Source organism: Sphingobium sp., from assembly GCA_023266575.1.
GTDB lineage: Bacteria > Pseudomonadota > Alphaproteobacteria > Sphingomonadales > Sphingomonadaceae > Sphingobium.
In genome coordinates this window covers 1-45472 of record JAHFPV010000021.1, presented here as the reverse complement: position 1 = coordinate 45472, position 45472 = coordinate 1, and the positions used below count along the sequence as shown (strand labels likewise).

General features: G+C 61.4%; 31 protein-coding genes. 16 read left to right on the top strand and 15 right to left on the bottom strand.

The annotated features are described in order from the left end of the window. Positions 1-154: 154 nt before the first annotated feature. Positions 155-919, bottom strand: a complete 765-nt coding sequence (locus Q0D44_RS16595; RefSeq protein WP_294138049.1) for a FadR/GntR family transcriptional regulator — start codon at positions 917-919, stop codon at positions 155-157. Between the two features lie 204 nt (positions 920-1123). Here Q0D44_RS16595 and araD1 point away from each other — a divergent pair, with 204 nt between their 5' ends. From araD1 to Q0D44_RS16560, 7 genes are all read left to right on the top strand, one after another. Further along, positions 1124-2116, top strand: coding sequence for an AraD1 family protein (gene araD1 / locus Q0D44_RS16590; RefSeq protein WP_294138048.1), 993 nt, complete (start codon positions 1124-1126; stop codon positions 2114-2116). 5 nt (positions 2117-2121) lie between these two features. Beyond that, positions 2122-3048, top strand: coding sequence for a Gfo/Idh/MocA family oxidoreductase (locus Q0D44_RS16585; RefSeq protein WP_294138047.1), 927 nt, complete (start codon positions 2122-2124; stop codon positions 3046-3048). A gap of 19 nt (positions 3049-3067) precedes the next feature. Next, entirely contained in the window at positions 3068-4630 is a 1563-nt protein-coding gene (locus Q0D44_RS16580) for an alpha-L-arabinofuranosidase C-terminal domain-containing protein (protein WP_294138046.1), read from the top strand. 105 nt (positions 4631-4735) lie between these two features. Further along, positions 4736-5767, top strand: a complete 1032-nt coding sequence (locus Q0D44_RS16575; RefSeq protein WP_294138045.1) for an arabinan endo-1,5-alpha-L-arabinosidase — start codon at positions 4736-4738, stop codon at positions 5765-5767. Positions 5768-5789: 22 nt separating this feature from the next. Then, entirely contained in the window at positions 5790-7217 is a 1428-nt protein-coding gene (locus Q0D44_RS16570) for a glycoside hydrolase family 43 protein (protein ID WP_294138044.1), read from the top strand. Between the two features lie 257 nt (positions 7218-7474). Continuing rightward, positions 7475-10285 carry a TonB-dependent receptor gene (locus tag Q0D44_RS16565; protein ID WP_294138043.1) on the top strand — a complete coding sequence of 937 codons (2811 nt, stop codon included), beginning with the start codon at positions 7475-7477 and terminating at the stop codon, positions 10283-10285. Between the two features lie 117 nt (positions 10286-10402). Then, positions 10403-12418 (top strand): discoidin domain-containing protein, encoded by a 2016-nt coding sequence (locus Q0D44_RS16560; protein WP_294138042.1) that lies wholly within the window; start codon positions 10403-10405, stop codon positions 12416-12418. A 67-nt stretch (positions 12419-12485) separates the two neighbouring features. Here Q0D44_RS16560 and Q0D44_RS16555 read toward each other — a convergent pair whose 3' ends face one another. Both Q0D44_RS16555 and Q0D44_RS16550 read right to left on the bottom strand, forming a co-directional pair. After that, entirely contained in the window at positions 12486-14351 is a 1866-nt protein-coding gene (locus Q0D44_RS16555; protein WP_294138041.1) for a PhoX family phosphatase, read from the bottom strand. Positions 14352-14486: 135 nt separating this feature from the next. Further along, entirely contained in the window at positions 14487-14849 is a 363-nt protein-coding gene (locus tag Q0D44_RS16550) for a response regulator (protein WP_294138040.1), read from the bottom strand. 72 nt (positions 14850-14921) lie between these two features. On the opposite strand from Q0D44_RS16550, the gene Q0D44_RS16545 reads away from it, so the two are divergent. From Q0D44_RS16545 to Q0D44_RS16530, 4 genes are all read left to right on the top strand, one after another. Next, a complete protein-coding gene (locus Q0D44_RS16545; protein WP_217672919.1) occupies positions 14922-15209 on the top strand; it encodes a DUF3572 domain-containing protein in 288 nt (95 codons plus the stop codon). Next, entirely contained in the window at positions 15206-15862 is a 657-nt protein-coding gene (locus Q0D44_RS16540; RefSeq protein ID WP_294138039.1) for an HAD family hydrolase, read from the top strand. The genes Q0D44_RS16545 and Q0D44_RS16540 overlap by 4 nt, the downstream gene beginning before the upstream one ends. Then, the gene (locus tag Q0D44_RS16535; protein WP_294138038.1) at positions 15859-16323 is read left to right on the top strand and encodes a RidA family protein; all 465 of its coding nucleotides are present in this window, start codon (positions 15859-15861) and stop codon (positions 16321-16323) included. The genes Q0D44_RS16540 and Q0D44_RS16535 overlap by 4 nt, the downstream gene beginning before the upstream one ends. A gap of 87 nt (positions 16324-16410) precedes the next feature. Next, positions 16411-17544, top strand: a complete 1134-nt coding sequence (locus tag Q0D44_RS16530; RefSeq protein WP_294138037.1) for a GNAT family N-acetyltransferase — start codon at positions 16411-16413, stop codon at positions 17542-17544. On the opposite strand, the gene Q0D44_RS16525 is transcribed toward Q0D44_RS16530, so the two are convergent. Beyond that, positions 17541-17837 (bottom strand): hypothetical protein, encoded by a 297-nt coding sequence (locus Q0D44_RS16525; RefSeq protein WP_294138036.1) that lies wholly within the window; start codon positions 17835-17837, stop codon positions 17541-17543. The two genes, Q0D44_RS16530 and Q0D44_RS16525, sit on opposite strands and share 4 nt — an antisense overlap. A 232-nt stretch (positions 17838-18069) precedes the next feature. Here Q0D44_RS16525 and Q0D44_RS16520 point away from each other — a divergent pair, with 232 nt between their 5' ends. Beyond that, complete coding sequence (locus Q0D44_RS16520; RefSeq protein ID WP_294138035.1) at positions 18070-19338, top strand: multidrug effflux MFS transporter; 1269 nt, start codon at positions 18070-18072, stop codon at positions 19336-19338. Positions 19339-19384: 46 nt separating this feature from the next. Here Q0D44_RS16520 and Q0D44_RS16515 read toward each other — a convergent pair whose 3' ends face one another. After that, complete coding sequence (locus tag Q0D44_RS16515; RefSeq protein WP_294138034.1) at positions 19385-20965, bottom strand: amino acid permease; 1581 nt, start codon at positions 20963-20965, stop codon at positions 19385-19387. Positions 20966-21121: 156 nt separating this feature from the next. On the opposite strand from Q0D44_RS16515, the gene pgeF reads away from it, so the two are divergent. Beyond that, the gene (pgeF, locus tag Q0D44_RS16510; RefSeq protein WP_294138050.1) at positions 21122-21883 is read left to right on the top strand and encodes a peptidoglycan editing factor PgeF; all 762 of its coding nucleotides are present in this window, start codon (positions 21122-21124) and stop codon (positions 21881-21883) included. Positions 21884-22663: 780 nt separating this feature from the next. On the opposite strand, the gene Q0D44_RS16505 is transcribed toward pgeF, so the two are convergent. Continuing rightward, positions 22664-23899, bottom strand: a complete 1236-nt coding sequence (locus Q0D44_RS16505) for a right-handed parallel beta-helix repeat-containing protein (RefSeq protein ID WP_294138033.1) — start codon at positions 23897-23899, stop codon at positions 22664-22666. 180 nt (positions 23900-24079) lie between these two features. On the opposite strand from Q0D44_RS16505, the gene Q0D44_RS16500 reads away from it, so the two are divergent. Next, complete coding sequence (locus Q0D44_RS16500) at positions 24080-25351, top strand: outer membrane beta-barrel protein (protein ID WP_294138032.1); 1272 nt, start codon at positions 24080-24082, stop codon at positions 25349-25351. A gap of 134 nt (positions 25352-25485) precedes the next feature. On the opposite strand, the gene Q0D44_RS16495 is transcribed toward Q0D44_RS16500, so the two are convergent. The 9 genes from Q0D44_RS16495 to Q0D44_RS16455 all read right to left on the bottom strand — a co-directional run bounded on the left by Q0D44_RS16495 (position 25486) and on the right by Q0D44_RS16455 (position 38252). Next, positions 25486-26823, bottom strand: a complete 1338-nt coding sequence (locus Q0D44_RS16495; RefSeq protein WP_294138031.1) for an HlyD family type I secretion periplasmic adaptor subunit — start codon at positions 26821-26823, stop codon at positions 25486-25488. Positions 26824-26844: 21 nt separating this feature from the next. Next, complete coding sequence (locus tag Q0D44_RS16490) at positions 26845-28593, bottom strand: type I secretion system permease/ATPase (protein WP_294138030.1); 1749 nt, start codon at positions 28591-28593, stop codon at positions 26845-26847. 62 nt (positions 28594-28655) lie between these two features. Beyond that, positions 28656-30512 carry an acyltransferase family protein gene (locus Q0D44_RS16485; protein WP_294138029.1) on the bottom strand — a complete coding sequence of 619 codons (1857 nt, stop codon included), beginning with the start codon at positions 30510-30512 and terminating at the stop codon, positions 28656-28658. 465 nt (positions 30513-30977) lie between these two features. Further along, positions 30978-31391, bottom strand: coding sequence for a calcium-binding protein (locus Q0D44_RS16480; RefSeq protein WP_294138028.1), 414 nt, complete (start codon positions 31389-31391; stop codon positions 30978-30980). 478 nt (positions 31392-31869) lie between these two features. Then, the gene (locus Q0D44_RS16475; protein ID WP_294138027.1) at positions 31870-32913 is read right to left on the bottom strand and encodes an acyltransferase; all 1044 of its coding nucleotides are present in this window, start codon (positions 32911-32913) and stop codon (positions 31870-31872) included. Continuing rightward, positions 32910-34382, bottom strand: a complete 1473-nt coding sequence (locus tag Q0D44_RS16470) for an oligosaccharide flippase family protein (RefSeq protein WP_294138026.1) — start codon at positions 34380-34382, stop codon at positions 32910-32912. Before Q0D44_RS16470 ends, Q0D44_RS16475 begins: the two co-directional genes overlap by 4 nt. 122 nt (positions 34383-34504) lie before the next feature. Next, on the bottom strand, positions 34505-35089 hold the full coding sequence (locus Q0D44_RS16465; protein ID WP_294138025.1) for a sulfotransferase family protein: 585 nt from the start codon (positions 35087-35089) through the stop codon (positions 34505-34507). Positions 35090-35250: 161 nt separating this feature from the next. Next, positions 35251-36330: a glycosyltransferase family 4 protein gene (locus tag Q0D44_RS16460; RefSeq protein WP_294138024.1), complete on the bottom strand. Its 1080-nt coding sequence runs from the start codon at positions 36328-36330 to the stop codon at positions 35251-35253. Positions 36331-36386: 56 nt separating this feature from the next. Then, entirely contained in the window at positions 36387-38252 is a 1866-nt protein-coding gene (locus Q0D44_RS16455; protein WP_294138023.1) for an acyltransferase family protein, read from the bottom strand. Between the two features lie 470 nt (positions 38253-38722). Here Q0D44_RS16455 and Q0D44_RS16450 point away from each other — a divergent pair, with 470 nt between their 5' ends. Next, on the top strand, positions 38723-42460 hold the full coding sequence (locus Q0D44_RS16450; RefSeq protein ID WP_294138022.1) for a putative Ig domain-containing protein: 3738 nt from the start codon (positions 38723-38725) through the stop codon (positions 42458-42460). 260 nt (positions 42461-42720) lie between these two features. Further along, complete coding sequence (locus tag Q0D44_RS16445; protein ID WP_294138021.1) at positions 42721-45144, top strand: right-handed parallel beta-helix repeat-containing protein; 2424 nt, start codon at positions 42721-42723, stop codon at positions 45142-45144. Positions 45145-45472: the final 328 nt, after the last annotated feature.

Below are 45472 nucleotides of genomic sequence, written 5' to 3'. Positions count from 1 at the left end.
TAACCCAGAAACCCACGGTCCCATCCGTCAGACCGTCTGGGGTGGCCACCCCAGACGGTCAACCCGAATGCAACTGCTCTCAGGTCAACCGCAAGATGCAAGAAACCTTTGTGCTACGTTTGTCGACTTCGCTCGAAACGAACGGAACTCATTGCTATCCCCCCATGGCGCTGGCCGTGTCCTCCAGCGCCAGATCGACCAGCACGCCCATCGCCTCCGCCGCAGCCGCTGCATCTCCCGCGACGATCGCGTCGAACACGCGGACATGGTCGGGGATCGGGTTGCGCGGCAGGGCGCGGGCGCGCTGCTTATATTGGGTGGTCCAGTTGACCGCCGCGCCGATGCTGGCGGACAGGACCTGGAGCGCGTCGTTGCGGGTCGCGTCGAGAATCGCATTGTGGAAATCGCGGTCCGCCGCCCGGCCCAGATCGGTCGCCAGCGTATGGCGGCGCATCGCGGCCAGCGCGTCCTTCATGATCTTGATGTCATTCCTGTCGCGGCGCTGCGCCGCCAGCCGGGCAGCGGCCGGTTCGACGATCGCGCGCAGCTCGAACAGGTCGCGCACGAACTGGATGTCCGGCTCCCCGGCAAAGGCCCAAGCCAGCACTTCGGGGTCGAGCAGGTTCCAGCGATTGCGCGGCAGCACCCGTGTTCCGGCCTTGGGGCGGCTCTCGACCAGCCCTTTTGCGGTCAGAACCTGGATCGCCTCCCGATAGGCGCTGCGCGATACGTCCAGTTCCTCGGCAAAGGCGACTTCGCCCGACAGGACATCGCCCGGCGCATATTGGCCAGACAAGATCGCCGTACCCAGCTTGTGCGCGATCGCCCCGTGCAATCGCCTGCCCGGCCCGCGCGCTACCTTGGCCGAACCGCCATTTTCTGCGGCTTGCGCATCTGCTGACGGCCTATCCTGTCCCATTCCGGCTCCTCCCACCTTGTGCCTATCAGGCACGGATCGGTGTAGAATAGAAGCATTGCCATTACCATCATCCTGTAATATGTCGGAGTAATTAACGGAGTGATCGTGCAAGCGTCGCTGTTTTCAGCAGGCGCCCCAGCGCGTGATCGCTCGTCATTCAGGATCAGCCAGCGCCGCGAATGGCGTGCGGGAGGAGAGTTTTTCATGACATTGCGCCTGTTGCAGCACCGTGCCCCCAGCGGCGTCCGCTCCGTTATCGCGGCGCGGGGCGATGCGGCCCATATCGTGCCGGGCTATGCCAGCATCCGCGCACTGGCGATCGACGCCATCGCCCGTGGCATCAGCCTGAGCGCCGCAGTCGAAGCGGCCGGCACGGGCGATGCGATCGACATTGCAGCCGCCTTTGCGGCAGGCGAATTGTTGGCGCCGATCGACCATGACGATGACGCGCATGTCCAGCTGACCGGCACGGGCCTGACCCATCTTGGGTCCGCCGAAGGCCGCGACAAGATGCACCGGGAAGCAGCGGCGGCCGAAAAGCAGACCGATTCGATGCGCATGTTCCTGGAAGGGCTGGAGGGTGGCAAGCCTGCGCCGGGCGCGGTCGGTCAGCAGCCCGAATGGTTTTACAAGGGCGACGGGTCGCAGTTGGTCGGACCGGGCGAACCGCTGACCATGCCCGCCTTTGCCAAGGATGGCGGCGAGGAACCGGAGATCGCGGGCATCTACATCATCGGCGATGATGGCCAGCCCTATCGGCTTGGCCTGGCGCTCGCCAACGAGTTTAGCGACCATGTGACCGAGCGGCACAATTATCTCTGGCTCGCCCATTCCAAGCTGCGGCAGGCCGCGCTTGGCCCCGAACTGCTGGTCGGCACCCCGCCGGAGCATATCGAGGGGGCGAGCCGCATCCTGCGCGATGGCGCGACGATCTGGGAAAAGCCGTTCCTGTCGGGAGAGGGCAATATGTCGCACAGCTTTGCCAATCTGGAACATCATCATTTCAAATATGATCTGTTCCGCCGCCCCGGCGACGTGCATGTCCATTTCTTCGGCACCGCGACGCTCTCGTTCAGTGACGGCATCGCGACGCAGGAAGGCGATGTGTTCGAAATCGCTGCCGCGCCCTTCACCCTGCCGGTGCGCAATCCGTTGCAGCGCGCAGAGCCAGTCGAAGTGGTCGTTCAGGCGCTCTGATCCCCATGGACCCGATCCGCATCGCGATCGTGGGCATCGGCAAGATTGCACGCGACCAGCATGTCCCGGCGATCCGGGGCAATAACGCCTTCAGCCTGGCCGCGACCGTCAGCCCGCATGATGCCGGGCTGGACGGGGTGCCGCATCTGGCCAGTCTGGACGCGCTGTTGCGGGATGGCCCGGCGGTGGATGCGATCGCGCTCTGCACCCCGCCGCAGGTCCGCTACGATCTGGCGGCACAGGCGCTGGGGCGGGGCGTCCACCTGTTTCTGGAAAAGCCGCCCGGCGCGACGCTGGCCGAAGTGGGCGCGTTGCAGGCGCAGGCGGACAAGGTCGGCGTTTCCCTGTTCGCCGCCTGGCACAGCCGCTTTGCAGCCGGCGTTGCCCCGGCGCGCGCCTGGCTGGCTGAGCGGCGAATCGAAAGCGTGTCGATCGTCTGGCGGGAGGATGTGCGCGTATGGCATCCGGGGCAGGCGTGGATCTGGCAGCCCGGTGGCCTTGGCGTGTTCGATCCGGGCATCAATGCGCTGTCGATCGTCACCCATATCCTGCCGCGCCCCTTCTTCCTGAAGGACGCGACGCTGACCCTGCCGGACAATCGCGCCGCGCCGATCGCCGCCGACCTGCATTTTCGCGATACCGGCGGCGCGCCGATCCACATGGATCTCGACTGGCGGCAGACCGGTCCGCAAAGCTGGGACATTGTCGTCGAAACCGACGCGGGGACGCTCAAATTGTCGCAGGGGGGCGCAGTGCTGCACCTGCCGAGCGGCACCGAGCATGGCGAGGATGTCGAATATCCCGGCCTCTACAGCCGCTTTGCCGCGCTGATCCGGGGCGGACGATCGGATGTCGATACCGATCCGCTGCGGCTGGTCGCCGACGCCTTCCTGCGCGGACGGCGCGAGACGACTGACGCATTTCACGATTAAGATCACAGGAGAGGATGACATGATCAAAGCCCTGCGCCGCACCACGGCCACGCTGCTGCTCTGCGCCACCGCATTGACCAGCAGCGCCCACGCCGACACCGATGGCAAGCCCACGACCGCGACGATCAGCGCCGCCACCCCCGGTCCGGTCTATGACAAGCGCATCTTCACGCAATTTGCCGAGCATCTGGGCAATGGTATTTATGGTGGCCTCTGGGTCGGCAACGATAAGTCCATCCCCAACACCAACGGCTTTCGCAACGATGTGATTTCGGCGCTGCGCAACCTGTCCGTGCCGGTCGTGCGCTGGCCCGGCGGCTGCTTTGCCGATGAATATCATTGGCGCGAAGGCATTGGCGGCAAATCCAAGCGCCCCGTCAAGATCAACACCCATTGGGGCGGCGTGACCGAGCCGAACACGGTCGGCACCCATGAGTTTTTCGAACTGATCCGCCAGATCGGTGCGGAGGCCTATGTCGCGGGCAATGTCGGCAATGGCACCCCGCAGGAAATGGCCGAATGGGTCGAATATATGACCTCGCCCGCAGGCACCTTGGCCGACGAACGCGCCAAGAACGGGCATAAGGAGCCATGGGCCGTCCCTTATTTCGGCGTGGGTAACGAATTGTGGGGCTGTGGCGGCAATATGCGCGCCGAATATGCCGCCGACCTCACCCGCCGTTACGCCACCTTCATCAAGGCCCCGCGCGGCACGAAGATCATGAAGATCGCGGCAGGTGCCAATGTCGATGATTATAACTGGACCGAGACGATGATGAAGGTCGCCAGCGGCCAGCTCGACGCGCTCTCGCTCCACTATTATACCATCCCCGGCTCCTGGCCACCGCGTGCCTCCTCGACCGTGTTTGATGAGGCGGGCTGGGCCAACACCCTGGCCGAAGCGCTGCGCATGGACGAGCTGATCACCAAGCATAGCGCGATCATGGACAAATATGATCCGGCCAAGAAGGTCTGGCTGGCGGTCGATGAATGGGGCACCTGGTATGCCGACGATCCGGGCACGCATCCCGGCTTCCTGCGCCAGCAGAACACGCTGCGCGACGCGCTGGTCGCGTCGGTCCATCTCGATATCTTTGCCAAACATGCCGACCGGGTGAAGATGACCGCCATCGCCCAGATGGTGAATGTGTTGCAGGCGATGATCCTGACCGACGGCAAGAAGATGGCGCTGACGCCGACCTATCATGTGTTCGAAATGTACAAGCCCTGGCAGGACGCGACCGTGCTGCCGATCAGCATCGACACGCCCTGGTATAACAAGGATAAATGGTCGATGCCTGCGGTCAGCGGATCGGCTGTCCGGGGCAAGGATGGCAAGGTCCATGTCGGCCTGTCCAACCTGGACCCGAACCAGCCCAACACGGTGACGGTCAAGCTCGACGGCCTGAACGCCGCGAGCGTCACGGGCCGCATCCTTACCGCATCGGCGATCAACGCCCACAACACGTTCGACGCGCCCGACACCGTCAAGCCGGTCGCCTTTACCGGCGCGCAGGTCAGTGGCGGCACGCTCAGCGTGACCTTGCCGCCCAAGTCGGTGGTAGTGCTGGAGTTGCAGTAAGGGCTGGAGTGCCATGTGCTCTCGCGCAGGCGGGAGCACAGTCCCGCCGTTTCAACTGGGCTCCCGCCTGCGCGGGAGCACATCGCTTTAATTGGAGAGGTCCGCATGAGGCGACCGACGTTCATGGCATGGCTGGGCCTCGCCCTTCTCGCCGCCCCCGCCTGTGCGCAGCAGCCGTCCCAGCCGCCGCGCGATACGCTGAACAGTCGCCTGACCGGCGACCTCACGCCCACCCATGACCCGGTCATCATCCGGCAGGGCGACACCTATCATGTGTTCAGCACCGGCCATGGCAAGCGGCTGATCGAGACTCGCACCTCGCCCGACCTTATTCACTGGACCGTCGGTGCGCCGGTCTTCACGGCGCTGCCCGACTGGGCGAAACAGGCGATCCCCGGCAGCGACGGCATGTGGGCGCCCGATATCAGCTATGTCAACGGCCGCTATCGCCTCTATTATTCGGTCTCGACCTTCGGATCGAACCGCTCGGCGATTGGTCTTGCTACCAGTCCGACGCTCGACCCCAAGTCCGCCGATTATCAGTGGCGGGACGAGGGGCTGGTCGCCATGTCGGACAAGAGTGACGATTTTAACGCGATCGACCCCAATTTCATCATCGATCGCGAAGGCCGCCACTGGCTCTCGCTCGGCAGCTTCTGGACGGGTCTCAAACTGTTCGAGCTGGACCCCAGGACCGGCAAGCCCAAAGACCCCAAGGCCAAGCCCGTCGCCATCGCCCGCCGCCCAGCGCCCGCAGGCGGTCCCGCCCCGGTCGAAGCACCCTTCATTATCGATCATGGCGGCTATTATTGGCTGATGGCCTCCTATGATTATTGCTGCAAGGGCGCGGCCAGCACCTATTATACCGTGATCGGCCGGTCGAAGGCGATCACCGGCCCCTATCTGGGCAAGGATGGCAGCCCGATGCTGGAGGGCGGCGGCAGCATCTTCCTGCGCGCCGACCTTCAGGAGCAACAGCGCTTCCGTGGTCCCGGTCATGCGGGCTGGCTGCATGACAAGGACGGCAAGGATTATGTCGTCTATCACGCCTATGACAAGCAATCGAACGGCACCCCCACCCTGCGGATCGCACCGGTCCGCTGGGGCGCGGATGGCTGGCCGCAAGCCGATTATTGATGCACCGACCGGAGAGAAATAGATGAGTTTCAACCTGTCCCGCCGTGGCTTCATCGCCAGCAGCGCCGCCCTGTCCGCCGCGCCGATGATGGCAGGCGCCAAGGTCGCCGACGCGCCCGTCGCCGGCCCGCAAAACCCGCTCGTCAAACAGCGCGCCGATGCGCAGGTTTTTCGTCATGATGACGGCTATTACTATCTGACCGGCTCCGTCCCCGAATATGACCGGCTGGTGCTGCGCCGGTCCAGGACGATCGCGGGCCTTGCCACCGCGCCCGAGGCTGTTTTGTGGCGGCACGAAAAATCCGGCCCGATGTCCGGCTTTCTCTGGGCGCCCGAACTGCATCTGATCGACGGCAAGTGGATCGTCTATTTCGCCGCCGGTCCCAGCGGCGGGGGCGAGGATGTGTTCCGTATCCGAACCTATGCCGTCGTCTGCGACGGCCCCGATCCGATGACGGGAAGATGGACGGTGCTGGGCGAATTGCAGACGCCCTGGGACAGTTTCAACCTCGATTCGACCATCTTCACCCATAAAGGCACGCGCTACATAGCCTGGGCGCAGCGCGAGCCGGGGATCGAGACGAACAGCAACCTGTACATAGCCAAGCTCGAATCGCCGCTGAAGCTGGCGGGCAAGGCGACCCGCCTGACCGTGCCGACGCTGGACTGGGAAATTCGCGGCTATAAGGTCGCCGAAGCCCCCGCCATCCTGCACCGCAATCGCCGCCTGTTCATGACCTATTCGGCCAGTGCCACCGATGCGCGCTATTGTCTGGGGATGCTGAGCGCGGATGAAAATTCGGACTTGCTCGACGCCAAGAGCTGGACCAAATCGCCCCAGCCGGTATTCACGACCTGTAAGGAAACCAGCGTGTTTGGTCCCGGCCACAACAGCTTTACCGTGGACGAGCAAGGGCGCGATGTCCTCGTCTATCATGGTCGTGACTATGAAACGATCCAGGGCGATCCCCTGCTCAACCCTGATCGCCATACCCGCGTTCAGCGGCTCTATTACACCGCCGATGGCACCCCCGATTTCGGCGTGCCGGTGGGCAATGGCCCGCTGCCCGAACGCTTTGCGTCGGCCGCTGACGCCAAGCTGTTGCTGGCGCATGACGGTACCCGTCTGATCGCGGGCAACCCCGCTTTGGCCCAGACCCAGTTCCGCCAGACGCCGGGCCGCGCGGGCCAGCAAAGCGTCATGCTGTCCCCCATTCTGATGCCCGGCCATTATCTGGTTGCGGGCAAGGACGGGTCGGTCACGTTGGAGCCTGACAGCAAAAGCGCCGATTTCGCGCTGCGCAGCCAGTTTGTCCGCCTGACCGACGCGCGGCTTAGCACTGTCCGCTTCGCCGCCATCGCCGCGCCGGGCAAGGCGATCGGCGTCGCCAATGGCCAGATTCGTCTGGTCCGCAGCCGTGACGCCGCGGCACGCTGGCGCGCCGACTGATACCGGTTCACCTGCTCTGACAAATAGATAGCGACAAGGGCTGGTCACCGATTGATGACCGGCCCTTCACCTGTCCACCCTTCGCACAAGAACCGCCCGGAACGCCGCGCCCGCTAGCCTGCGGCAATAATGTCACGGCCCCATCGCCTTTGTCGGCCGCATCCACAAAATTTCGCTTGCACTCCATTTGTCGGAGCAATAATTAGTCTGAGTAATTGAGGCATGGCGAATGGGCCAGCCGCAGGGGAGGATTTGAAATGGCACGTCGGCCGATCGCACTATGTTCCGCATCCATGTTCGCGCTGATGCTGGGCGCCACCGCCCAGGCGCAGACCAGCCCCGCCCCCCAGATCGCCGCAGAGGATGACGCCGCCGACATCGTCGTGACCGGCGTGCGCGCTTCGATGATCGGCGCAATCAACGTCCGCAAGGAATCGGTCCAGATCGTCGATTCGATCGTCGCCGAAGATGTCGGCAAGCTGCCCGACAATAATGTCATCGAAGCGCTCCAGCGCGTCACTGGCATTCAGGTCACCAACCGCACCGGCGGCGAAGCGGGCGCGATTTCGATTCGCGGCCTGCCCGATGCGCTGACCACCCTGAACGGCCGCAACATCTTCACCGCGTCCGGTCAGGCGTTCGCGCTTCAGGATCTGTCAGCCAACCTGATCCGTCAGGTCGATGTGTACAAGACCCGCGCCGCCGAACAGATTGAAACCGGTCTGGCTGGCCAGATCGACGTCAAGACCCGCCGCCCCTTCGATTTTGACGGCTTTGCCCTGTCGGCGCTGGCACGCGGCATCTATAATGAAGAAGCCGACACCTATAATCCCAACGCCGCGCTGCTGATCAGCAACCGTTGGGAAACCGGCATCGGCGATATCGGCATCCTGATCAACGGCAGCTATACCCGCACCAAATTCCGCGACATGACGACGACGGCGGGCGCGATGGTGCCGTTCGCGACCGAAAATCCTCCTGCCGGTTCGGGCTTCTCGCCGCTCCAGCGCATTTTTTCCGGCTGGCAGCCCGGCCAGGAACGTGGCCTGCCTTCCGCCGCCGGTTCGACGCTGCCGATCAACGGCATCAACGTCCCCTATTATCTCTCGCGCGACGCGATTTTCAGCTCCGACCTCTATGGCAAGCGTGAGCGCCCTGCGTTCAATGTCGCGGTGCAGTGGGCACCCAATGACAGTTCGGAATATACCGCCGAAATGTTCTACAACGGGTTCAAGGGCAACACCTTCAACTCGCTACAGTTCAGCTTTGCCGACTGGTGGGGCAGCCTGGGTCCGAACCCCGGTTCGACCTTCGAGCTGTATGACGGCACCAATATCATCAAGTCGCGCCGCGCGGGCGACGTGTTCGGCTTCAACAGCGGCGATTTTGCCACCAACAAAACCGACTCCTACGTCTATGCGCTGAATGGCAAGTGGAATGTCGGCGAAGGCGGCAAGATCGTTGCCGACCTGGCCTATCAGAGCAGCACCAACAAGACGTCCTTCATCGCGATGCGCACCACCCGCGTCGCCAAGGCGATCGACGTCGATTTCAACGCCGGTGGCGGCATCCCCTCCTATCATTTCGATGATGACGCGCTGCTGGCGGATCCCAGCCAGTGGACGATCGGCGAGTTTTACGACAACGCCAACAAGTCGAAGGGCAGCGCGCTGACCTTCATGCTCGACGGCGATTATGAGTGGGACGAAGGCTTCATCCGCAAGATCAGCGGCGGCTTCCGTTACGACGATCGCAAGGCGCGCGATTCGGTGCGCACGCAGGACGCAGGCGGCCTGGGCGCGAACCTGTCCACCCTGCCCGCCGAAGCATTGTTCACCAACAGCGGCTTTTATGACGGCCGCGCCGACATTCCGACCAGCTGGGTGCTGCCGAGCGGTTACTGGCTGTCGAAAAATGCCGACACCATCCGTCAGCTATACAAGAATGATCCCCGCTATGCCGGCCGCATCCTGCTGTCGGACCAGATGACGATGACCGATGTGTTCGACATCAACGAAGTCACGCTGGCCGCCTATATGCAGGCTGACGCCGAAGTGTCGATCTTCGGTCGCCCGCTCCAATTGCAGGCGGGTGTGCGCTTCGTCGCGGTCGATACCAATTTCACCTTCGTCGATCGCTACAGCAATCCACCGCTGGTGACGCAGGCGGCATCAGGCACCCAGCGCTTCCTGCCCAGCTTTACCGCGCGTTACGAGATATTCGACAATCTGCGCCTGCGCTTCAACTATGGCGAAACACTGCGTCGTCCGGCCTTTGCCGACCTCAACCCCAATTATACGCTGACCGGCGATCTGACTAATGTCGGCTACGGCACGGGCGGACGCGGCAATCCGGGGCTGCGGCCGACGACGTCAAAGAATTTCGACTTGGCGGCGGAATGGTATTTCGAACGCAGCAGCGCGATCTATGCCACCCTGTTCCGTCGTGAAATTGACGGGCTGGTGGTGCCGATCACCTCGCTGACCACGGTGCCGGGTTCGGGCCTCAACACCAACAGCTTCCTCATCACCCGGCCGGAAAATGCGTCCAAGGGCGTGCTGAAGGGCGTGGAACTGGGGCTGACCTATTTCCCGACCTATCTGCCTGGGCCGCTGAAAGGTCTGGGGTTCCAGGGTAGCCTGACGATCCTCGATTCCAAACAGAATATCCCGCTGGTCGACATCAACGGCAATGTCACAGGGCAAACCAGCTCGTCCTTCTTCGGCGTGTCCGACATGAGCTATAACGCCACGCTCGCCTATGAACGTGGGCCGATCGGCGCACGCCTGTCCTATGTCTGGCGCAAGGAATTTCTGGCCAATAACGAAGCGCGGCTGTTCGCCAACCCGATCGGCGTATGGCGCGCGCCGGAAAAGAGCCTGGACTTCCAGCTGACCGCCAAGGTCACCGAACGCCTGGGCCTGACCTTCGACGCGGTCAACCTGACCCGGTCGAAGATGCAGACCTATTATAAGTTTGAAGATGTGGGCGGCCCGGAACAGTTTAACCTCGGCACCACCCTGCTGGCGCGCACCTTCGCTCTGGGTGTCCGCTACAGCTTCAATTAAGCGCCCCGTGGGACGCGGCGTTTCCTCGCCGCCTTCCATGTCTGGCGGCCGTTCCGGGGCTTTCTCCAACCCCGGAACGGCCGCCATATTTATTTTGCGGAGGATGCGATGCGCGCGATGACGATGCTGTTGCTGGCCGGGGCCGCATGGATCGGCATCGGTGCCGCGCCGCCCCCGCCGGTGATGGATCCAGCCGCCATCGCCACCCGGCACTTTGGCAATGACGCGCCCTGGTATCGCGATCGCATCCCCTATTTCGAGTCCGCCGACGCGAAGCTCGACGCGGTCTATTATTATCGCTGGCAACTCTATCGCGCGCATCAGCGCGATCTGGGCGCGGACGGCTATATCTCGACCGAGTTTCTCGACGATGTCGACTGGCAGCGCCATCCCTATGCCAGCCTGAATGACGCCACCGGCTTCCATCTGGGCGAGGGGCGCTGGCTCAATGACCGGCGCTTTGCCGACGACTATATCAACTTCATGTACCAGAGCGGCGGCAATGACCGGCATTTTACCGATCATATGGCCGACGCCGTCTGGGGCCGCTATCTGGTCGATGGCGACCGGGCCGGAGCGGTGCGGCACCTGCCCGTCATGAACCACATCTACCGATTGTGGGACGACAAGTTCGACTTCGACAAGGGGCTGTATTTCGTCGAACCGCTGCTCGACGCGACCGAATATACCGTCTCCTCGATCGATGCGTCGGGCGGCAAGGACGGATTTCGGGGCGGCGACGCTTTCCGCCCCTCGATCAACAGCTATATGGTCGCCAATGCCCGTGCGATCGCGAAGATGGCGACGCTGACCGGCGACACCGCCATGGCCGCCGCCTACACCGCCCGCGCAAACGCGCTGCAACAGCGGATGCTGGCCGACCTGTGGAGCGACAGGCTCACCCACTTCATCGACCGGCACCAGTCGCGCAAGAATGAATTTGTCAGCTACTGGCAGCCGATCCGCAACCGCGAGCTGGTCGGCTATCTACCCTGGATGTTCGACATCGTGCCTGACGAGGCGAAATATGCCGCCGCCTGGGCGCATCTGATCGATCCGGCGTCGCTGGCGGGCAAGGCCGGGATGCGCACGGTCGAGGCCGGTTACGAATATTATATGCGGCAATATCGCTATCTGGGCACAGACCCCGAATGCCAGTGGAACGGTCCCATCTGGCCCTATCAGACGACGCAGGTGTTGCACGCCATGGCCAATCTGCTCGACCATCGCACCCATACAGGCCCGGTCACGCGCAGCACCTATATGCGGCTGCTGCGCCAATATGCCGCGCTCCATTATCAGGGGGACAGGCTCGATCTGGAGGAGGATTATCACCCCGAAACCGGCCAGCCGATCGTCGGGCTGGACCGCAGCCACCATTATTTCCATTCCGGTTTCAACGACCTGATCCTGACCGGTCTGGTCGGCATCCGCCCGCGCGCCGACGATGTGCTGGAGGTCAATCCGCTGCTGCCTGACGCATCGGACCCACAGGCGCTCGACTGGTTTCGGGTGCAGGACGTTCCCTATCATGGCCATAAGATCGCCGTGACATGGGACGCCGATGGCAGCCATTACCGGCGCGGCAAGGGGCTGGTGATCGAGGTGGATGGTCGGCAAGTCGCCCGGCGCGACACGCTGGGCCGAATCGAAATTCCCCTGCCCCGTGCCGCCGCTCCCTCCATCGACCGCCCGATCAACCGCGCGGTGCAACTCGTCCGCGGTCAGTTTCCGATGGGTTCGGCGTCCAGCAACAGCGACGCCGAAAATGTCCATGATGCGATTGACGGGCGGACATGGTTCTTTCCCGAACTGGCCAATGGCTGGTCGTCCGCCCCTGCCCCGGCGCAGCAATATTATGCCATCGACCTTGGCCAGCCCACCGGCCTCAGCCGCGCCGAACTGGCCTTCTTCGCCGATGGCCGGCGTTTCGCAGTGCCGCGCGCCTACCGACTTCAGGCGTGGATGGCCGATCGCTGGCAGGACATCGCCACGCCCAAAGGCAGCCCGGTCGCCAATGGCGTCACGCAGTTGCGCTGGCCCGCAATCCGCACCAGCAAGGTCCGCCTGCTCCTGACCCAAGCGCCCGGTAAGGCGACCCGGCTGGTCGAATTCAAGCTGTTTGCCGACTGACGCCGGGACGCAATGATGGTGGCGCACCTCCCCTCCCCGCGAGTGAGGGGAGGTGCGCAGCTTGGCCTTAGTTACCGACCGGCTGGGCGTCCGTGCGGCGGACCACGATCGTCGAGGAGCGTGGTTGTTGCCCGGCGACCGGCCAGTTGCCGGTGGGATGCTGGATGTTGACGAAGAAGGTCTTAAGGTCCGGCGTATAGGCAAGGCCGGTGATTTCGCAGCCCTTGGGGCCGACCAGGAAGCGTTTGGACTGCTTCGTCGTCTGGTCGATGTAGAACATGGCGTTCTGGCCGAAAATATCCTCGATCGACTTGCCGGTCACGCCGGACGTGCCGGGCACGCTATGGTCGGTCTGGACCCACAGGCGACCCTTGGGATCGATGCGGATTCCGTCGGGGCTGGAGAAAGTGTCGCCCTTGATATCGCCGACCAGATTGGCGCCGCCCGACGCCAGCGCCGGATCGCCCGCCAGCAGGAAGATTTCCCAGCTGAACTTGGTGGCGAGCGGCGAATTGCCCTCTTCCTTGAACTTGACGATATGGCCGTGGCGGTTGGTGACGCGCGGGTTGGGCGCGTCGGTGATGCGGCGGCCGCTATTGTTGGTCAGGGTGACGAACACGGCGCTGTTGTCGGGCGCAACCGTGATCCATTCGGGACGGTCCATGATGGTGCCGCCCGCGACGCGCGCTGCCGACTGGCAGTTGATCAGCACGTCGGCCTGATTGGCGAAATTGACCGTCGCGGGGGCAGGCGGCGTCGTGAACTGGCTGACGTCGCCCGGATCGGACGCGCCGACGATCAGGCCGTTCTGGCCCTGCACCAGCGCGCGCCATTCGCCCGTGCCGTCGCCATTGAAGCGCGCGACATAGAGCGTGCCATAGTCGAGCAGGTCGATATTGGCCGCCCGGTTGGCGGTGGAGAAAGTGCGGTCGGGAATGAATTTATAGATGCAGCCTGGCGTCGAATCGTCGCCCATATAGATGGCGACGCGATTGTCGCTATTGGCCATATAGGCCGTGTTTTCATGGCTGAAACGGCCGAGCGCCGTGCGCTTGGTCGGGGCGGCCAGTTCCTGATAGGGGTCGATTTCGACCACCCAGCCATAATCTTGGGCAGGCTGGGTCGGGTCGAGATAATTGTCGGTGGTTTCCTCACAGGTGAGGTAGGTGCCCCAGGGAGTACGACCCGACGCACAATTGTTGAGCATCCCCTTGATCGGGCTGGACAGCAGACCCGCAGCAGGGCCACCGGCGCGATAGAGGCTGTTGCCGGTATAGCGCTTGTTGAAGCGCGACCCGGCCTTGACCGCCCATTTGCCATCGCTGCCCTTGGCAATTTCGACCACGCCGATGCCGACGGCCGAAAGGGCGATCTTCTTCTGGTCGGCGGTGGCGGTGGCGGCATTGTAGGTGCCGGACATCAGGATGTTGAAGTCGGGATATTCAAAATTGAGCGCCAGCAGGCCGCCACTATTGGCGTCCACGCCCGACAGGTCGAAATATTCCATGCCGTCATGATTGCCGCCGGCCCATTTTTCAGCGTCGGCTGGGGTCGGGAAGCTGCCCGAATAGGGGGTGCCGGTTTCCACCGAATCGCCCGCCTTGAGCAACACATCGACGGTATAGCCGGTCGGCACGGTGACGGTGTCGTTCATGTTGGCGGCCACAGCGGCGAAGCTGACGGTATAGCTGTCGGTCGGCGTCGGGGTCGGTGTAGGGGTGGGTGTCGGGCTGGACCCGCCATCATCGTCATCGCCACAGGCAGACAGGGCGCCCAGCATCGGCAGGATCGACAGGCCCAGCAGGCCATTTTTCAGGATCGTGCGGCGCGCAGGATTGGCTGCAACGATCGCTTCCAGGCTATTGTCGCCCATGGAAATGGTCGGCTGCGCATCACGATAGGGCGCGCGCGCTTCGTCGGTCAGATGGGACATGGTTGATTACCCTTATAGCGTTTCCGGGCCGTCGGCAGAGCGCCGCGCCCCTGTGGCCGTGGCGCAGTGCCAGCATGGGATGACAAGCGGACGGCGGGACCGGGTCAGGGTGATGAAAGGCGCATGACAGGGCTGTTACAGCAGGCTGTTCACCTGTTCGACAAAGCGCAGCACCGAAATGGGTTTGGACACATAGGCCTGCGCGCCCGCGGCGCGAATCCGGTCCTCGTCGCCCTTCCCGGCATAGGCGGTCACCGCCATGATCGGCACGGCGGACAGGCGATCATCGGCTTTGAGGGAAATGATAAGGTCCAGCCCGCTGACATGGGGCAGGTGGATGTCGGTGATCACAAGGTCGGGCAGAAAGTCGCGCGCCTGCACCAGCACGTCGCGCCCGTCGCGCATCGGCAACACCTCATGGCCATGGGCCCGCAGCAAATCGCAAAAAAGTTTCAGATTAAGTTCGTTGTCCTCGACAACAAGCACGCGCTTTGCCACCAGTCACCCATAATTTCCAAGCAGCCCATGAAGCGCGCCATCCCCTGGCCGCACCCCCGCCGAGAGCCGATCATGCGACCCGACACCCATAATGGCAAGCAAGATAGCGGCGCGGACCCCGCGACGCTGGCGCTGATGGCGCTGGGCTGGATATTGGCCGACGGGCAGCGGGCCGACCGGCTGCTGGCGCTGACGGGCCTAGACAGCGACGCGCTGCGCGCCGGGATCGACAATCCGGCGATTTTGAGCGCAGTGCTGGCCTTTCTGGCCGACCATGAGCCGGACCTGATCGCCTGCGCCGAGGCGATCGACACGCGCCCCGACATATTGATCGCCGCGCAGGAGAGTTTGAGCCGATGAGCCGCCCGCTGATCATCACCGATTGCGACGAGGTGCTGTTGCACATGGTCGTGCCGTTCCGCGCCTGGCTTGACGAGACGCATGATGTGCATTTCAACATGCATGATCGCGGCTTTGCCGAAGCGCTGCGGCACAAGGATAGCGGCCTGGTTGTCGAGCGCGACCGGGTATGGGCGTTGCTGGTGGAATTTTTCGATACCGAAATGCACCGGCAGACGCCGATTGCGGGCGCGGTCGCAGCGCTGGGGCGGCTGGCGCAGATCGCCGATATCGTCGTGCTGACCAATATCGGCGAACGCCACCACCAGTTGCGGGTCGAGCAGCTGGCAGCGTTTGGCCTTAACTTTCCGGTTCACTGGAATCACGGGCCGAAGGGCGAGCCGCTGGCCGCGATCGTCGCCGCGCATGATGCCAGCGTCGCGCTGTTCATTGACGATCTGGCCGAACATCATGCGTCGGTCGCGCGCCAAGCGCCCGGCGTGTGGCGACTACATATGGTCGGCGAACCGGAAATTGCCGCAACGGTGCCCGCCGCTCGCCATGCCCATGCGCGGATCGACGACTGGGTGGCGGCGGAACGCTGGATCATGGACAAGCTGGCCAGCGGGCCGGCATCGACCGAATCACTGCCCACAGATGGAGCCTTATCATGAGCATCGACGCCCGCCTTGCCGAACTCGGCATCACCCTGCCCCAGGCCGCCGCCCCGGTCGCCGCCTATGTGTCGAGCGTGCAGGCCGGTGACCTGCTGCATATTTCCGGTCAGATTTCGCTGGCCCCCGACGGGCTGATGACCGGGCGTCTGGGCGAGGACCGGGAACTGGATTATGGCGTGGCCGCCGCGCGCATCTGCGGCCTCAACCTGATCGCACAGATGAAGGCGGCGCTCGGCAGCCTCGACCGGGTCGAGCGCGTCGTAAAGCTGGGCGCCTTCATCGCCAGCGCCCCATCCTTCACTGACCAGCCCAAGGTCGCCAATGGCGCATCCGAACTGATGGTCGAAGTGTTCGGTGAAGCAGGCAAGCACGCCCGCAGCGCGGTGGGTGTGCCGGTGCTGCCGCTGGGCGCGGTGGTGGAAATCGACGCGATCGTGCTCGTCCGCGCGGCTGGCTGACCGGCGGACCTTGCGCAATAGCGGGCGCGACCCAATTTTCCGGGCTGTGACCCATGCCGCCCGCCCCCAACGCCTGAAGGCGCGCCGATGAGCGATGTGGTGGCGCGGATCGCTGCGGGGGTGGCCGATCTGCCGCGCGATCAGTGGGATGCCTGCGCGGGGGTGGACAATCCCTTTGTCTGCTGGGATTTCCTGAGCGCGCTCGAACGATCGGGCAGCGTGGGCGAAGGGACGGGCTGGCAGCCGCTGCCGCTGCTGATCGACGGAGCGGATGGACGCATCGCCGCCGCCGCGCCGCTCTATGCCAAGAGCCACAGCCAGGGCGAATATGTGTTCGACCATGGCTGGGCCGATGCCTGGCACAGGACGGGAAGGCGCTATTATCCCAAGATCCAGATCGCCGCGCCTTTTTCTCCCGTGCCTGGTCCCCGGCTGCTGCTGCGCGACAAGGGGCTGGCCGCGGCGCTGATCGCGGGGATCGAGACGGTGGTCGAACGCAACAGCCTGTCGTCGGCCCATGCGACCTTTGTGGCGCCGGATCAGATTGCGCATTTCGAGGCCGCGGGCTGGTTGATCCGCGAGGACAGCCAGTTTCACTGGTCCAATCGCGGCTATGGCAGTTTCGACGATTTTCTGGCCGACCTGTCGAGCGCCAAGCGCAAGAATATCCGCAAGGAACGGGCGCGGGCGGTGGAAGGGCTGGAGATCGTCCACCTGACCGGCCAGGACCTGACCGAGGCGCATTGGGACATATTCTGGGATTTTTATCAGGATACCGGTGCGCGCAAATGGGGGACGCCTTACCTGACGCGGTCCTTCTTCTCGCTACTGGGCGAGACGATGGGTGACCGGGTGCTGCTGATGCTCGCGCTGCGCCAGGGCCGAGCGATTGCGGGCGCGCTCAACCTGATCGGGGCGGATACGCTTTATGGCCGCTATTGGGGCTGTAATGAGGAGGTGCCGAACCTCCATTTTGAACTCTGCTATTATCAGGCGATCGACGTCGCGATCGCGCGCGGCCTTGCTCGGGTGGAGGCGGGCGCGCAGGGCGGACACAAGCTGGCGCGGGGCTATGCCCCCGAACCGACCTTTTCCGCACATTTTATTCCCGATCCGGGTTTTCGGCGTGCGGTGGCCGATTTCCTGACCGCAGAGCGGGCGGGCGTGCAGCAGGACCGGCAATGGCTGGCCGAACGGATGCCGTTCAGGAAGGCTGATTAGGCGGCGCGCACCTGGGTGAGGGCGATCCATGCGCGGGCCTGACGCTGGGCCTCGGCGATTTCGCGGGCAGTCATTTCCTCGGCAATTTCGGCGCGCATCGCCTGGCCCTCTTCGCTGCCGCCAAGGGCCGCCAGATTGAACCATTTATGTGCCTCGATCAGGTCGATCGGCATATCACCGGTGCCGCAGCTAAAGGCGACGCCCAGATCGAAACAGGCCTCTGCCGATCCGCCGGCTGCCCGCGCCATACGGCTATCGGCTAGAAATTGCGCACTCTTGATACTATTGCCCATGACCCTGTTCCCTTTTCCAACACTAACCCAATGGACGACAACCCTTGTTCTTTTTCCACGAAGAGCAGGTTGGACCGGCAGCTGCTAAAAAATGGTTAACGGCTCTGGCCATATAACAGGCCGGACTCGCGCTATTCCGGGGGTAGGCACGGTTAACGTGCGTCGGAGCGTGCGATGAACAGTGGCAGATAAGGACTGGCATCGGCACGTCATTATCCCCATAGCCGCACGCATGGCCCAAACTCCCTCTTCCGCGCCTGTAGGCAAGGACATCCAGTTTCGCGAATTCGTGCTGCTATGCGCCTGCCTGATGGCGATGAACGCGCTGTCGATCGACCCGATGCTACCCGCCCTGCCCGCCATCGGCCGCGATCTGGCGATCGCGCAGCCCAATGACCGGCAGTTGATCATCAGCGTCTATTTTCTGGGGCTGGGCGTCGGATCACTGCTGTTTGGCGTCCTGTCCGACCGTTATGGGCGCAAGCGGGTGCTGGGCTGGGCGATGGTGCTGTTCATCTTGTCGTCCATGGCCTGCGCGGCGGCGCAAAGCTTTCCGATGATGCTGATCGGCCGCGCCTGCGCCGGCTTTTTTTCCGGCGCAAGCCGCGTCATCACTGTGGGGATCATCCGCGATCGGTTCCGGGGCGATGCCATGGCGCGGGTCATGTCGCTGATCTTTGCGGTGTTCATGCTGATCCCGGTGATGGCCCCCAGTTTTGGGCAGGCGATATTGTGGATCGCGCCGTGGCGCTGGATCTTCTGGGCGCTGGCGATATTGGCGAGCCTGATCCTGCTATGGATGGTCGTGCGGATGCCCGAAACCTTGCGCCCCGAGAACCGGATGCGGATCACGGTTCGCGCGCTGCTGCACACGGTCGGCACGATCATGCGCACGCGCAGCTCCATCGGCCATATGCTGGCCAGCGGTGTGGTCATGGGCGGGCTGGTCGGCTTCATTCTGTCGGTGCAGCAGATTTTCTTCGATGTGTTCAAGGCCGAACATATTTTCCCGATCGCCTTTGCCATCATTGCCGGATGTATGGGGGTCGGCAGCCTGCTCAACAGCCGACTGGTGTCGCGCTTTGGCGCGCGACGCATGAGTCAGGGGGCGTTGATCGCCTTCATCCTGATCGCGCTTATCCACCTCGCTGTCATCCTGTCCGGGCGGGAGACGATCGTGACATTCATGCTCTTGCAATCGATGACGATGCTGACCGTCGCATTCACGGCCTCCAATTTCAGCGCCATCTCGATGGAGCCATTCTCGAAGGGCGCAGGCGTCGCGTCCTCCTTTCAGGCGTTTCTGACCACCGCCCTGTCCGCCACGCTCGGCAGCATCATTGGCCTCGCCTTCAATGGCACCACTTTGCCGCTGACCATGGGACTGCTGATATTCGGATCATTGAGCTTCCTGATCGTGATCTGGGCGGAGCGCGGCAAGCTGTTCACCCGGCCCAATAATAGCGGGCTGCGCGACATCGAGTTTGAGGTCATGCACTAGGTCACAAAAAAACGGGGCGGTGTTACCCGCCCCGTTCTGTTTTCGATCAGGCGTCCTGGCCGCCCGGCGTGTGCGCGCCGGGCAGCGGCGGCACGGGCTGGGGCGGGATGCCCGCATCCAGTTCCGGCACATCGCTCACCCCGCGCCCGACATGGCTGCGGCTGCGGCTATAGGCGAAATAGACGATCAGGCCGACCGCCGCCCAGCCCACGAACATCAGCTTGGTTTCGACGCCCAGGCTCCAGAACAGATACATGCAGCCCAGGATCGCGATCGGCGCGGTCAGCATGATCGCCGGGGTGCGGAAGGGGCGCTTGCGCGTCGGATCAGTGCGACGCAGCACCAGCACCGCGATCGAGACCGCAGCAAAGGCGAACAAGGTGCCTGAGTTGGAAATGTCCGCCAGGATGCCGACCGGGAAGAAGGCCGCGAACAGCGCCACGAAGATGCCGGTCAGGATGGTGATGACATAGGGCGTCTTGAAGGTCGGATGCACCTTCGAGAATACCGCTGGCAACAGGCCGTCGCGGCTCATGACGAAGAAGATGCGGGTCTGGCCGAACATCATCATCAGGATGACCGACGGCAGAGCGAGACCGGCCGCGAGGCCGAGCAGGTTGCCGATCTGGGGCCAGCCGATTTCACGCAGGGTCCAGGCCAGCGCTTCCTTCGAGCAGGTGACAGCTTCGGTGCCAGCGGCAGCCAGCGCGGCGCATTGTTGCGACAGCGCGGTCGAACCGGGGGCGAGGGCAATACCGCCTTCCGCAATCGGGATGCCGCCTGCCGTGACCGGCTGCGCGCCCACGGTGCCGATGACGCCGGCAGCCACGAGCATGTAGAAGATGGTGCAGATGCCAAGCGAACCGATCAGGCCGATCGGCATGTTACGCTGGGGATTTTTGGTTTCTTCAGCCGCGGTGGAAACGGCGTCAAAGCCGACATAGGCGAAGAAGATAGAGGCAGCGGCTGCGGAAATGCCCGAAAAGCCGAGCGGCGCGAAGGGGGTGAACTTCTCCATATTCATGACCGGCAAAGCCAGCACGATGAACAGGGTGAGCGCCGCGACCTTGATCAGCACCAGTACGGCATTGACCGACGCGCTTTCCTTGGTGCCGATCACCAGCAGCCAGGTGACCAGACCGGCGATCAGCATCGCGGGCAGGTTGACCATGCCGCCGTCAAACGGCCCCCGCGTCAACAGATCGGGAATGTCGAGATGGAATGTATGTTCAATCAGGCCCACGACATAGCCGGACCAGCCGACCGATACCGCGCCCGCCGCGACAGCATATTCCAATATCAAGGCCCAGCCGACCATCCAGGCGATCAGTTCGCCCATCACCGCATAGCTATAGGTATAGGCAGAGCCGGACACGGGCACCATCGCGGCCATTTCGGCATAGCAGAGCGCCGCCACGGCGCAGACGAAGCCGGCGATGACGAAGGCGAGCATCATGCCCGGCCCCGCCTTTTGCGCAGCTTCGGCGGTCAGCACGAAAATGCCGGTGCCGATGACGGCCCCAATGCCGAGCATGGTGAGCTGGAATGCGCCCAGCGAGCGATGCAGCGATTTCTTCTCTGCCGTCGCCAATATGGCGTCGAGAGATTTTACGCGCCCGAAAATCATGGATGGAACCCTTTATCTTGCGATGTCTTGCCCCAGCGGCCGGATCACCCGCCCCCTTTTGCTATGGGAGCGGAGACTATCGCCTAATCGCGCGCGCGCAAGTATGTTGCGTCACCGCGACATGACCATCCAACGGTAAAGGCATAAGGAGCCATGATGATCGACCTGCTGACAGCACCCGGCCTGCACGATGTGCCCCATGGTTTTGCCGGGCGGCGCGGCGGGGTGTCGGTGGGCATATATGCCGGTCTGAATGTGGGTTTGGGGTCGCAGGATGATCGCACGGCGGTGCTGCGCAACCGGGAATTGGCGCGCGACGCAGTGATGCCCGGCGCGCAGCTGGTGACGGTGCATCAGGTCCATTCGCCCGACGTCGTGACGGTCGGCAGCGCAATAGCGGATGCCGAGCGCCCTGCCGCCGATGCGATGGTGACGGATCGGCCGGGGCTGTTGCTGGGCATATTGACCGCCGACTGCGTGCCGGTGCTGTTTTCTGACACGGCGGCGGGTGTCGTCGGTGCAGCGCACGCGGGGTGGAAGGGTGCGATTGGCGGGGTGACCGATCGCACGATTGTGGCAATGGAAGCGCTGGGTGCGCGGCGCGACCGCATGGCTTGTGCGATCGGTCCCTGTATCGGGCGGGCCTCCTATGAAGTGACGCTGGATTTTGCCGAGCGGTTCGAGCGGGACGATGCGGACAATGCGCGCTTCTTCACCGCGGGCCGTCTGGGCCATGTGCAGTTCGACATTGCCGCCTATGTCGCGTCACGCCTGGCGGCGGCGGGGGTCGGGCGGATCGATTTGCTGGAGGAGGATACCTATAGCCAGCCGGATCGCTTTTTCAGCTATCGCCGGTCCTGCCATCGCGGCGAGGCGGATTATGGGCGGCAGATTTCGATGATTGGCCTGGGCGCGTGATGATGGTGGGGGCGGGTTGTTCGCCCCTTAGCGCGACGCTGCCACCTAGCGACATCGTAAAAGTGAAATTGCCCGATTGTGCGCGTGAGAAGCAGTTTTGCAACAAATTGCGTCGCGGGCTTGCAATATTATTGCAATGCCGCCGAGTATGGACGGCGTTAAAATCTCCGCGCGATCCTGTTCGCACTTGCAGTATTATGCAAGCATCCGACCGGTATAGGCGTAGACCAACACCCCGGCAGATCGCGCAAGAACGCAAATCTCATCGACTTGTCCGTGAGAAGAAGCCCAAATATTTGATTTTTGGCAGTTTTACTGCAAGCCAGTCAATATAATGGTGCCAATTCCGATCCAAAGCGCGGCCGAAACACTCGCAGTGATCAAAAAACGGGACGCATATCTGCGTGGCATAGAATTCAACATACGACCTCTCCAAATTATGGTTTTCTTTTATCCTTAGCATAGGTTTTTTTCACGTCCAGATATGCAACGGTTTTTCTGCATAAAGTTTCCATGCAGATAGGTGGCATATCGCCGCGCAGCGCCGCGCATCTGCTATGCCGATGCAGCGATGCGCACAGCTATTCTGCTGAAAAAAGGTGATTATCTAGCGCACAGCCATGCTGGACCTGCATCATGCCAGAACGGATCGAAAAAATGCGATCAGGGCAGGAAAGAGCATCAGAAATACGGCGATATGGTCCATCAGGCAGAGTTAACGGCCCGTCCGACGCAGGGCAGACGACAGATGCCCAGAGACGGCGCGCTTCGCACTCGCGGTCAGCCGGGAAAGGGCAGTGCCTGACGACGCGGCCCGGCGGACATAGCGGGTCGCCCGCCGCCCCGGTTGTTCAGGAAGCGGATCGCCCCCGTCCCCTGCATGGAGCGCATCTTGCCCGCATTCCGGCTGAACTGATTGTCGGAAATCGCGACATCCGACGAATAAAGGGCCGTCGCCGCACGGGGATGATTGCGGCCAAGTTCTATCACCGCGCCATAGCCCTGCGACACATCCAGATAATTGCCGCTGATTTCGGCGCGCTGGGCCGCCATGATGTTGACCGCGCGCTTGCCCACGCGCTCGACGACATTGCCGGTCACGCGGACGTTGCGCGCCTCGAACCCTTCATAGCCGGGGCGCGACGCCATGCGCGGGCTGGTCCAGCCACCCACCAATACGCCATCGGACATGATGTCACTGATCATATTCCCGTCGATCAGGATCTGATCGCTGCCGCCCTTTACCGATATCGCCCCGGTCCGCGATTCCACCTTCGACACGCTGTTGTGGGAAATCCGGCCATTGGTGATGCCCAACAGGTCGATGCCTTCGTCATAGCAATTGGTGATGACGTTGTCGGCGACGATGACATTGCTGCCGCCATTGATCTTCACGCCATCTTCCATCGGGTTGTCGATGACATTGCCATAGACCGCGATATTGTTGACGGTGTCGTGGTAATCATAGCCATTCTGGCTGAACTGGATGCCATTATGGCCCCCGGTCACATGAAAGCCCTGCACCAGGACATTTTCGGTCCCCCCGCCCCCGATCGCCGCCCATTTGCCTTCGCGCGGTGCCACGATGCGGGCCGCCTGCGGGCCATCAGCCGACACCAGCCAGATCGGCGCATCGGGCGTGCCGTTCACCTTCTTGGGGAAAAGGACATTTTCATGATAGGTGCCCGCCTTCACCATGATGGCGGTGCCGGGCCGGGCGATCATAACCGCATCGCCGATCCGGGCAAAGGGATGGTCGCGGCTGCCGTCACCCGCCTCTGCCGGCGCGTCAGCCGATACCCAGACAACGCGCAGCGGCTTTGCCTTTCCGAACACTGCGGCATCCAGCCCGGCAGGCGGCAATGCCGGCTGGACGTCCGTATCCATGCGCAAATCCGCGATATCCTGCTGCGTGGCAAGCGCGCGCTCGCCCACGACGTTGGGATCGTTGGCCGATGCGACGTAAAGGCCGGTGACAGCGGTCAGGACGATCCCTGCAATCGCAAAATGGTTCATCGCTTCCCTCTTCGATTGCCAAACAGCGCGCAGTGCCTGCCAGGGCCAGCCGCATTTTGCACAGAAAGGGCGATGATGCACGCGCCCTGCATTTTGATGGTTAACCGGAGATTTACAGGCATCGACTCTGGTGTATAGAGGCCGGTGACCATGATACGTCAGGCCGCTTGGGGGTTTCAATTGAAACATTACTTCTGGATCGTGGCGACAGCCGCGGTCACGTCCATCCCCGTAACGGGTCATGCGCAACAAATTCCCGACGATGTCGGTGTCGCGGCGCGTGTCCCTGACGAATTCAAGCCTATTGGCGGCCGAATCGGCAGCGTATTTATTTATCCGGCCCTGACCTACGACCTGACCGGGACCGACAATGTCGTGGCATCGGACGCAGACCGCAGGGGCGACGCCTATGTGACCGTGGCGCCCCGTGTCACGATTGCCCGCAACAGCCAGCAATCGAACCATGTGGTCCAGCTGTTCAACGCCAATCGGTTTCATTTCGATTCAAAGGATGAGAATTTTTCGGAATTCGGCGTCCTGACACGCAACCGTTGGGGCGCGGTCGACAGTAACAACATCCTGTTCGAAGCATCCGCCCAGCGTGAAGTGGATCAGCGCACGGGGCGCAACAATGTCACCCTGTCGCGATCGCCCGTCCATCATGGACGCTTCGACGGCGAACTGGCCTATGCATTTTCCGCAGGTCGGTTCAGCTATCGCTTTGGCGTCCACGGAAGGCGCGTCGATTTCGCCGATGCCAGGAGCCGTACCGGCACCGTCATCGACCAAGATTTTCGCGACTATACGCAACTGGGCGGCAATGCCCAGCTCGGCTATCGCCTGCGCGAGGGGATCAACCTCGTCGGGCAGGTCGATTATGACCGCTTCTATTATGACGTTGGACCGGGCGACACCGGCTTTCCATCGGGCTTGGCGCCGGACCGCAATTCCTATCGCGTCAAGGGTGAAGTCGGCCTTGGCTTTGACATAAGCCAGCGTTTATATGGCGTTGCGACGATCGGCTATCTCACGCGCAATTATCGCAAGCAAGTTCCGCAGCTCCGTGATGTCAGCAGCCTTTCCTATAATATCAACCTGCTGTGGAATCCGACCGAATATCTGACAGTCCGGGTCAATGGCCTGCGCGACATACAGGAAACCGCTTCTCCGCTCGTCGCGGGCGACCAGTTCACGCGCGGCACGGTGGCTGTCGACTATATGCCCACGCCCGCCTTGCTGTTTACGGCCAGCGCCAACGCGGTCCGTTATAATCCCGTTGGCGTGACCACCGGCAATGCGACGGAATATGGCGGCAACCTGCTTGCGCGCTATCGCCTGAACCGCCAATGGTCCGTCACGTCGCGGCTTTCCTATAATGGCCGCGACACCAACTCGCCGGTCGACAGCTTCGATGGCGTCTGGTTCAGCATGGGCGTCGTCATCACGCTATAAACGACGACGCCACCACATGGTGGCCTGCGTGTATCCAGCCCGCTTAAAGCAGCATGGGCCTTCTCGCCCCGCTGTGCTTGTTCGGCTGCCGGTCGCGCGCTCCGGCAGTTCATCCCACCCGTTCCCAAAATGCTCTAGCTATGCCGGAAGGCGCGATAAAGCTGGTCTCTCAACGGCTTGACCAAATAGCTCAGCATCGATCGTTCGCCCGTCTTGATGAAGGTTTCCACGGGCATCCCCGGTTTCAGCTTCAAACCGTCCAGCTTTTTCAGCTCGTCCCTCGTCACCTGAACACGCGCGACATAATAGGGCATCCCGTTGCGCTCATCGGTGCGGCGGTCACCCGAAACATAGGCGACGGTTCCCGCAATTTCGGGCGTCGTGCGCATGTTGAACGCGGAAAAGCGCAACATGGCCAGCTGTCCTGGGCTGACCTGGTCGATATCGGCAATGCTGATGCGCGCGGTCACCTCCATATCATCGCCGTCCGGGATCAGCTCGATCAGCGTTTCGCCCGCAGGCACGATCCCGCCGATGGTGGTGAATTTGATCTTGTCCACCACCCCGTCGGACGGCGCTCGGATGGCATTGCGTTCATCGTCCGTCATCGCGGTGATATTGTTGCGGCGCAGTTCGATCAGTTGCGCCTGGACAGTAGCCAGATCGGTTCCTGCCTGACCGCTCAGGTCCGACGTGATCGATATGCCCTGCTGGCTGATTTCCGACAGGCGCGCCCGCGCCTGCGCCGCCTGGACCCGCGCATCGGCCACGGCGCTGTGTGCCGCGATGGCAGCCCGTTCCAGCGACCTCAGCTTGTCGAGCGTCGTATAGCGTTTTTCCCACAGCATCCGGGTGGCCGCCAACTGGTCGTCCATCAGCTCCGCCTGCTTTTCCAGCGAAATGACCTGATCCTCAAAACCGGCGATCTGCGTCTGTGTCTGGCGAACCCGCTCCTGGACCTGCTGTTCCTGGCCCCCGCGCGAAGCCCGGCGGAACGCAAAGGCGCGCTGTTCGACGCGCATGATTTCCGCGACCGCAGGGTCCTTGGCCCGCGAACGCAGCGATACCGGGAACATGATGGCCGACAGTCCGTCCCGCTCCGCAATCAACCGCGCTTCACGCGCTTCGAGCTGATCGATATTCGCGCCGGTCATCGCCGCTGATGCTGAACTCACCCGATTGTCGAGCGCCATCAGCAACTGCCCCTTCTTGACATGCTGGCCCTCGCGCACGGGCAGATCCTTGATCACGCCGCCGGTGGGATGGCCAATCTGCCGGATGCGGCTTTCGACCGTCACTTCCCCCGATCCGATAACGGCGCTGGCCATCGGCAGAAAAGCCGCCAGGCCGCCCAGCACGATGACGAGTATGCCCACCAGCAGCATCGCATGGCGCAGGCTGCGCATCAACGTGACGGCTGGCGTCCTTTCCACGGGACGATCGGGGCGCTGGTCGGTGATCAGATAATACATGCCGAAATCCCTGTCGATCTGCTACGCGGCACCAGCCGACGAAATCACTGCGGGCTTGTCGTCCACGCGGGGCGGGGCGGGCGCGGGCAGCTTCATCTTTTCCATCACCTTATCACGCGCGCCGAACAACTGCATCTGCCCGTTCGACATGACCAGAAGATGCGTGACATGGGCCAATATATTGGATCGATGCGCAACGATAATCGCAATCGCATTGCGCGCGCGCGCCGCCTGGATCGCTGCGCCCAGCGCATCTTCGCCATTGGCGTCGAGATTGGAATTGGGTTCATCGAGCGCGATCAGGAAGGGATCACCGTAAAGCGCCCGCGCCAACGCCACGCGCTGACGCTGACCAGCCGACAAATTGCCGCCATTGGTGCCAAGGGGATGATTATAGCCCTTGGGTAGCTTGATGATCAGGTCGTGAACATCGGCCGACTTGGCGGCGGCGATGATATCCTCTGAACGGGCTTCCGGGTCGAACCGCCCGATATTCTGCGCGATGGTGCCGTCGAACAGATCGGTCATCTGCGGCATGAAGCCGATATGCGCGCCCAATATGTCCGGGTCCCACTGGTCGATCGAAGCGCCATCCAGCCGGACCGCGCCGCGCAAAGGCTCCCAGATGCCCACGAGGCCGCGCAAAAGGCTGGACTTTCCCGAACCCGACGCGCCAATAATCCCCAGCACGTCGCCCGCCGCCAGGGAGAAAGTGACATCATTGACGGTCACCTTCTTCGCACCGGGCGGCCCAAGCGTCAGACCTTCCACCGATAGCCGGTTGGATGGCGGCGGCAACTCCATGGTCGGCATCGGGGCCGGCACTTGCTTGAGCATCGAGTCCAGCCGCTTCCAGGCCTGGACGCAGCCCGTCATCCCCTTCCAGTTGCTGATGACCGCCTCGACCGGTGCGAGCGCACGCGCGCTCAAAATCGAACCGGCGATGATCACGCCGCCCGATGCCAGATTGTCGATCACCAGCGCGGCACCGGCGGCCAGCATCAGAGATTGGAGCAGCATACGAAAGGTCTTGCTCAACCCCTGCATCCGCCCGCCCACGTCCGCCAGCCGATCTGTGGACCGGACAAAGGCGGCGGACGCATCTTCCCACGACTGCCTGGCCCGTTTGTGCATACCAAGGGCATAGATGACTTCGGCGTTGCGCCGGCACATTTCGATCAGCATCCCGCGGCTGGAGCCGATCTGCGTGGCCTTCATCGTCGCCGATTTGGTCATGCGGTCGGCGGCCAGCATGATGGCGACCAGGACAAGGACGCCGATCGTCGCCAGGACGCCCAGCGTCCAATGGAACATGAACAAGACGGCCAGGTAGAGAAGAACCCAGGGCAGATCGAGAATGGCGAGCGGACCGGACCCTGAAACATAGGATCGGATCGCGTCCAGATCGCGCGCGGCCTGAGTCCCTTCGGGCATTTCGCGCCGCCGCAATTCCATTTTGGTGATCACGTCGAACACCCGCGGCGTCACTTCCCGGTCGACCAGCGCGCCGATCTGGATCATCGCCCTGGACCGCAACAGGTCCAATATTCCCTGAAAGCAATAAACAATAGTGATGATGATCAACAGGCCGACAAGCGTCGGGATGCTGCGACTCGGCAACACCTCATCATAGACCAGCAGCATGAAAAACGAACCGCCCAGCATCAGGATATTCAGCACGGCGCTGATTATGCTGATCTGTCCTATGGCGAAGCGGAAACGACGCAGCGCCGAACCGATTTCCGATTCTGAATCAAATACCTTCAGCATCAATTTGTCCTGCATCAAGCCGAAAGCCGCCCTGTCCGACTTGGCGTCTTAGGAACAGAGTTCTACATATTCTTGCCGGAACGAGAAAGCGTGTTCGTGGGAATCTGCCAGAATTCCCGCGTTACCCATCTGGCTCCGAACATGGTTAGATGATTGGCATCAAAATATAATGAACGCCCTTCACGGGCGAGCGAACACCATTGACGGCTGCATAGCGTGTCCGAGGGGCGAAGCACAGCGATATCCGACGGCACATTGCGGGCAAACCAGGTCAATGTGGCGCGGTCCGCCGCTTCCCATGCCGCGCGGGATATGCGCGGGGTGCCGCCGCTGGCAAGATGGGTGGGGACGTCGAAGCCGGGCAGAGGGACCGGACCGACGATACGCACCGTCTTTCCAGCCCGCCTGAGCGTCGCGATCGTGCGATCCAGCCCTTCGAAGAAGCCGGGCGCATCCTGATAGGTGTGATAGCGCATCGCCAGCACCACCGTCTTGATCGGTTGCGCAGCGATCCAGTCCGCGACCTGCCGGTTGTGCGCCTTGCACCCTGCACGATAGGGGTCGTCAAAGCCAAGCGCCGGGGGGCAATGGGAATAGGTAATCTGGGTAATCGCATGGTCGCCGACGGCCAGCGCCTTGGCCAGTTCCACACCATGGCTGTCGCCCCAAAGGATAGCCTGGCTTGACCCGGCGCCCAGCACGCAGGAACGATCGATCGGCAGGTCATGGCCTTCGTCCCGGTGGCACCGTCCCCGCTGCGGGCTGACATCATAACGGCCATTATCATAGGCGATCGTCGTTGCGGCAAAGCGTTCTGGCCAGCCATGCTTAACCCACAGCGCCGCGCTGCCCCCCACCAGGATCAGCGCGCCCAGCGCCGCCAGCATGAACAATCGGGCGCGGCCGATCCGTTCCTTTTTCCGAAAGGGCTGTTCGACCCAGAAATAGGATAAAGTCGCCGCTGCTACCGACAGGCCGACGATGATCGCAGACCCTGCCGCCCCCAGCGTGAACAGGCCCAGGAACCGGCCGTAAACGACGATCGGCCAGTGCCACAAATATAGGGAATAGGAGATGAGGCCGATCGCGACGGGCAATCGCATCGACAGCAGCTTGCCGACAAAGGTGCCAGGCGCGCTGTGCAACAGGGCGACGCTGCCCAAAACCGGCAGCAGCGCGGCATAGCCGGGAAAAGGCGTTTGGTCAGTGAAGCTGAAGATCGCAACAAGAATCGCGACGGCACCGGCCAGGCTCACGCCTTCGCGTGCCAGAGGCGACCGGATCTGTGGCACGGCACCCAGCGCAAGCAACGAACCGGCCAATAACTCCCAGGCGCGACTATGGATCAGATAAAAGCTTGCATCGGGATAGGGCGCAGTCAGGGCGATGCAGGCCGCCAGTGACGCGATCGCCATGACGGCGATGACCAGCAGGCGATAACGCGGCGCATAGCGTGCGAGCAGAAACAGGATCACGGGAAAGAAGATATAAAACTGCTCCTCGACACCCAGAGACCAGGTGTGCAGCAGTGGCTTTTGTTCGGAATCCCCGGAAAAATATCCTGATTTGCGCCAAAAGATGATGTTGGAAACGAACAGCAGGGTGCCGATCACCGTGCCAGGCAGTTCGCGCAGGAAACTGGGTAGCAATATGGCTATGCCGCCCAGCAATACGGCGAGCAGCAGGACGAACAGGGCAGGAAAGATGCGCCGGATGCGCCGTTCGTAAAAGGTAACGAGCGAAAACCGCCCGGCGTCAATATCCTTGGCCAGAATAGATGTGATCAAATATCCCGAAATGACGAAAAAGATATCGACGCCGACATAGCCACCGTCAAACCCGGCCACATGCGCATGGAAAAGTACAACCGGCAGCACCGCGAGTGAACGAAGCCCATCGATATCCCTGCGGTAGATCATCTATCTGCTCGCCCCCCAAAGGCATCAAGTGCCACCCACCGGTCGATAGGCGGACGCGCGCCACACATCCATCCTGCCAGTCAGGCGCTTTCGTCTTAATCTGGTACAGGGTTTGCCAGTCATAGGACTGTTACCCCCTTTGCCTTGGATCTTGCCTTTGCAGGGATGCAACGGCTTTGCAATCCATGCCCGCAAAGGAAGGCCCGGTGCGCCGAATCGAACCGTGTCATGGCAGGGTCGCCCGACGCCGGACCACGCGCCGCCGTCTTGACGACAAGGCCCGCTCCATGCCGGACTGGCTTAACCACCCGAGCCAGCATCCCATGGCCACCAAAGAAAATTGCCGCTGACTCTGGTGGATCATATCCCCCAGCGTCAGCGGCAATTCAATGTTCACATGATCAGGCTAGGCAAATCGGTTAGTGCAGAATATTTCGTCCGCCCCGGCCGAGTTGCACACCCAAATCAGGGAAGAATGTCAGCCAGAGCGTAGGTCTTGTACGCGCCGTTTTCCCAGAACTTCAGAGCTTCGATGTTCTTGAGGATATCACGACCGTCGCTACCGACATTGTCGATGATCACGACTTCGCCGCGATCGTTCAGATAGATGGTGTAGTCGCTCAGCGCGCCACGATATTGGGCGGTGTCATAGTCCGCGCCGCCATTGAGGTCGTCATTGCCGTCGCCACCGAACAGCAGGTCGTTACCCTGGTTGCCCGTGATGCCGTCGTCGCCAGCGCCACCCGAGATGGAGTCATCGCCCAGCCCGCCACGAATCCGATCGTTGCCGTCGCCACCCGCAATCTGGTCTGCGGCGTCAGTGCCGGTCAGATCGTCCGGGGTGCTTCCGTTACCTGGCGTACCTTTAATGATTGCCATAAGACATCTCCTGTTAGTTTAATGTTGCTCAACTGCCGCGCCCGCGAATTTATTTCACTGCTTCAAGCGGTTATAGCCAGAGACGTTTGCTGCCTCATTGTCCGCGGGGCGTTAGTAACTTGGTAACTATAGCGCGTCAATGCTTCGCCATTACGCTATTGCGAGATTGCCTCTATTTGAGACAGTAAGCAGAAGAGCCAATAGTTTTCCCGGCAAAGGCCAGCCCCTCCCCGACATCCGGCCTATCGACTCGGCAGCAATAGCGCGGGACTGGACGATGATGTTGGAAACGGCCTTATAGGCGGGATATCAGGCTATGCCGAAGCCAAGCCTGGCCCCGCTTTAACCATAATACACGATGGCTTGACTGTAACAATTCTGTCGTTTTGGACTTGTCAAGTCATTTCATGACTTTTCGCATCTGCAAAATTTACATGAAAAAAAATTTAACGCCGTTTTGCACTGCATCTTTTACGCACTATGCCGACTGTACTGATCGCGACGAATCCTTGCCGAATCCGGTAATAGCCAGCAAGTTGAGGCGAGCCGCGATCGCGTAGCCGATCAGCGAAAAGACCAGGCCGGACGCTGACACAATCAGGATTCGCAGGTCCAGATTCAAGTCCGGCGCGATTCGATGGAGCACGACGCGCGATGCCGACATGGGCAGGATATGCAGGACATAGATCGGCATCGACCGTTGGCCGATCCACCCCAGCACCCGGCCCACGCCATGGCCCGCAATAGCCCTGGCCAGCGCCAGCAGCAGGATGATCCCGGCAAATCCGCCGGGAACCAGCCAGCCGGAGTAGAGATCGATCCCCTTTTCAAAGCCGAGCCAGATCGTGACACCAAGCACGAACAGTGCCATCGGCCACCCCTTGCCTGTCATCTGCGACCGGTTGGTGGACAAGATGACGCCGGCAATGAAGAATATCCCGAAATGACAGTAACGCGCGAAGGTTTCCCGCATCGGAAAGACATCTACCAGACCGGCTGCCACGACAGCAGCCAGTAGCCAGAAGGAGATGTTCCGGGTTACCGCCATACACAGGAAGAATAGAAACAACGCGCCCAGAAACCAGAAATGCATCGCGGGGAAGAACAGGATGCGCCACAGCCCATCGATGGGAACGGGCTTGTTCACATAGGCAGCCATGACGTTGTTGATCACGATATAGATGAGCGACCACAGCACGGCCGGCCACCAGGTCGTCGCCAGCTTGTCCCGCAGATAGGCGGTCCGGCCTTTTTTCAACGCGCGCGGCACCCAATAGCCTGACGCTACGAAGAAAAAGGCCATGTGGAATATATAGACGCTATAGTCGAGCAGCGGCCAGAGCGATCCCGCGCCCGCTGTCCCGGCGTTCAGAAAGCCACGATAGGCATGGAAGATCACGACGAGCAGGATCGCTATGCCCCGCCCCACGTCCAGATGAGCGAGTCGCGACCGCTCCGGCGCGCTCCGGGTGGGGCTTGCCTCCCCTTGCTCCGGGGATGCCTCAATCGCTGGGCCGCTCATTTGCCCGACTCCATATTGCCGCTCTTTTTCCGACCGCCCCCTATAAGGTCCGCCAGATGGCCGCGCATCCACAACAGGAAAATCAGCGCGGTGGCAATGATAAGGTACAGCATCTTCGTGCCCTCCCATGCCCAGTCGAACGCCATGTCGGTTCGAAACGACATGGCCAGCGCAGGCAGGAACACGATCACGAGGCCGCACAGGGAAGATGACAGCGTGAGTTCATTATCCTCATAGCGGCGCACGACCGCCCGCCCGGCCATAAGCCCGACGATGGAAACCAGCGCGACGGCCCAGGCGACGCCCTGTACGCCCCATTGACCGCCCGCAAAATAGGCGGCGGCTAGGGAAGATGCGGACGTTGTGATCGTCACGACCGAAACGGCGACGGTCCGCTTGAGGAATAATAGCTGGCGTTGTTGGAACTGCGACTGGATCTGGACATAGGACGCCAGCAATAGCGGTCCCAAAATCGGCAATGTCGCCGAATAGCCCGGCGGCAGGACAAGGTGGATGATGTCGGGCAGGAACAGGATAGCGCCGATATAGACGGGCGTAACCACGCCCAACAACATCTGCCGGATCATGCGCAGCCGCGTTTTGACATCGGCGCCTTGGCTGGTCCTGAGCCGCATATATTGCGGATTGAGCCACATTTCGATCGAATCGGTGAGCATGGTCAGCATGGCGACCATCGAACTCCCCAAAAAGAACATGCCGACATCGGCAACCGACATGACGCTCGCAACGATCAACCGTTGGGCAGGGATGCGCCCCCATTCCGCCAGTTCGCGCGGCAGAAGCGGCAAGCCATAGCTATACAGCGCCGTGATCTCCGATCGCCCCGATCGGCCCGACGCAGGCAGCTGGTTGCGGAACAGATAGGAACGGATTGCCGCGCCAAAAACAGCCGACCCGACCGTCGCCAGCAAAGCCCCCTGCAAACCCCAGCGAAACTGGAACACGAACAGGAACGACAACAGGATCAGCGCCGCCATCTGCACCAGGCGATAGGTCGCGAACATGCCCGGCTTGTCGAGCGTGCGGGCCACGATGTCGAAAATCTTGCTGCTGCGCATGACATAGGCATAGACCAGCATCAGCGGCAGATAGGGCCAAGTGGGCAGATGATTGCCGACCAGATGGTCCCACAGCGACAGGCAGATCAGGCCCGCCACGATAACGAGCGTGAAGCCGATCAGCCGCGTCAGCCGGATGACCCGCGACAAAAAGGCCTTTCCGGCATCCCCGTCCTGCTTGAAATCAAAATATTGGCGCAGGATCGCCTGGGTCACGCCCAGATTGGTCACAACGTCAATCAACGCCGCGATCGTAATCAAAATGGCATAGGAACCAAGTTCGCCGGGCGTCAGCCGATAGGCGTAGAGCAGGGTCAGGACGCCGCTCGCGCCGCGCGTTACCACGTTGACGAAGCCATATGTCAATATGGACGCCAACCAATATGGCATCTGCCGTCGCCGCGCTGTCGTCATCGGATGTGCCCCTGCTACCCCTACACCGACCGTGAAAAAAGCCGGTTCATCCGATCGATTGACGACCCGCTATGCGGGCTGGCCGTGATCCTGTCGCCTCATGCGGCCTCATTCACATTGGCTTTGCCCCACCAGGCAAGCTCGACACCCAGCCGTTCGCTCAATATCTGCGGCGCCTTGGGATCTTCAATGTCATATTCGAAGAAATTGGGGTCCGACCCCAACAGCCGGCGACAGGCGTCATAATGGCCCTCGATCCAGGTCAGCAATTCGCTGTCCTTGGCACCAAAGCCCTTGGGCAGGCCGGGAATGTCGGATGCGACGAAGCGCTTGCGCATGTCCAGCCAGCGATTCATGCTCGATACGACCTTGACCGGGTCGCGATAGTTCAGCGCCAGCAGGCAATCGGGATGATAGCGGCGGATCGCCGCGATGATCTGAAAATCCAGGTTGGGCCAGTAATTCAGCTTGTGCCGCGGCAGGCATACGTCGGCCTGGGTGATGCAGTCAATGTTCGCAAAGTCACGCAAGGGATCTTCGCCCGCCATATAAGCGTCATAGATCATCTTGCCCAAGAACTTCTCGCCCTGCCGCCAATGGAGCGTGGACATACCACTGGCTTCCAGCGCCTTGTTCAGCGTAGTCGTGCCCGACTTGGGAAAGCCAATGACGAACAGTTTCATAAAGCCGCTCCTGATTTCCTAGTGCTGCAATGTCGTACAGGCCTATGCAGCATCCCCCACCCATCTGCTATACGCACGCAGCGGTGCCATGCAATCGCCATTCATCCCTTCGCGGCGAATTTGATCTGCCCGAAGGCCGCATCAGATGAGGCGACATGGAGTCACCGCGCCCGCAGCAACGCATTATAGGAACGCATCATTGCGGCGAAGGTAAACAGCGCAGCACGCTCCGCAATGATGGCATCCAGGTCATCGCCACTCCCGTCATTCGCCATCGCCCGCGCCCAGGCGGTCGGATCGTCGAGCGGGAGGACCTGCCCGGCAGCGCGGCCATCATCCCCGACGACGGTTTCCACCTGTTCTGCGATGTCGCTGACCAGGCAAGGCAGACCGGCATGTAGCGCTTCCAGCAACGCATTGCTTTGCCCTTCAAACCGGGATGGCTGGGCAAAAATATCGATAGCCGCCAGAAGATGCGGCACTTTTTCGCGCGGAACGTCGCCGAGCAAGTGCAAGCGATCCAGAACCCCCGCGCTGTCCGCCAATGCTACCACCCGCTCCCGCAGGCTGCCGCTGCCCGCCAGGACCAGATGGACATGGGCGGGGCATTGGGCGAGCGCCTCAACCAGCAATTCGGGATTTTTCTGCTCCTCCAGCCGACCAAGCGCGCCGACCAGTCGACCATGCGCGGGCAAGCCGAACAGCGCGCGGGCCGCGCCTTTGTCCATCGTGCTGCGCGGCCAGTCCTTCAGCCCGTTATGGATGACGACGGCACGCTTGCGCAGCCATCGGGGGTAGGCCGCGCATCCCGCCAGCATCGCACGGGACACGCCCACGACATCGGTATAGCTGCCCATCCATGCCGACAGGCGGTCAGCCGCGCGCATGACCGGCGAATAGGTGGCGCGCGGTACGCGGAAGGACATGATGCGGCGCCGGATTCCGGCCAGCCGCGCGACATTTGCGCCGATCACCGATGCCAGCGGCAGGAACATGATGATGACGTCCGGCCGGTTGGCGCGCAGACATCGCCACAGCCGCACGATGATCCGCAGCATATCGGCGGGGGTGCGCGGAACGTGGCTCAGCAGCAATTTGGCCGGGTAGTCCGCGCCGTTCATGGCCTCGCGGTGATACAGGAATACGGCCTGCACATCATGGCCGCTCGCCTCCAGCCCGGCAGCCAGGCGCAGCGCCGCGATCGGCGCGCCCGACGCATGGGTCATGGTCGTCAGAACCATGACCTTCTTTCCCGCCGCAGGCTGATTATCCTGCGCGGAATGTAACGAGGCGCTGGTCATCGGAACCAGAATTGCGGGGCGACCTGCGCGACGATCAGGCGCGATGCCTGCGTGGTCAGATGGCCTTCGTCAAATTGAAGGGGAATATGCTTGCCCGCCCATACACGGCATGTGCCGCCCGGACAGATGGCCTGCTCCATCGAAATATAGCGCGCGCCGGCACCCTCGACCGCCGCCCGCATCGCCTTGTCCAGCCCCGGTCCCGGCTCGCCCCGGAAACGGCCCGATGATGCGCCACTGTCATCAGGCCAAGCCTGCGCCAGGATTTTGGGCAGGGGCAGTCGATATTCGACGCTGGGGCCGACCACTGTGACGGGTACGCCCGACCCGATCCGCGCGATGGTTTCGCCGATGCGCCGCGCATCACCCTTTTTCCAGCGAGCCGAAATGATGACGCCATCAAGCTGCCCGCCATGGGCGGCAACGAAGTCGAACGCCTTACTGATGACTGTCGTGCATCGCTCCGGTCCGGCAAATCGGCCCAGCGGCATACAGCCTGACGCATTGGCCTGAAGGAAATGGACGTCGGGAAATGCCTCGGTCAGTCCGCTATAGAGATGCGCCGCATGGCTGTCCCCGATCAGCAGGACATTGCGCGCGCCGACGCGCAGCGACAGGCATTGGGCCGCATCAAAATCCTGCGCACCAGCGCCGCTGGCGATGAAACAGCTGCCGTTACGCATGTCGGCGCGCGGCGGCGTCTGGAAGGCCAATATCTGTTCGGGAACGGCATAATCCGGCCACATCGCCTGGCGCGCCGGGGCGATCAGCAATGCCAGCGCCGTCACGGCCACAAAGCTGGCGGCCGCCCAGCCATAGACATGCCCCATGCGGGAATCGGCTCCATGGGGCTTGCGGAAGGGCCGTTCGACATACCGCCATGACAGGATGGCAAGCGCGGTGATGATGGCCAGCAGGATCAGCTTGTCGACCCTGTCGAGTTCGCCGGTCCGTGACGCATAGAATACGATGATCGGCCAATGCCAGATATAGAGCGAATAGGATATCAGGCCGACAAAGCGCGCCGGTGCCAGGGACAGCAGGCGGGACGAGAGCGTCGGGAAACTGCCCCCGGCATGGATCAGCGCCGCCGCACCAAGGCAGGCAGGCGCCGCCAAGAGGCCGGGAAAGGGCATTTTTTCCGAAATGAACAGGATCGATCCGATGATGAGCAACAGCCCGCCGCCCGCGACGATTTCAGCCAGCCGCCGGCTGCGGATGACAGGCACAACGCCAATCGAGATCAACGATCCCAGCATCAGCTCCCACGCCCTGAAAGGCAGCAGGTAAAAGGCGGCTTCGGGCTGAAGCTTGACCATCACGACCGACGCCCCGAAGCTGATGATCGTAAGGGCCACGAACACATAGCGCTGGACGGTAAAGCCAAAGCGCAGGATCAGCACCAGCAGGAGCGGCAGGACGATGTAGAATTGCTCTTCCACCGACAGCGACCAGGTGTGCAGCAGTGGCGATGTCTTGGCCCCGGCATCGAAATAACCGGATTTTGCGTAGAATAATATGTTCGACACGAAGAAGATCGAACTGACCACCGTTCGCCCGATCTCCCGTCCTTCGCTCGGAAAATAGAGCAGCAGGGCGCCAATGCACACGAACAGATAGACCGGGATCAGCGCAGGGACGATGCGCCGGATGCGGCGTTCGTAGAAGCGCGCAATGCTGTATCGGCCGTTGGACAGGTCGTCATATATGATCTTCGTGATCAGATAACCGGAGATCACGAAAAACACGTCGACGCCCACGAAGCCGCCGGGGAACAGGCGGATCGCACCCAAATGAAAGAATAGCACGGGCAGAATTGCGAGCGAACGCAGTCCGTCAATGTCCTGGCGATACTTGATCATAGCCCCCACCGTCCCGCTGGTTCCGCGTGCGTGCCTTGATCCGGCCCGGCTCCGCGCGCCGTCGTCACCCTTTGCCATAAGATGTCGCGGCGCACCATGGCAACTGCGCGGATATGCGTGCCGAGCACGAACAAGCGGGACAAAGTATTGCCCGCCCCTGCCAAAGGGCCGTAGCGAACGCATTTTTCATACAAAAATCCACGAAAATCCAAACAGATAATATCAGTCGGCCGATGTCGCGGAAGCGAAAGAGCGGCCGACCCGTATCAATACAGGACAGTATAATGACGTTTTTGCGACGAACAGATTTTGCTGCACTTGCGTTGGTCTTAACCTTTGATTAGCCTTTTTTGGCAAGAGAAATGTCGCCGCTTTCCAGAGGTCTGGAAAGGACATCCTGTGCAAGAAAATAAAGCGATTAGAGGCATTTGCGCCTCATTCGGTTTAAAATCCAGATGGGATAGACAGGCATGACGACAGACGGGCAATTTGAATTCGATATTGTCCCGCCCGACTATGTCGCTGAACAGGATGGCGAAACCAGCACCGAGACAGGCACGGGGGAGCCGGAAGGCGATTCGCCACCGCCGCCCGATAACAGCCCGCCTCTCGTCAACGGCACGATAGATGATCAGCTGACGGGTCAGAATACGCTCTATTCGCTCGTCATACCTGCCACTTTCTTCATCGATCCAGATGGCGACCCGCTGACCTACAGCGCCACTCTGTCGGACGGGTCCGCCTTGCCCGACTGGCTGACCTTTTCGTCGGATACGATGACGTTCAGCGGTCGTGGTCCGACGGATGGCCATCATGACTACAGGATATTTCTGAACGCCAGCGATCAGTCGAGCAGCGCGACGCTCGCTTTCAACCTGACTGTGTCCGAACGCCCCTGCGTCGTGGGAACCCTGCCCAACCTGGTGGTTGAGGAGGACAGTTTCTTTTCGGTGACGATCCCGGCGGCGGACCTGTTTTATGACCCTGACAGCATATTGACCTTCAGCGGGGGCGTGGGGACTGACGTCAACAGTTGGTTGAGCTTCGATCCCGCGACGCTGACCTTTTCGGGCCAGATGCCACAGGACTTTTCCAACTGGTTCAACCTGACCATCTTTGCCTCCGACGGACCCAACCGGGCGCAGATCATTTTCCGCGTCGATGTTAACGACACGCCCGACGCGCCGCTGGACCTGAGCCTGCACACCACATGGGTGAATGAATTTTCGGAGATCGGCACGCCGGTGGGCGAACTGTTCGTGGACGATCCTGACAAGGGCGACACCCATGTCTACTCCCTGGTCGACGATGCAGGCGGCGCCTTCGCCATCGTTGGCGACCAGCTGGTCGTGAACAGCGCGCTGGACGTTCGTGCTGGCACGCAACGCACCGTCGTGGTCAAGGTCGAGGATTCGACCGGCTTCACCTTTCAAAAATCCATCGACATCACTATCAAGGCCGCGCAGGACACGATCATCTTCAGCGAAGCGCCGCCCGCCACCACCATATTGTGGGTGGCGACGACCGGGGACGACGCAGCCGGGACCGGCAGCGCCGAATCGCCCTTCGCCACCATCCAGCACGCAATCGACAATGCTGGACCGGGCACCGACATCATGGTGCGCGCCGGAACCTATAATGAAGCGCTGAACCTGACCGTCGATGGCAGCACCGACGCCCCCATCCGGTTGATTTCCGCCGATGGCCAGGGCGCGGCGGTCATCGCGCCGCCCGCTGTCGCCGAAACCAGCGCCATTTCCGGCCGGGGTGTCGGCAATTGGGTCATTGATGGCTTTGCGGTGCAGGGATCGGACACGATCGGCACCTATGGCGTCAATCTTGTCAGCCGCAATTTCGGTGCCAACGCTGCCTATCAGGATGGTTATGCGGGCGACAAAGTCGAAAACATCCTGCTCATCAACAATGTTTTCACCGATTGGGGCATCGACGCGATCCACATCGCCCAAAGCTTTGGCGTCCAGATCATCAATAACAGCATCATCGGCGCACATGAACAGGGCATCGATTTTGTCGGCACGTCAAAGCTGCTGATCCAGGGCAATGTCATCGACGAAATCACGGCCAAGGATGAATGGGACGAGTTGGACGGGCGCGATTATACCGGCGATTCGGCCATCACGGTGAAGGGCGGCTCGACGTTCATCGAAATCCGCAACAATGTGATCGGTTCGACCGAAGGTCCGGCGATCAAGGTGGGCGGCCCCACCGGCATCGCCTATCTGCCGATCGAAGTTGGCGCGGACGGGGACGGCGCGCATTTCGTTGATTATGAAGTGAAACATGCCGTGGTGAGCGGCAATACCGCCATCGATTATCCGACCTCGCTGCTGTTGCAGGGCGCGCAGGATGTTCTGGTCACCGACAATCTGTTCAACACGGTCAATATTTCCAATGTCGCGCGGGCGGCCGGGACCAGCCTCTATGGCGTTGCGGAACAATATATCCCCAGGGGGCTGACCGGCTTTTCCGACGATATCAGCTTCGCCGACAATATCTTCAAGGGCAAGGCGCTCTTCACCAATGCGCCCGCAGCCACCACCTATGACCTGGGTGGCAACGCCGCCTTCGATCCGCTCGCCACCTATGATCCCGAACAATATGGCTTTGTCGGCGGCGTCGATGGCGGCATCGCCGTGGCGCGCGACCAGATTATCGGCAAGTCAGGCAATGACATTCTTTATGGCGACCGGTCGGGCCATGCGACGGCGGATTATATCAGCGGCCAGCGCGGTGCGGACATCATGCATGGCGGGCTGGGCGACGACATCTATGTGTTCGACGACCGGAACGACCAGGCGATCGAAGCGACAGGTGGCGGCCAAGACGCGGTCATCCTGACCCGCAATGCGTCCGTGTACAAAATCGGCACCAGTTCGATCGAGGATGTCTACACGCTGCGCGAACAGGACACCTCGATCAGCGGCAGTGCGGGCCGCAACCGGCTCTACGGCAATAGCGGCAACGACACCTTGCGTGGTGGGGCCGGGGACGATGATCTGTTCGGTGGGGTCGGCAATGACGAGCTGGACGGCGGCGCTGACAATGACAGCCTCTATGGTGGCGTCGGCAACGATCGCCTGACAGGAGAAGCGGGCGACGATATATTGGACGGCGGCGCAGGCCGCGACGTGATGCGCGGCGGCGACGGCAAGGATCTTTTGCTTAGCTATGATGCCGACGGGTTGATAGACGGCGGCCATAACATCGATACTATCTATCTCGACCGGTCGACCGCCACCGCCGACATGTTCGTCGACATCAGCTACACAAGTTCGTCCAACGCCAATAACAGCCCGATCCTGGAACTGTTCGACGGCACCCGCATCGTCAATGTCGAAGTGCTACAGATTGCCAGCGGCAGCGGGTCGGACATGCTGCGCGGCGGCGCCTATGCGGATCAGATTTCGGCTGGTGACGGCAATGATGTGATCGAAGGCATGGATGGCGACGATCTGATCTATGGCGGCAATGGCGACGATGTCATCTGGGGCGGCAATGGCATCGACAAGATCGACGGCAGTCGCGGATTCGACTGGATCGACGCGGGCGGGGGCGATGACATCGTGACCAGCAATGATCCCGACCTGATGCTGATCGGCGGCACGGGCAAGGATACGCTGGCGCTCAACCGTTCGCAGTTCAGCGAAGCGCAAAATGTCGATCTTTCGCTACAGGAACAGGCCGGGGTGATCGTTACGCTGGCCGATGGCACGCAGATTAGCGGCTTTGAAACCATCAACTATTCGGCGGGATCGGGCGACGACGTCATCACGCTGGGTTCCGGCTCCGACCGGCTTACCGGCGGGAAGGGTCGGGATATATTGACCGGCGGTAACGGCAATGATGTCATATCCGGCGGGGCCGACGACGACATCATCTATGGCGGCGGCGGACGGGACAAGATTTCGGGCGATGGCGGTGCTGACACACTTTATGGCGGACTGGGCGAGGACACGTTCCAGTTCAAGGTCGGTTTGGTTCAAGGCGACATAATCGCCGATTTCGAAGGGGCCGGGTTGGCCACCGGCGACAGGCTGGAATTTGCAGGCTATGGCCCTGGTGCGACACTGACCTATAATGGTGCCAGTCAGCTATGGACCATCGCAACGGCGGACAACAGCATCCAGAACAGTTTTCAGATCCTGAACATCACCGCGCTCAGCAGCGCCGACTATATCATTTTATGATGGCGTGATGATGCGCGTCCATGTGATTGCCTGAGGTCCACATGACCATCATGGCCGACAATCTGCCATTCAATCGAACAACACAATATCCATGGCAATTGCCATGGATATACTGTAGATATTTAGACACCATTCGGCATCACAAGCAATAACGGATGGCCGCAAAACATTTTTATAGCTAATGCGTAGTTAACTCTACCATATTACACGACGTTCAGTCGCTCTCCCCTATCTGTTCCTGACAGCGGGAGAAATTTTTCATGACTGAAGATCTCTGGGGCGACGTCACGCCCACGAAAATAATGTGGGTCGATGGGGACGCGAGCTACAGGGGAAAGCCGAACGGATCGGCTGAAAAACCCTTCACGTCGATTCAGGCAGCCGTCGATGCCGCAACGCCCGGCACCGCCATCATGGTCAAGGCTGGCGACTATGTCGAAAATGTCTCGATCCCGCGCAATGTCAGCGGAACCGACAGCGCGCCCATCTGGCTGATTTCCGCAGACGGCCCGCAAGCCGCCCATATCACGGCCAAAAGCGACACGCTGGCGACGATCGGCGGCGGGGGAACGGAGAATTTCGTTGTCGACGGCTTTCACATCACTGGCGGCAAGAACGGCATCCAGTTCAGCCAGAACGGGAATGACTATACCGACACCATCAAGAATATCGTTATTAAGAATAACGTGATCGATAATGTTGTGCAGGATGGCGTAAAGGCGAATGGCGGCTCCAATGTCGTCGTCACCAACAATGTCATCACGGGCGGCATTGACGAAGGCATCGACTTCATGTCGATCATCCACGGCGTCATTTCCCATAATGACGTCAGCGGCAACACGGGCACCAGCGCTGCGATCTTCGCCAAGGGCGGCTCGTCCGACATTCTGATTTCCAACAATTACGTTCATGGCGTAACGGCGGACGGCATATCGGTTGGCGGCTGGACCTCCTATAATTACAAGATGCTTGAGGGTTATGAAGCGTTCCAGGCATCGGATGTCACCGTGGTCGGCAACCGTGTAGAAGATGTCGGCAAACGCCCCCTCGCCTTTCGTGGCGCGGTCGATTCGGTTGCGACGGGCAATTATCTCGAAGCGGCCCAAGGCTATTACACCGCCGTTCTGGTCGGCAATTCGGCTGCAACCAAATATGGCACCTTCACCAGCCACAACATCAGCGTGACGGACAATTTCATCACGCGCGATACGAAAACGCTGTTCATCGAAGCCGGCAGCGACACCGTGACCTTCTCCGAAAATGCGGTAGCGACGGTCACCGCCGCGACGACGGGCATTTTGGGCAGCTTGCAGGACGTTCTCGACAAATTGGCTGGCGAGACGACGACGCCAGCGCCCAGCGTCCCCGAAACGCCGAGCGTGCCTGAAACACCGAGCGTGCCCGAAACGCCAGCCGCTCCCCAGGTGCCGAACGTGCCTGAACCAGCGCCCTCGAAGCCCGCCGAATCGGGGCCGAAATGGGCAGAAGGCGGTGAAACGGGCCGCGTTGCCGTCAACCAGGGCACGGACGGCAACGACCTGTTGATGTTCAAAAGCGGGACGCTTGCCGGCGGACTGGGTGACGACAGATACATCGTCAGCAATATCGAAGCGGCCAAGGTCGTGGAAAAGGCAGGTGGCGGCATCGACACCATCGTTGCGACATCGCGCTATATGGTGATGCCCGATCATAGCGAAAATCTGGAAATGACCCGGACGGAAGGTTCCGTGGGCATTGGCAATGACGGTAATAATATCATCCGCGGCAATGTCGGCGCTGATGTGCTGATTGGCGGCGCGGGCAATAATCTGCTGACCGGCGGCGCGGGCAATGACATATTCCTGGTGGGCAAGACGGACGCGCTAACCCGCATCACCGACTTTAGCGCAGGCGACATTGTTCATCTGGCAGGGGATGAATTTGCGAGCTTCAATGCGCTGAAAGGGGCGATGCAGCAGGTCGGTCAGGACACGGTGGTCACCTTGTCCGGGGGGCGCCAGATCATCCTCGACAACAGGGACATGAATAGCCTGACCGCCGCCGATTTCGACATGCAGGACGCCGGCAGCGCGTCGAAAGGCGCGACCGCCACCTATAAGGTGAGCTTTGACAAGCAGGTCAACAGTTTCATCGGTGCGGACACTGCCGACAAGATATCGGGCGATGGCTCGGCCATCCTGCGCGGTGGCAAGGGCGACGATAATTATGCCATCAACAAGGTGGGTGATTATGTCATCGAACATGCCAATCAGGGCACCGATACCGTTCTGCTCTACCGGACGAGCTATGCGATCGACACCAATGTCGAAAATGTCATCGTCAACACCAAGCAAGCGACGAGCGTCATCGGCAACAGCCTTGCCAACCAGATTGTCGGCAATGGTGGCAATGATGTCATCGCTGGCGGCGGCGGCGATGATCTGCTTTATGGCAAGGGCGGCGCGGACACGTTTACGTTTCAATCGCTGGGTGACGGGCACGACACGATTGGTGATTTCGAGTTCCGCAAGGACCATATCGACGTCAGTGACATTCGGCAGGATAATCCTGCGGTAACGTTCTCCAGCCATCTTGGCGCCGACGGCCTGGACATCATCGCGACGCTCGGCGGTCAATCCTACACATTCGCCACCCTGGCCGGTGTCAAGAAAGCCTATGCGCTGGACGAAATACTGGTCGGTTGATCCATAGCAGCAACTCTATGATCAGAGTTGACCGGGCTGGTCTGTACAGCGCTCGACGCTGGATACACTGATTGCCTATGAATAAGCCCGCGTGATTGCGGGCTTATTCATACCCGCATTTGCTGGACGGTGAGAGCGATGGTCGCGGGCGGCGACACGACGTCTCTCGTTGCGCTTACCTAATATGATTTCCCGCATGTCGTACTGAAGGTACGCATCCGATAGCAGCCGCGGCGCTCCCGTAACCAGGTCGCCCCGTTGACGATGGTTCAGGCGGCGAGTTCCTCGGCCACCTGCTGCTGAGCTGCCTTCCAGTTCCACGGCAGGA

What these genes read in the sequence shown, in the direction of transcription:
- Q0D44_RS16585 (WP_294138047.1), top strand. Translation starts at nt 2,122, where the DNA reads ATGGACCCGATCCGCATCGCGATCGTGGGCATCGGCAAGATTGCACGC.
- Q0D44_RS16520 (WP_294138035.1), top strand. Translation starts at nt 18,070, where the DNA reads ATGGCCCAAACTCCCTCTTCCGCGCCTGTAGGCAAGGACATCCAGTTT.
- Q0D44_RS16525 (WP_294138036.1), bottom strand. Translation starts at nt 17,837, where the DNA reads ATGGGCAATAGTATCAAGAGTGCGCAATTTCTAGCCGATAGCCGTATG.
- Q0D44_RS16495 (WP_294138031.1), bottom strand. Translation starts at nt 26,823, where the DNA reads ATGTATTATCTGATCACCGACCAGCGCCCCGATCGTCCCGTGGAAAGG.
- Q0D44_RS16455 (WP_294138023.1), bottom strand. Translation starts at nt 38,252, where the DNA reads ATGATCAAGTATCGCCAGGACATTGACGGACTGCGTTCGCTCGCAATT.
- pgeF (WP_294138050.1), top strand. Translation starts at nt 21,122, where the DNA reads ATGATCGACCTGCTGACAGCACCCGGCCTGCACGATGTGCCCCATGGT.
- Q0D44_RS16470 (WP_294138026.1), bottom strand. Translation starts at nt 34,382, where the DNA reads ATGCCATATTGGTTGGCGTCCATATTGACATATGGCTTCGTCAACGTG.
- Q0D44_RS16465 (WP_294138025.1), bottom strand. Translation starts at nt 35,089, where the DNA reads ATGAAACTGTTCGTCATTGGCTTTCCCAAGTCGGGCACGACTACGCTG.
- Q0D44_RS16540 (WP_294138039.1), top strand. Translation starts at nt 15,206, where the DNA reads ATGAGCCGCCCGCTGATCATCACCGATTGCGACGAGGTGCTGTTGCAC.
- Q0D44_RS16560 (WP_294138042.1), top strand. Translation starts at nt 10,403, where the DNA reads ATGACGATGCTGTTGCTGGCCGGGGCCGCATGGATCGGCATCGGTGCC.
- Q0D44_RS16595 (WP_294138049.1), bottom strand. Translation starts at nt 919, where the DNA reads ATGGGACAGGATAGGCCGTCAGCAGATGCGCAAGCCGCAGAAAATGGC.
- Q0D44_RS16475 (WP_294138027.1), bottom strand. Translation starts at nt 32,913, where the DNA reads ATGAGCGGCCCAGCGATTGAGGCATCCCCGGAGCAAGGGGAGGCAAGC.
- Q0D44_RS16505 (WP_294138033.1), bottom strand. Translation starts at nt 23,899, where the DNA reads ATGAACCATTTTGCGATTGCAGGGATCGTCCTGACCGCTGTCACCGGC.
- Q0D44_RS16480 (WP_294138028.1), bottom strand. Translation starts at nt 31,391, where the DNA reads ATGGCAATCATTAAAGGTACGCCAGGTAACGGAAGCACCCCGGACGAT.
- Q0D44_RS16530 (WP_294138037.1), top strand. Translation starts at nt 16,411, where the DNA reads ATGAGCGATGTGGTGGCGCGGATCGCTGCGGGGGTGGCCGATCTGCCG.
- Q0D44_RS16575 (WP_294138045.1), top strand. Translation starts at nt 4,736, where the DNA reads ATGAGGCGACCGACGTTCATGGCATGGCTGGGCCTCGCCCTTCTCGCC.
- Q0D44_RS16570 (WP_294138044.1), top strand. Translation starts at nt 5,790, where the DNA reads ATGAGTTTCAACCTGTCCCGCCGTGGCTTCATCGCCAGCAGCGCCGCC.
- Q0D44_RS16535 (WP_294138038.1), top strand. Translation starts at nt 15,859, where the DNA reads ATGAGCATCGACGCCCGCCTTGCCGAACTCGGCATCACCCTGCCCCAG.
- Q0D44_RS16580 (WP_294138046.1), top strand. Translation starts at nt 3,068, where the DNA reads ATGATCAAAGCCCTGCGCCGCACCACGGCCACGCTGCTGCTCTGCGCC.
- Q0D44_RS16565 (WP_294138043.1), top strand. Translation starts at nt 7,475, where the DNA reads ATGGCACGTCGGCCGATCGCACTATGTTCCGCATCCATGTTCGCGCTG.
- Q0D44_RS16515 (WP_294138034.1), bottom strand. Translation starts at nt 20,965, where the DNA reads ATGATTTTCGGGCGCGTAAAATCTCTCGACGCCATATTGGCGACGGCA.
- Q0D44_RS16485 (WP_294138029.1), bottom strand. Translation starts at nt 30,512, where the DNA reads ATGATCTACCGCAGGGATATCGATGGGCTTCGTTCACTCGCGGTGCTG.
- araD1 (WP_294138048.1), top strand. Translation starts at nt 1,124, where the DNA reads ATGACATTGCGCCTGTTGCAGCACCGTGCCCCCAGCGGCGTCCGCTCC.
- Q0D44_RS16460 (WP_294138024.1), bottom strand. Translation starts at nt 36,330, where the DNA reads ATGGTTCTGACGACCATGACCCATGCGTCGGGCGCGCCGATCGCGGCG.
- Q0D44_RS16450 (WP_294138022.1), top strand. Translation starts at nt 38,723, where the DNA reads ATGACGACAGACGGGCAATTTGAATTCGATATTGTCCCGCCCGACTAT.
- Q0D44_RS16545 (WP_217672919.1), top strand. Translation starts at nt 14,922, where the DNA reads ATGCGACCCGACACCCATAATGGCAAGCAAGATAGCGGCGCGGACCCC.
- Q0D44_RS16555 (WP_294138041.1), bottom strand. Translation starts at nt 14,351, where the DNA reads ATGTCCCATCTGACCGACGAAGCGCGCGCGCCCTATCGTGATGCGCAG.
- Q0D44_RS16445 (WP_294138021.1), top strand. Translation starts at nt 42,721, where the DNA reads ATGACTGAAGATCTCTGGGGCGACGTCACGCCCACGAAAATAATGTGG.
- Q0D44_RS16490 (WP_294138030.1), bottom strand. Translation starts at nt 28,593, where the DNA reads ATGCTGAAGGTATTTGATTCAGAATCGGAAATCGGTTCGGCGCTGCGT.